We start from the raw sequence: 56,429 nt of genomic DNA, 5'->3' as shown, positions 1-56,429 counted from the left end.
GGCCCGCTGCCAGAAGTCGGGGATGCCGAGCACCGGCAGGGCGCTGTTGATGGTGAGCAGGAGGTAGGCGCCGAAGACCGCGCCGAGCACCGTCCCGCTGCCGCCCACGATCGCGACGCCGCCGATCACGGCCGCGCCGATCGCCTGCAGCTCGAAGCCGTCGCCCACCTGGGAGTTCACCGTCCCGTAGCGGGCCACGTACAGCACCCCGGCCAGACCGGACGCCGCGCCGCTGGCCACGAACGCGATCAGGACGCGCTTGGTCTTGGCCAGGCCGTACAGCTCGGCCGCGTCCGGATCGGAGCCGATCGCGTAGAACTCGCGTCCGCCCCTGGTGTTGTTCATGTACCAGGCGACCACGAGGAGGATCACGACGGCGAGGATGGTCAGGACCGGGATCGAGAGGAACTGCTGGGTGCCCAGGTTGAGGAAGGACTCGGGCATGTCGGAGGCGTTGATCCGGTTGGAGCCGGTCCAGGCGACGTTGATGCCGCGAAACGCGTACAGCGTGCCGAGGGTGATCACCATCGCGGGTACCTTGCCGAAGGCGACCAGCGCCCCGTTGATCGCGCCGAGCAGGCCGCCGAAGACGATGCCGATCACGAACACCAGGGGGACGGGCAAGCCGGGCACCGCCACGAACAGGCTGCCGACCAGGTAGGCGGTCAGACCGACGATCGAACCCACCGACAGGTCCACGTTGCGGCTGATGATCACCACGGCCTGGCCGATCGCCACCACCGCGACGATGGACGGGTTGAGCAGCAGGTTGCGCCAGCCGTCCCCGCTGAACAGGAAGTCCGGGTTCTTCAGCGTGGTGACCAGCACGACCAGCGCGAGGACGAGGAAGATCCCCGCCTCACGGGAACGGGCCAGGCCGGCCAGGCGGGAACCGATCCCCGGCTGCGCCGGTGCGGCAACAGCGGTGCTCACAGGGCCTCCTCGTTGGTGTGGGTGGCCGCGAACATCACCGTCTCCGGCGTCGCCTCCGCCCGGGGGATGTCGGCGGTGATCCTGCCCTCGTGCATGACGAGGACGCGGTCGGCCATGCCGAGCACTTCGGGCAGTTCGGAGGAGATCATCAGGATCGCCAGGCCCATGCCCGCGAGTTCCGACATCATCCGGTGCACCTCGGACTTGGTGCCGACGTCGATGCCGCGGGTGGGCTCGTCGATGATCAGCACCTTGGGGTTGGCGGCCAGCCACTTGGCCAGCACGACCTTCTGCTGGTTCCCACCGCTGAGGGTGCCGGCCACGGCGTCCAGTGCCGCGGTCTTCACCTCCAGCTTGCGGGCCCACAGCTGCGCCTCGGGTTCTCCCTGCGGGTGGTGACCAGTCCGAACTTCGTCAGGCTGGGCCGGATCGCGTCGGTGATGTTGGTCGCGACGTCGCATCGATGACGAGGCCCTGCTTGCGCCGATCCTCCGGGACCAGCGCGAGGCCCGCCTGCATCGACGCGTAGGGGTTCTGCTTCGGGCAGCGCCGTCGCCGTCGAGGCGGACCTGGCCGGACTCGTAGGGGTCCACGCCGAACACCGCACGGGCGACCTCGCTGCGTCCGGCGCCGACCAGGCCGGCGAGCGCGACGATCTCGCCGGAACGGACGGTGAAGCTGATGTCATGCGAAGGCGCCGGGCATGCCCAGGCCCTTCACCTCGAGCAGCGGCTTGCCGATCTCCGCGGGAATCTTCGGGAACAGTTCCGTGACCTCGCGGCCGACCATGAGCCGGACGATCTCTGCCTCGGTGGTGTCGGCGATCGCCGAGGTCGAGATGTAGGTGCCGTCCCGCATCACGGTGACGGTGTCGCACAGCCCGAATACCTCGTCGAAACGGTGGCTGATGAACATCAGCGCGCGACCCTCGTCGCGCAGGCTGCGGGCGACCGTGAACAGCCGCTCGACCTCGACCCCGGAGAGGGCGGCGGTGGGCTCGTCCATGATCAGGACACGGGCGTCGAGGGAGATCGCCTTGGCGATCTCGATGATCTGCTGGTCGGCGATCGAGAGGCCGTCGGTCAGGCGGTCCGGGTCGATCCGGACGCCGAGGCGGTTCATCAGCTTCGACGACCTCCGCGCGCATCGCGCGCCTTGTCGATCCGGCCGAACCGGCCCACCGGCTGGCGGCCCATGAACACGTTCTCCGTCACCGACAGGTCGGGGAACAGCGTCGGCTCCTGGTAAATCACGGCGATGCCGGCGGCCTTGGCCGTCCGCGGTCGTTCGGAAGTGGACCGGATCACCGTCCATCTCGAACGTGCCCGTGTCGCGCTGGTAGAGGCCGGCCATGATCTTGACCAGCGTGGACTTGCCCGCACCGTTCTCACCGACGACAGCGTGGATGGAGCCGGCCCTCAGGCTCAGGTCCGCCCTCCGCAGTGCGACCACCGCACCGAAGCTCTTCGACACATCCCTGAGCTCCAGTACCGGCGCTGCTGTGGTGCTGTCCACCGGCTGCCTCCATTGGCTGTTGAAACGTTCCATGCGAACGATTCAAGACGATACCCGATGGGGAGCGTGTCGTGTCAACCCTTGCGTGGCTTGCGGGGTTGCGTGGAGCGCCGGGCGATCAGCTGGGGGGTGAACCGGACGGCCTCGTGGCGGTGCGGACGTCCGGCATCCGCGGCCTCGATCTCGGCCAGCAGCAATTCAGCGGACCGGCGTCCGATCTCGGCACTGGGCTGTCGGATCGAGGACAGCGGGACGGCCGCGGCCGCGGCGAAGGCGATGTCGTCGTAGCCGATGATCGCCACGTCATCGGGCACCCGCAGGCCGGCGGTGACGAAGCCCTGCAGGAGGCCGATCGCGAGCAGGTCGTTGGCGGCGAACACCGCTGTCGGGCGCTCGGCCGACGGCAACGCGGCGATCTCCCCCGCGGTGCTGACGCCCGCTTCGAGGGTGAGCCCCGGTGTGCTGACGGCCAGCAGGGAGACGTCTCCGTCCGCCTGCTCGACCGCGAGCTCCAGCCCCGCCCTGCGGTCCCGCACCTGGGCCAGCGAACTCGGGCCACCGACGAACGCGAGGCTGCGGTGGCCCTGGTCGAGCAGGTGCTGGCCGGCCAGCCTGCCACCGGCGAGGTCGTCGACCCCGACGGAGCAGAAGTCGGCACTCCCGCTGGCCCTGTCCACGATCACCACGGGGATCCCGCGCTGGCGCAGCCGCAGGGCCCGCTCCGTGCCCTCCTCGATCGGCGCGAACAGCGCGCCGCCGACGCGCTGCTGCTCGAACCGCTCCAGCAGGGTGAGCTCGCGGGCCGCGTCCTGGTCGCTGTTGCCCATCTGGACGGAGTACTGCCCTGCGTACAGCACGGCCTCCGCGCCGCGGGCGAGATCGGTGAAGAACGGGTTGGCGATGTCCATGACGATCATGCCGATCGAGCGGCTGCGGCCCGCCCGCAGCTGCCGGGCGGACTCGTTGGGCACCCAGCCGAGCTTGTCGATCGCGTCCCTGACCCGCCGCAGGGTGGCCTCGGAGACCCGCTCGGGGGAATTCAACACGTTGGAGACCGTGCCCACGGAGACCTGGGCGAGCACGGCGACATCGCGCATGCTGACGGAGTTCTTGGGGGGCATCTGACCACCTCGCGCTGGGTTGGTCACGATTAGATCACAAGAAACGTCTCATTGAACCGTCTCACTCCGAGAGCGTGGTCCGAGAGCGGTCACGCGGGCGGCGCGGAACCGGGGACGGGTCCCGTTTCGCGCCACCGGGCTGCGGCGACGGGGTGTCGATAGAGTTGGGCGTCACCGACTCCAGGAGCGTCCCTTGACCGATCTCGCCCGCACCGCATCGTCCGTCTACAGCCAGATCCTCGGCGTCATCGAGGGCATCGAGCCGCGCATCGCCGACGCCACCCGCGCCGAGCTGGCCGACCAGCGCGCGTCCCTGAAGCTGATCGCCTCCGAGAACTACGCGTCGCTGCCCGTGCTGATGACGATGGGCACCTGGCTCAGCGACAAGTACGCCGAGGGCACCATCGGGCACCGCTTCTACGCCGGCTGCCAGAACGTCGACACGGTCGAGAGCGTCGCGGCCGAGCACGCCCGCGAGCTGTTCGGCGCCGAGTACGCGTACGTCCAGCCGCACTCAGGCATCGACGCCAACCTCGTCGCGTACTGGTCGATCCTCGCCCACCGCGTGGAGAGCCCGACGCTGGAGCGCCTCGGCGCGAAGACCGTCAACGACCTCTCCGAGGACGACTGGGAGGCCCTGCGCGCGACCTTCAACCAGCAGCGGGTGATGGGCATGAGCGCTGGACGCGGGCGGCCACCTCACCCACGGCTTCCGGCACAACATCTCCGGCAAGATGTTCCGCCAGCACTCCTACGGGACCGACCCGGCCACCGGGCTGATCGACTACGACCAACTGCTTGCCGATGCGCGCGAGTTCAAGCCGCTGATCCTGGTGGCCGGCTATTCGGCCTACCCGCGGCGGGTGAACTTCGCGAAGATGCGCGAGATCGCCGACGAAGTCGGCGCGACGCTGTTCGTCGACATGGCGCACTTCGCGGGTCTGGTCGCCGGCAAGGTGTTCACGGGCGAGGACAACCCTGTGGGCTACGCGGACGTGGTCGCGTCCACCACCCACAAGTCGCTGCGCGGCCCGCGCGGCGGCTTCGTCCTGGCCACGGCCGAGTACGCGCCGAGCGTCGACAAGCGGCTGCCCGATGGTGCTCGGCGGCCCGCTGAGCCACATCATGGCCGCCAAGGCCGTGGCCTTCGCCGAGGCCCGGCAGGCGTCCTTCCAGACCTACGCGCAGAAGGTGGCCGACAACGCCAAGACCCTCGCCGACAGCCTGCTGAAGCGGGGCGTGAACCTCGTCACCGGCGGCACCGACAACCACATCGTCCTGCTCGACGTCGGCTCCTTCGGCCTCACCGGACGCCAGGCCGAGTCGGCGCTGCTGGACGCCGGCATCGTGACCAACCGCAACTCGGTCCCCCGCGACCCCAACGGCGCCTGGTACACGACCGGCGTCCGGATCGGCACGCCCGCGCTGACCACCCGCGGCTTCGGAACGGACGAGTTCGACACCGTCGCGGACCTGATCACCGGCGTGCTGAAGGCCACCACTCCGGTCGCCACCGCCGCCGGGACGCCCGGCAAGGCGAAGTACACCCTCGCCGACGGCGTGGCCGAGCGGACGCGCGCCGCGTCCGCCGAACTGCTGGACGCGAACCCGCTGTACCCGGGCCTGGAGGTCTGAGCCTCCTCACCCGGCCGGGACGGCCGCCGCGCGGATCGCGTCCATCGTGCGCAACGCTGCGAGCGTGCGCCGGTGGTCGCGTGATGCGTCCGCGGTGCCGGCGCACAGCGCGGCGAACCGCTCGACCTCGTAGCGCAGGTCGAACGGCTCGACGGCGAGCTCGACCAGTTCGCTGCCCCCGTCCAGCAGGCGCACCTCGAGGTGCCGCGGGGCCGGGAGGTGGTCGATCACCAGCGTCCCCCGTTCTCCCTGCACCTCGCTGGGCACGTCGGACGCGGTGATCTTCGACCAGCTGACGTCCACGACGAGGCCGGGGTAGACCGCCAGCGCCGCGCCCGCGCCGTCCGCGCCCGAGGCGACGGGGACGGTGGCCGCGAGCACCCGCTCGGGCTCGCCGAAGAGGTCCACCAGCGCACCCACGCAGTAGATGCCCAGGTCGTTCAGCGCCCCACCGCCCATCGCAGGGTCGAAGATGTTCACCCGCTCGCCGGCGAGGACCTGGTCGTAGCGCGACGAACGCTGGGCGTACCGCAGCGACACCCTGCGCAGCGTCCCGAGCTCGCCCAGCAGGTCACGGACGCGGGCCGTGCCCGGGTCGTAGGCGGTCCGCATGCCCTCGAGCAGCACCAGCCCCGCCGCGTTCGCAACCGCCGCGAGGCGCTCGAACTCCGCCGCCGTCGAGCGCGGCCGGCTTCTCCACCAGCACGTGGCGGCCGGCTTGCAGAGCGGCCTCAGGCCTGCTCGTGCGTGGGTGGCGTTGGGCGAGGCGACGTAGACCGCGTCCACGTCGCCGGAGGCCAGCAGGGCCTCCAGATCATCACTCCAGGCGGCGACACCGAGTCGGCCGGCGAACGCCTCGGCGCGGCCCGCATCCCGCGAATAGACGGCCGCCACCTCCACCCCGGGGACGCGCGCGACCGCGTCCGCGAACTGGGTGGTAATCCAGCTGGTGCCGATGGTGGCGAACCTCAGCATCCGACTCCCTCCTTCGCCGACGGGACAGGGCTGCCGGGGCTGCGGCCCTCCCCCGACTGGCAGGCGCCTCAGCGGCTGAACAGGGTCCCCTGCACGGTGGTGATGAAGTTCGCGAGCGAGGCCGGGAGGTGGTCGAGGTGCCAGCCCTCGGGGCCGTGGTACCAGTCGAGGTCGGTCGGGTCCGGGGTTTCGTCCTCGTCCGAGTCGGCGATGGCCTGCAGCCAGCGCTCCTTGCCGCCGAGCACGATCGCATAGGGCAGGATCGACGGACACCTGCGCGTAGGTGCCGCCCTTCGGGAGCGTCCCCACCGGCTCGGTGAGCAGGTTGCCCCGCAGGATCTTCCAGGCCCCCGAGTCACTCCGGTGCCCTTGGCCGTGCGCGCGGGCATGTCCTGGGCGAGGAAGACCAGGCCGAGGGCGGTCGCGATCAGCGCGAGCCCAGCGAGGCCGAACCGCGACGTCGCCACGAGGACGATCGTGATCACGAGGGCGGCGGCAAGGACGATCCAGCCGAGCAGCGCATACCGGTTGCGCGTGCTGTCCGGACGCCGGACGAACCAGCCGCGCTCGACGACCTCGTCGTACAGCTCCGACTGCACCTGCCCGATGACCGCGCCGACGCTGCCGGCCAGGTTCGACACCCTGCACCGGATCGCCCTGGACGGGCGCGACAGCGTCCAGCAGCGTCCGCTCGTAGACGAACAGGGTGTCCGTGCCCTCGCGCCGGGTGAACGTCCAGTCCACCGGGGCGTGGGGGGACTCCCTGGGCAGCTCGGTGATCGTGAGGTGGCCGCGGACGGCGAGGTCGACGACGGTCGCGGTGACGTCCACGGGGTCGACGCGCTCGTCGATCAGGGTGCCGACCTCGCCCGGCCGCACGCCGTCGAGGACGCGGAACTCGCTCTCGTCCTTGCCGGTCGGGTGGAACTCCGCGACCAGCGTGGGGGCCACGCCGACGGCGGCGTCCCTTCCGATCCTGCGGTGCAACTGCCACAGGGCGAGGCCGCCGAGGAGCAGCAACCCGAGCGCGGTCGCCGAGCGGCAGGGGCGCCGCGGAGAAGGCCTTGTCGAGCGACCAGAGCTCGCGGACGTCCTGGTTGGCCGCGACGGCGCTGGATGGGAACCGCAGGGTGGCAACGACCACCTGCCCGGCCGTGGCGCCCTCGTGGTGGAACGTCGGGCTCGGGCTGTCGTGGGTGCCGCCCGCGTAGTACGTGCACGCGCCGGGCGCGGACGGGTCGCCCGCAGCGCAGTCGATCAGTGTGAACTGGGCCGGGACGGCGATCTCGGCGTCGAAGGTGGCCACCGGCAGGTCGAGCCCCTGCAGCAGCGGCCAGCTGATCGTCGTGGTGTTGTCGGGGGTGGACAGTGCGGCGCCGTGCACTGTGTAGCCGAGCACGATCGACGATGCGCCGCCGGTGGGCACGTCCACCGTGGTCGTGGTCGCCGCAGTGCTGACCCTGGCGCCGAGGTCCTTGCCGTCGCTGGTCGCGGTGACGTCGCTGAGGGTGTAGCGGTACTCCATCCGGTCCGCGGTGCGGGTGGTGGTGTCGAACACCTGCTGGACGTCGGCGGGAGCCGTGCCGTCGAACGTGATCGTGGCCACCACCGCGAGCGTCCCGTCGGCGTTGACCGTCGCCTTCACCGCATAGGTGCTCACCTGGTCGGCCGCGTGCGCCGACGGCGCGAAACAGGCCAGCAACGCGACAGCTCCGACGATGACCGCCGCCCCTCGCCGCCATCCGTTCAGGGTCACACCCATGGCCCACTCCCCCGTTCACCTGTGCAGGACTGGCAACAGACTAGTGGCGCGCCGCCTCCGCGCCACAGGGTCGATTCCACGCCGTTCAGGAACCTTCCAGTCGCCGCACACCGGGACAGACCCCCGAAAGCGGCACGTTAGGAACCGTCCTCATCGTTCCCCCGGCACGCTGGGGACGGTTCCTAACGTGCCGCGCCGGGGCTGACCCCCTGCCGCTGCGGCGAGTGCAGCGTTTAGGCTGGCGCCGTGACGCAGCAGTGGGGGAACCAGGGCCAGCAGTGGCCCCAGCAGAACTGGAACCGCGGCACCCAGGCGTGGGGCCAGCAGCCCCAGGGGCAGGGGCAGCCCCCGCAGGCCTACGGGCAGGGACAGCCCGTCCAGGCCTATGGGCAGTACCCGGCGGGCCAGCAGTACCCGGCGGGCCAGCAGTACCCGACGGGCCAGCAGTACCCGACGGGCCAGCAGTACCCGGCCGGTCAGCCCACCGGCGGCCGGCGTCCCCCAGGCACCGTTCGGCCAGCCGTCCTACGGCCAGCCGGGGACGTTCGCCCCGCCGAACCGTGCCTACCCGCCCGGCGGTCCGAGGAAGAGTCCCTTCGGCAGCCTGGTCCTCGGCCTCGTGCTGGTGGTGGGCATCGCCTTCTTCGCGTTCGCCCTGCTGCACTACCTCAACGGTGGTGACGAGGACGTGGCCACGCCGGGGACCACTCAGACGACGTCACCGACCACAGCGCCGACGCAGAACGTCCCCGCCCCGGACACCAACCCGCCCGACCTCCCGCAGCCGACCACCTACGACGAGGCAGAGACCTGGCTGACGAACAACGCCGTGTACGACCAGTCCGCGCCCGTCCCCACCGACTGCCGGGTGCCGAGGATCGACATGACGACGGCGTCGGTGACCGAGCTCACCACCCACCTGAACGAGCTGACCGCCTGCCTGTGGCAGGTGTGGTCCGGACCGCTGGAGAACGCCGGCTTCGAACTGCCGCGTCCGCCGGTCACCGTGTACACCGAGCCGATCACCACGGGCTGCGGCAAGCTGGACGATGTCAACGCCGTCTACTGCGCCGCCGACCAGCGCATCTACTACGCCAGGCCGCTGTGGAAGATCTTCCCCGCCGACCAGCAGCAGGACCCGTTCGTCGTCGAGTCGGTCCTCGCCCACGAGTTCGGCCACACGATCCAGGCCAGGACCGGCATCCTGATCTCGTCCATGGCCTTCGAGCAGAAGGTGTCCAGCGCCCAGGCCAAGGTCTACTCCCGCCGCCTGGAGGTGCAGGCCGACTGCTTCTCCGGCATGTTCACTGAAGCCGTCGGGCCATCGTCCGGCCTCACCGCCGCAGACCTGACCAACCTCGGGGACGTGTTCTACAACCTCGGCGACGACGTGCTCAGCGGGCAGGCCGCCATCCAGGGCGACCACGGGCTGGGGAGGTCCCGCAAGGCGTGGTTCCTCACCGGGCAGGCCAACACCCTGATGGGCAAGTGCAACACCTACACCGCGCCCACGAGTTCGGTGCGCTGACCCCGGCGGCACGATAGGAACCGTCCCCATCGTTCCACGCGGTACGAGGGGACGGTTCTTTCGGACCCGGCACGAAGGAACCGTCCCCTCGTGCCGTCCCGGGCAGGACTCAGGCGGGGGCGAGGAGCGCGGTGGCGATGGCGGCGAGGCCCTCGCCGCGGCCGGTCAGGCCGAGGCCGTCCGTGGTGGTGCCCGAGACCGTGACCGGGGCGCCGACGGCCGCGCTGAGGACGGCTTCGGCCTCCGCCCTGCGGGCGGCCAGGCGTGGACGGTTGCCGATCACCTGGACCGCGACGTTCTCGATCCGGTAGCCGGCGGCGCGGACGCGGGCCGCGGTCTCCGTGAGGAACGCGACCCCGCTCGCGCCCGCCCACTCGGGTCGGTCGGTGCCGTAGTTGCTGCCCAGGTCGCCCAGACCCGCGGCGGAGAGCAGCGCGTCGCAGGCCGCGTGGGCGGCGACGTCGCCGTCGGAGTGCCCGGCCAGGCCGGCCGGCTCATCGGGGAAGTGCAGGCCCGCCACCCACAGCGGGACGCCGGGAGCGAACGCGTGCGTGTCCGTCCCGATGCCGGTCCTCACCGGCTCAGCTCCTTCTTCCACTGCCGCCAGAACCGCTTGCCGGAGTGGTGCCCGAGGCTGGCCCGGACGCGCCACAGCGCGCGGGCGATCGTGAGATCGGCCGGCTCGGTGATCTTCATGCCCATCCGCGACCCCGGCACGAGCGTGACCTTGTGGCCGTTCTGCTCGCACGCCGACACGTCGTCGGTGAACTCGATCCCGTCCCTCGCCATCCGGTCGTGGCTGTCCAGCAGCACGTCCAGGTCGAAACCCTGGGGCGTCTGGACGGCGCGCAGCTTGGCGCGGTCGAACGGCTCGTTCTCCGCCTCGTCCCCGTTCGGCACGACCCGCATGCTGTCGGTCACCGGCACCACAGGGGTCACCGCCACCGCGCCGTCGCGGACGGCGTTGATCACGTTCTCGATCACGTAGGCGGGCATCATCGGACGCACGGCGTCGTGGACCAGCACGACCTTCGCCTTCGAGAGCCGCGGGTGCGTGCGGACGACGTCCAGGCCCCGCTGCACCGACTGCTGCCTGGTCTCGCCACCCGGGGTGGTGATGACGGGGATCGGAGAACCGGCCAGCGCAGCCTTGAACGCCCCCGAAACCTTGCCGTTGATCACGACAACGGCGTCGGTGCAGCCGCCGGCCGCGAGGCCCTCCACGGCGACGGCGACGACGGCGCGGCCGAGGATGCGCAGGGTGGGTTTGGGCTTGGTCCCGCCGAACCTCCGGCCCAGACCGGCAGCGACGACGACGGCCACCACGGGTTCAGACACGCAGGGAAGTATAGGCGTCCACCGGCCGCAGGCCGGCATCGGCCCCACCGGGACCGTCAGCGGACGCGGCCCGCCCCCCGCGGCGCCGCGGCGTGGCGGCGCAGCACCTCGTCGGCGAGTTCGGCGTCCAGGACGGCGACGTCGATGACGCCCGTGCGCAGCGCGGCGAGCACTCCCCGCGCCTTGCCCATCCCTCCCGCCAGTCCGACCACGGTCGGCACCGCGCGGAGCGCGTCGAAGTCGATGCCGATCACACGCGTCGAGGTGGGGCCGGCCAGCGGCTTCCCCTCGTCGTCGAAGAACCGGCCGCAGAAATCACCGGCGGGGTTCTCCGCCCTGACCTGGGCGACCTCGTCCGCAGAGAGTCGCATGGCGGCCAGCAGCCGCTCGCTGCTCCCCCCGGGGACGCCGACCGAGCCGATCCCCGCCCAGGCCGTGTCGGCCGTGGCGGCAAGGTCGAGGGCGCCGCGGACGGTCGACTCGCGCAGGATCGCCGCGCAGGTCTCGGGTGACTCCGTGATCGCCGGCGCGTCGATCCGGCGGGCCCGCACGCCGAGCTTCTGGGCGAGCGTGTACAGCGATGTCGTGCCGGAGGGGGCGGTGTCGAGCGCGGACGAGCCGCCCACCAGCGGGAGCAGTTCGAGCTCCGGCGAGGCGGGCTGCGCCTCGATCACCTCGACCAGCCTGCTGATCGTGCTGCCCCAGCTCAGGCCGACCCTGCGCGTCGACCAGAGCCGGTCGGCGAACAGCTGCGCTCCCAGCCGGGCGACCACCTCCGTCGGTCCGAGGTCGCTCGCGCCGGTGCCCACCCAGGCGCTGGACAGACCGAAGGCTTCCTCCAGTCGCGCCTCCAGCCGGGGGACGCGGTCCACGAGCAGCCTCGGGTCGTGGATCACGATCCGGACGACGCCCGCGTCCCTGGCAGCCGCGAGGGTCCGCGAAACGGCCGACTCGGACAGGCCGAGGGCGCGGGCGACATCGCGCTGCGAGCGTCCTTCTTCGTAGTACATCCGGGCCGCGGCGACGAGGGCGTCGAGCGACCGGTTCGACGGCATCTCTCCTCCTCGTCAGGCCAGGAGCAGCACCGGGTCGGCGAGGAACGTCTGCATCAGCTCGAGCGCCCGCGCAGCGTCCGCCCCGTCCGCTGCCCTGTGGTCGACGGTGAGCCCGGCCTCGCACGCGATCTGCACCGCGAGCTCGCCGTCGGCATCCACCGTGGGCCTGCGGCCGACGCGTCCCAGCGACAGCGCCGTGGCCTGGGGCGGGGTGAGCAGCGCGTTGAACCGGTCGACCCCCATGCCGCCGAGGTTCGACACCGTCCCCGTACCGCCCGCGAACAGGTTCGGGTCGATCCGGCCGGCCTTGATGGACTCCGCGAGCTCCCGGATCGTGCGGTCGAGTTCACGCAGCGTGAGCCGATCCGGGTTGCGCACCACCGGCGCCAACAGGCCCTGGGGCGTGTCGACGGCCAGCGAGACGCCGACCTGCTCGTTGCCCTGTACGCCGTCGCCCACCCAGTAGCCGTTCAGCTGCGGGGTCTCCCGCAGGACGAGCGCGTAGGCGCGGACGAGGATCGACGTCCAGCTGACCCCCTTCAGCGAGGTCTCCCTCGCCCGGGCCAGCCGGCCCAGGTCGAGCACCCGGAAGACCGTGAACTGCGGGACGAGGGCGCTGCCGTTCATCACGTTGGCTGTGGCCACGCGCATCCGGCGCACCTTGTCGTCGCCGAGCAGTTCGCCGTTCCGGGTGGCCACCGGCGCGGCGGCGACCGGCGCGCCCGGGGCCACAGGAGCAGGCTTCTGCGCCGGCGCGGGAGCGGCGGCCGGTGTGCGACCACGGTCGGCGATCGCGTCGCGGACGTCCCTCGCCCTGATCGTGCGGGCGGGACCGGACGCCGTGACGGTGGTGAGGTCGAGGCCGGCTTCCGCGGCGATCCGGCGGGCGAGCGGCACGGCCCGCACGGCCTCGCCGGCGCCCGAGCCCGAGCCCGTCGCAACCGGCTCGGCAGGAGCCTCCGCGGAAGCGACCGGTGCAACGGCGTCCGCCGGTGCGGCGTCCGGGGCCGGCGGCGCGGCGAACAGGTCACCCAGCAGGTCCTCGGCCTCGGTCTGCAGGTAGGCGATCGGCTCGCCGACCGGGAGCTGGGCCCCCTCGCCGGCGACGATCTCCTCCAGCACGGCGTCGAAGGTGGCCTCGACCTCCATGTCGACCTTGTCGGTGGTCACGACGACGACGGCGTCACCGTTGGAGATCTTGTCTCCGACGCCGACCAGCCACTCGACGATCGTGCCGAACTCCATGGTCATGGACATCTTCGGCATGTTCAGGGGAACACGGGGCATCGCTGCTCACCACTCCCGCACGAGGGCGGTGGCCTCGCGGACGATGTCGTCGACCTGCGGGACGCTCGCCTTCTCCAGGTTGGGGTTGTACGGGATCGGGGTGTCCAGCCCGCACAGGCGACGCACCGGCGCCTGGAGGGCGCCGAACGCCCGCGACTCGGTGATCGCCGCGGAGACCTCGGCCATGAACCCGCCGAACTTCACCGCCTCCTGCACGAGCAGGACGCGTCCGGTCTTCTCCACCGAGGACAGGATCAGCTCGGTGTCGAGCGGACGGATCGTCCGCGGGTCGATCACCTCCACGCTGATGCCCTCGCCGGCCAGCCGCTCGGCCGCCTCGACGGCCCGCTGCACCTCGACGGACGTGGCGACGATCGTGAGGTCGGTGCCCTCGCGCTCGATCCGGCCCTCGCCCAGCCTCGCCTCGGGGAAGGTCGCCGGCACCTGGAAGCTCTGCTTGTAGAGCAGCTTGTGCTCGAGGATGATCACGGGGTTCGGGTCCTTCAGCGCGGCCAGCAGCAGCGAGCCCGCGTCCGTCGCGTTGGACGGCATGACGACCTTCAGCCCGGGGATATGGGCGAACCACGCCTCGAGCGACTGGCTGTGCTGGGCGGCCGCGCCGGTGCCGGAGCCGCCCGGCGCCCGGATCACCAGGGGGACGGCGGCCTGGGCGCCCACCATGAAGTGGATCTTGGCGGCCTGGTTGACGATCTGGTCCATCGCCTGGCAGGCGAAGTCGGAGAACTGGATCTCCACGATCGGGCGCATGCCGGTGAGGGCCGCGCCGACGCCCATGCCGACGATGCCGAGCTCGGAGATCGTGGTGTCGCGGACCCGCTCGGTGCCGAACCGCTCGTACAGGTCGTTCTCGACGCCGAAGGCGCCACCGTAGATGCCGACGTCCTCGCCCATCAGGAAGACGCGGTCATCGTTCTCCATCGCGATCGCCATCGCCTCGCGGATCGCCTCCGCGTAGGTCATGGTCCGCGGCTCGTTCGAGCGGGTGGCCTGCTCTGCCGCGGTGGCGGGCGTCTGGGTCGGGTACTGCACGTCCTGGACGGTCATGCCCGGGCCTCCTGCTGCTCGAAGTAGTCGTCGGGGGCGTAGACGCCGGCCAGCATCGCCTCCACCGTGGGCTCCTCGCCCCGGGTGCCGAAGATGACCGCGTCCCGGATGTCCTGCCGGACGCCGGCCTGGATCGCCTCGATCTCGTCGGTGGTCAGCACCTCCGCGGCGAGGACCTCGCGGGTGTAGCGCTGGATCGGGTCCTTCTCCCTCCACTCGGCGATCTCCTGCTTGCTGCGGTACAGGTTCTTGTCCGACTTCGAGTGGCCGCGCCAACGGTAGGTGACCGCGTCGACGAAGCTGGGGCCCTGGCCGGCGCGGGCGCGCTCGACCGCGCGTCCGACCGCCTCGGCAACGGCCTCGACGTCATTGCCGTCGACGGTCTCGCCCGGCATGCCGTAGCCCGCGGCCTTGTCGCTGAGCTTCTCGACCTTGTACGCGGCCAGGCTCGGCAGCGACATGCCGTACTGGTTGTTCTCGCACAGGAACACGACCGGCAGGTCCCACATGGACGCCAGCACCATGGCCTCGTGCCAGGCGCCCTCGCCGACCGCGCCGTCGCCGTGGACGCAGACCGTCACGTTCGTGGTGCCCCGCATCTTCTGGGAGAGCCCCGCCCCTGCCGCGATCGGGAGGCCGCCACCCACGATGCCGTTCGCGCCGAGGTTGCCCGTGGCCACGTCGGCGATGTGCATCGATCCGCCGCGGCCCTTGCAGTAGCCGTTCTCGCGACCGAGGAGTTCGGCCATCATCCGGCCGAGGTCCGCGCCCCGGGCGATCGTGTGCCCGTGTCCCCGGTGCGTACAGGTGATCACGTCACCGTCGACGAGGTGGCGGCTCGTCCCCACCGGGACGGCCTCCTGCCCGATCGACAGGTGCATGGTGCCGTGCATCATGCCCCGGCCGTAGAGGTCCTCGACAGCTTCCTCGAAGAGACGTATCCGCCACATGTCCCGCAGGACCTGGGTCGCTTGTGCTTTGTCCGACACCGCAGTCACGGCCGCAAGCCTAGTCAGGAAGCGCAAGTTCTGTCACCTGTGAGGGACTATAACGCATATTCTTGCATCGCTTGGCGCGCACCGCACCCATCCCGACCGGGTGGGTCTCGGTCCTACTCTGCGCCCGCGAGGTTGAGGACGGCGCGGGCCAGGTCCTCGTCGACGACGATCTCGTCCAGCGTGCCGGTGCGCAGCGCACCCACCACGCCGAGGGCCTTCTCCACTCCGGCCGCGAGGCCGACCACGCCGCGGATGGAGGCCAACTGCTCCTCGCTGATCCCGATCACCCGTTGCGAGGTGGGCAGGCCGAGCGGACGCCCGGTGACGTCGTAGAAGCGGCCGCAGATGTCCCCGGCCGGCGCCTGCCGGGAGAGCAGCGCGGCCTCCGACTCGCTCAGGTGCATGGCGGCCACCACCCGGCGGGAGTTGTGGACGCCGAACGAGCCGATCCCGACGAAGGCCAGGTCGACGGCGGCGGCGCGCTCGATGGCCGCGCGGATCCCGGACTCCTTCATCAGCGCGGACCAGGTCTCCGGCGATTCGACCACCGAGGGGGACTCGAACCGGAACGAGAGCGCGCGGAGCTTCTCCGCCAGGACTTCCAGCGACGTGTTGCCCGCGGGGCCCGCGTCCGAGGGGAGGCCGCCGACCAGCGGGCAGATCCGTAGCGCGGCATTGATCGGCTCGACGTCCACGAAGCCGGCGAACCGGTCGATCATCGCGCCCCAGCTGAACCCGAAGGACGTGATCCGGGGGTACCGCTCCTCGAAGATGTGGGCGGCGGCCCGTGCCACCACCTCGATCGGCGACCGGCCCCGTGGGCGCGGGACGACGAAGGCTGTCTTCACCCCGAAGGCTGCGACGAGCCCCTCCTCGAGGTCGGCGACGTGGCCGACCAGGCCCGGGTCGTGGATCCGTACCTCCACCACCCCCTGTTCGCGGGCGGCGGAGAGGATGCGGGAGACGCTGGAGCGGGACAGGCCGAGGGTCTTGGCGATCTCCCCCTGGGAGCGGTCCTCCAGGTAGTACAGGCGCGCAGCCCTGACCAGCACGTCCTGGCTTCGGGGAGCCGGCATCGGACCTCGCATTCCTCTCGGCGGGGACGGACACGCCCCACGAGAAAAGCCTACTTGCACAAAAGTGCGCAGGTGTCCGCATCGAGGACCGCGTCCGGGCCGGCTTCCCGGCCCGGAGGCGGCCGTCGGCTACCCGATGACGTGCGTGCGAAGCAGGGCGTCCTGCAACCGCCGCATCGCGACCAGCGGACGGGTCTCGTCCACCTCCACGTCGTCGTAGGTCAGGGTCTCCCCCGCCTTGAGGTCCCGCTTCAGCGTGCAGCCCGCGACCAGCCCGATCGGGATGGCGTTCATCGCGAACGAGTCGTCGGCGTCCAGCGTCCAGCCGTGGACGTGGTGGCCGCCCATGCCCTCCAGCACGGTGCCCGCGGCGAGGTCGAACTTGGCCTTCGCCGTCACCTCGGAGCGCCAGGTCTTCGTCTGGAAGTCGGCGGAGCGGTTCAGCACGGCCTCGCTGATCGACAGGTGCGCCTCGATCGATGCAAGGTGGTGCGGCCGGTACACCGCGTAGTACGGGCCGGTGCCGAACTTCAGGTAGTCGAGTTCGTGGGTGACCACCGGGTCCTCCGAGCGGACGACCACGAAGATGCCGGGCGCTACGTCGCCCTCGACCGTGTACTCCACGGCGGGGGTGCGGGCCAGGATCCCGCCGTCGGCGGCGGGGAGCAGCTTGGTGGCCAGCTCGTCGACCGAGCAGGACGGGCCGTGCATGCCGGCGACGTCGATCGGGATGCCGGTCGCGTTCGACAGCGCGCACATCTCCAGCTGGGTCTTGGTGCCGTCGGTGAACTCGCACAGCATGCGCGGGTTCATGCCCTTGCGGGCGGCCTCCTCTGCCACGTCCTCGGGCACGTCGGTGGGCCGGTTCGGGTTGTTCTTGCCCTTGCCCGCGGCCACGACGGTGAGACCGAGGTCCTCGGCGTACTCCACGAGCTTGAGGCACTCGACCGGCTCGTCGCCGCGACAGATCGTGTAGACCTGATTCCCGGCGTTGGCCACGCTAGACAGCAGCAGGCCGACGGTCACGTCCGCCTCCACCGTCATCAGCGCGACGTCCTTCTTGCCGACCAGGGACGCGTACGCGATCTGCGCGGCGATCTCGGGGACTCCGGAGACCTCCAGCACGATGTCGACCGGGAGCTTCGGCATCTGGAGGCCGTCGTCGATCACGACGGCACGGCCGGCATCGACGAGTTCCGCGGCCTTCGCCAGGTCTGTCTCCACCGAGATGTCGGTGCGTCCGGCCTTCGTGTACGCGTCCACGCCGCGCTGGGTGGCGACGTCGGCGACGGCGGCCACCTCCATGCCCTTCGCGCGCTCGATCTGGGCGATCAGGCCGCTGCCCATCTGGCCGGCGCCGACCACGCCGACGCGAACGGGGTGGCCGAGTTCGCGCTGGCGTTCGAGGAGCCGCTGGGTGTAACTCATTTCTGTTCTCTCTCTTCTCTTCGGTGCTCAGCCCTGGTGGGGGTTCAGCTCGGGCTGGCCTGCGCGCGGGGGATCCGGATCCGCCCGGTCGCGGAACCGTCCGCGAGGGCGCCGGGGACGGCGGTCGCGCCGGGGAGCATCCCCAGCGCCGCTTCGATCGCGCGTCGCACGTACTTGTCGGTCGTCCGCTCGACCACGTCGTCGAGGGGGCCCAGCAGTTCGGGGGCCGGGCGCAGCGTGCTGAAGATCGTGGCGCCGGTCATCACCCTGGCGTCGACGACCTGCCGGGCGGCCGGGTCGATCAGGAGGATCACGATGGCGCCACGGAGACGGCCCTTGCCGCGTCCGCTGACGAGCTTGAGCGAGCGACCGGCGTTGGCCTTCGCCATTTCGTTGAGGACCGCGAGGTAGCGGCGGTGCTGCCACAGCGACAGCACGATGGACAGCACCATCGCGCCGAGGAGCAGTGCGGGGAAACGCCAGTCCATGTTCAGGCCTCCACGTCCGGGAAATGAATGGGATCGGGCCTCCGCGCCCGGTGGGCCCCACGCGGGGCCCACCGGTTCCGGAGGGGTTTCTCTCAGAGCAGGAACGACGCCGCGTAGGCGATGACCACCGACACCGGGGACGTGATCTGGCGGGAGAACAGCACCGCGGGCACGCCCACGGCTACCGTCTCGGGCTCCGCCTCGCCGAGGGACAGTCCGACGGGGACGAAGTCACAGCCGACCTGGCCGTCGATCGCGAACAGCGTCGGCAGCGCGTACTGCACGGGCAGTCCGCCGGCGGCGATCTGGGTGCCCATGAGCACGCCGATCACCTGGGCGATCGCCGCACCCGGGCCGAGGATCGGCGACAGGAACGGCAGGCCGACGATGATGCCGAGCAGGATCAGGCCGATCGGGCTCGCCGCCAGCGGGGTCACCGCGGACGCGATCCAGTTCGACAGGCCGGTGTAGGTGACGATGCCGATCAGCAGCGACACGTACGCCATGAACGGGATGATCGTGTTCAGGGTCAGCTTCAGCGCCTGTCGGCCGGAGGACAGCAGCGTGTTGATGAAGTAGCCGATCGCGTTGCCGAACTTGATCACGAAGCCCATGAAGCCGGTCGCCTGCGGCGCTGCCGCCACCCGCGGAGGGTTGCCCTCCTCGACGGCCGCTACGGCGGCTGCCGTGGTGGTGGCCTCCGCGCCGATCGGCACGGCACCAGGGTCGGCGAGGCTGACCTCGTTCGGCGTCACCGCCGAGACGAAGATGTCGTCGGTGATGAACTGGGCCAGCGGGCCGCCCGGCTCTCCCGGGTAGATGTCCACGGTCGGGATCCGCTTCTTGGGGTAGACGCCGATCCGCGCCGTCCCGCCACAGTTGATCACCGCGCACAGCACCTGCGAGTCGGGGATGTTGTTGACGAAGCCGTCGACAGCCTCCCCGCCGCTCAGTTCGGCAATCCGGGCCGCCACGGGATGGATCCCGCCGCCGGTCACCGAAAGGACGACCTTCTTCTCGTCCGTGGGCTGGAGGGTGAGGCCGCTGCCCCAGCCGCCACGGCCCTTGACGATCTTGATGGCCTGGTAGCTCACAGCACGCCTCCCTCGGTCTTCGCGCCCTGGATCTGGCCGGACTCGTAGAGCTCGTCGAACCGCTTGAAGGTCTCCTGGTGGCCGCCACGGTTGATCAGGATCCGGGTGATCCACTGGGTGAGGTAGCCGCGGATGATGATCACGATGATGCCGACGACGAAGTAGAGCACCGCCAGCCGCGCGTACTTGTCCGGGGCGATCTGCTGCACGCCGGCCGCGACGCCCGTCCAGACGAACAGCTCACCGGCGTTGGCGTGCGGGAAGAACGCCGTGACCGGGTGCACGAAGGACACGGCCGAGTCGTAGAAGGCCGGCTTGTACTTCTCCGGCAGGAACCGGCCGAAGGTGTAGGCCATCGGGTTGGTCAGGATGATCACCGCGATGATCGGCATGATCGAGTAGCGAGTGATCGCGTACTTGCCCGCCCACTGGACGGCGCGGGTGACCCGCTCCTCCCCGATCCAGGTGGTGATCGCGTACATCGCCGTGAGCAGCACGATCAGCAGTGGCAGGATGCCGGTGATCAGGCCGGTGAGGCTCTCGGCGGACTTGTTGAACAGGCCGATGAAGTGCTCGGCGAACCACGTGATTGCGTCCATCTAGCGGACCCCTCCTGGGCTCGGCGCCCCCACGGGCGCGACGGGACTCGGGCCATGGGCCACGAGCAATGCTGACGGCATTCCGTAACTCCTTTGTTCTGGTTTGCACCAATGTGCACGTCAGTACGTACTTTTGTGCAACATCGGAACTATAGGGTCGCCCCGATCCGGGCCGCAAGGGATCTGCCCAGATTTCGTGTTCGGGCGTGTCGTCACGCCCGGACAGCGGTGAAGGAACCCGCGAAATGGCGGCCAACCCGTCACCCATACCGCTCCGACTAGGGACGACGGCGTCCCCAGGCGTGCCGGTGGATGGCACCGCATGCGCGCGGCATCACGCAGGCTTACGCACATCTGCCCCGGTCGGAGGCCCTTCGCCGCGTCCGGGTATGCGAACGGCCCCGCAGGCTGTCTGCCTGCGGGGCCGTTCCGAGTCTTACTGCGTCAGGACGCGAGCACCTCGTCGAGGAGCACCTCTGCGCGATCCTCGGCCACCTTCTCCGCGAGCGCGAGCTCGGAGACCAGGATCTGCCTGGCCTTGGCCAGCATCCGCTTCTCACCCGCCGACAGGCCTCGCTCCCGCTCCCTGCGCCACAGGTCGCGAACGACCTCCGCGACCTTCAGGACATTGCCGGAGTGCAGCTTCTCGAGGTTCGCCTTGTAGCGGCGTGACCAGTTGGTCGGCTCCTCGGCATGGGGCGCACGAAGGACGGTGAAAACCCGCTCGAGACCATCGGCGTCGACGACATCCCGCACCCCGACCAGGTCGAGATTGCAGGCCGGCACCCGAACGACCAGGTCGTTCTGGCCGACGATGCGCAACACCAGGTAGAGCTTGTCCTCGCCTTTGATCGTTCGTGTTTCCAGGGCTTCGATGACTGCCGCGCCATGATTGGGGTAGACCACAGTTTCACCGATTGTGAACGTCATATCAGCTTTGACCACCTTTCCCGACTGCCAAGTCTAGCACAATGCACCCACAGGACGTACCGTCTCACCTAGCCAGAGGCCGTTTGGGGGGTTGACAGCATGCGTGATCTGTGCCGTTGCAGGCCCTCCTCCACCCCGTGGGGGCCGCGCGGTCGGCAGCGCACCTTGCCAGCGGCGAATAGCAGTGTGTTCGCTGGTTTCGGCCCGGGCCGGGTGACCTCCGGCTAGCGTGGGCGTCCTGACCCGGGAAGGCTGACGACGATGCCCCGAAGGTTCGGAAGACGGGCGGCCCTCGCTGCCCTCGGCGCCGGAGTTCTGGCCGCCTACCTCGTGGTGGCCGCGAGCGTCCCCCGCGCCGTCGTGGCGAGCGGAACCACTTCGCGGGACTTCGAGGCCAGCCAGGACGTCCCCGCTCCCGAGTCCGGCCGCTGCCTGACCGTGACGGTCCGGGGCACCCTCCAGGCCGACTGGTCGGAGGCGATCCTGCTCCCCGGGCTCGGCGGACTCGCTCCCCACCGCTACCGCCTCGCTGACCCCCGGGTCGCCGAGCCGTCGACCCGGGTGGACGTCACCAACTCCTGCAGTGGGGATCGCGTGTCCGTCCGGGTGACTCGGCTGGAGCTCACCCCGTCCTTCGAGACCGAGGGTTGCCCGGACGGCGGGGTCCGAATCCGGCTCGACGGCTCCGGGGTGCACTCGGAGTGCGGCACGGTCACCATGACGCCGGCGATCGAACGCACCACCTACGAGGACGCGGACCGCGTCACGAGCTCCAACTCCACCACGGTGCTCGATGCTCCCGGCATCAGCACCAGCGTCGAGGGCACCGCCGGCCGCCTCTGCGTCCGTCCCGTGGTTCACCTGGAGGTGCGGGCGGCTGCCGACTCGGACGAGGCGCTCGAGGTTACCCTCCCCGACCAGTGCGTGGGCTACCCGCAGTGACGTGAGCGCGGGCCCGCCCCCATCAGTCCGGACCCCCGCCACCGCCGCCGAGAGCCACCCTCCGCGCTCGAGAGCCACTGCTCACGTCGAGGGCCCGCGTCCAGACCATGGCCCTCGACCGGAACCGTGGCCCTCAACGATGGACGGTGGCCCTCGGTGACGACGGGCGGCCCTCAGTGACGACGGTGCCCTGACGCCACGACGGGCCCGCCGGATCACTCCGGCGGGCCCGCGACGAGGACGGCGTCACGCGATGGCGACGACCTCCTTCTTCGGCCAGACCGTCTTGGCCGCGACCACCGCGGCGGCGGCGACCACCACCCCGGCGATCAGGCTGACCAGGAAGCCGAAGATGGCTGCCGGCAGCGGCTCGAAGGCGAACAGGACGAAGATGCCGCCGTGCGGGGCCCGCAGGCCGACGCCGAGGGCCATGCTCAGCGCGCCGGTCACCGCACCGCCCAGCATCATCGACGGGATCACCCGCAGCGGGTCGGCCGCGGCGAACGGGATCGCGCCCTCGGAGATGAAGGACGCACCCAGCAGCCAGGCCGCCGTCCCGTTCTCCCGCTCCACCTCGGTGAACAGCTTCTTCCGCACGGTCGTGGCCAGGGCCATCGCCAGCGGCGGGACCATGCCCGCGGCCATCACGGCGGCCATCACGTGGAAGTTCGCAGCGGTCGCCGCGGACAGGCCCGCGGTGGCGAACAGGTAGGCCGCCTTGTTGACGGGGCCGCCGAGGTCGAAGCACATCATCAGGCCGAGCACGATGCCGAGCACGACCGCAGAGCCGCCGGACATCCCGGTCAGGCCGTCCTGCATGGCCTTGGTGAGGTTGGACAGCGGGGTTCCGAGGAAGAGGTACATCACGCCGCCGACGACCAGGGTGGTGATGAGCGGGATGATCACGACCGGCATCAGGCCGGCCAGCCAGCGCGGCACCTTGAACCCGGAGATCCACAGCGCGATCACGCCGGCGAGCAGGCCGGTGACCAGGCCACCGAGGAAGCCGGCACCGATGGCGACGGACACGGCACCACCGACGAAGCCCGGGGCGATGCCGGGACGGCCGGCCAGCGCGTAGGCGATGTAGCCGCTCAGCGCGGGGATCAGGAAGCCGAACGCCGCGCCCCCGATCGTGAACAGCATCGCGCCGAGGTAGAGGAGCCACCCGGCCGGCATGCTCGCCAGCGAGTTGTGGGCCAGGACGAGCGCGGCCATAGAGGACGCCTTGCCACAGGTCTCGGCATCCACCCAGGTGATCGCGGAGCAGTCCTTCGGTGCCAGCGCGATGTCGTAGCCGCCGAACAGGAAGCCCAGGGCGATCAGCAGGCCGCCGGCGGCGACGAACGGGATCATGTAGGACACGCCGGTCATCAGGGCCTGCTGGATCCGCTTGCCGACGCTGAGCTGGGACGCGCCCGCCGCAGACGCCGCAGCGCCCGTGCCTCCGGCGGCGGCAGCCACCTTCGGTGCGTTCGGGTTGTCGGCGGCGGCCAGCGCCTCGGCCACCATCTTCCCGGGCTCGTTGATCGCGCGCTTCACACCGGACTCGATCACCGGCAGGCCGGCGAACCGCTCCTTGTCGCGGACGGGGACGTCGGTGGCGAAGATCGCCGCGTCCGCCCTGGCGATCAGGGCCGGGTCGAGCCATTCGACCTTGCCGGACCCCTGCGGCTCGACGTGCGATCTCCACGCCGGCGGCGCTGCCCGCCTGCTCCAGGCCGTCGGCGGCCATGAAGGTGTGGGCGATGCCGGTCGGGCAGGCCGTGACCGCCACGATCAGCTTCCTCGGCCCGTCGCTCGCCGCAGCGGTGGTCGCAGCCGTGGTCGCCGCGGCGGCGGCCGGAGCGGCGGCCTCGGCCGGGGCGTCGGCGCCGGTGGCCTGGTTGACCAGGGCCACGATCTCCTCAGGGGTGGACGCGCTGCGCAGGCCGTCCAGGAACTCCTGGCGCATCAGCGAGCGGGCGAGCATCGCCAGCAGCGTCAGGTGCGCGTCGTCGGAGCCCTCCGAGGCCGCGATCATGAAGCAGATGTCGGCGGGGCCGTCGGCCGCACCGAAGTCGACCTTGGGGCTGAGCCGGGCGAACGCGAGGGTGTTGGTGTTCACGGCCGCGGACCGGCAGTGCGGGATGGCGATCCCGCCGCCGAGCCCGGTGACGGCCTTCTCCTCACGAGCGAGGGCGTCGGCGGCCAGGCCGGCCTCCTCCGCGCGTCCGGACTTCGCCACGAGCGCGGCGAGGTTGGTGATGACGGTGGTCTTGTCGGCGCCGAGGTCTGCGTCCAGCAGGACGAGGTCGGGCGTGATGAGCGGTTCGGACAACGGTGTACCTCTTCTGTGCGGTGCGGACGGGGTCAGTGGACGGATCGGACGATGGCTGATGCGGTGTCGAGCTGGTCGGGCTGCGGGAGGGCCGTGCCGGCCAGCGACGCGGCGGCCGAGCCGTAGGCGACGGCGAGTCGGAGCCGGTCGGGCGCGGCGAGCTCCCTGGTGTGGGCGAGGACGTAGCCGGCGACCGAGGAGTCGCCCGCTCCCACCGTGCTGCGGACGGTGACCGGCGGCGGGGACGCGTGCCACGCGCCCTCGGGCGTGACGAGGACGGCGCCCGCTCCCCCGAGCGTGGCCATCACGGCGCCGACGCCGCGCTCGACGAGCGAGCGGGCGGCCTCGACGCACGGGCCGGGGTCGCCGGCCGCGGCGGACCGCTCGAGGCTGTCGGCGTCCGCCCCGGTGAGCTGGGCGAGCTCCTCGGAGTTGGGCTTGAGCAGGTCGGGGGCGGCCTCGGGGAACTGGGCGGCCAGGGCGAGCAGCGGGGCGTCCGAGGTGTCGACGGCGATCCGGCAGCCCCACGGACGCAGCGCGCGGACCAGGTCGGCGTACCAGCCGGCGGGCACGCCCGGCGGCAGCGAGCCCGACAGCACGACCCAGTCGGCGCGCTCGGACTCGAGCACGAGCAGGTGGGCGAGCCGCTCGATGACGTCCGCGGCAAGGCTGGGGCCGGGCTCGTTGATCTTGGTGGTCGTGCCGTCCGGCTCGGTGAGGGTGAGGTTCGTGCGTACCGACTCGGCCAGGGGCACGCTGCGGTACGGCACCCGCAGCGCGTCCAGCCCGCGCAGGATCTGGTCGTCGGACGCGGCCGGGAGGATCGCGCGGACCGGGTGGCCGGCGTAGTGGACCACCCGCGCGACGTTGATGCCCTTGCCGCCGGGTTCGACGGTGACCGAGCTGACCCGGTGCACGTCGCCGCGGGTGAGCGGGCGGTCGAGAGTGGCGGTGCGGTCGAGGGACGGGTTGGCGGTCAGGGTGACGATCATGCGATCACGACCTCGATTCCCGCGCCGACGAGTTCGGCGCGATCGTGGGCGGAGACGCCGGCGTCCGTGATCAGGACGTCGACGGCGGCGAGGGGGGCGAAGGTGACCAGGAGTTCGACGCCGATCTTGGAGCTGTCGGCCAGCACGATCACGCGGCGGGCGGCGGCGACCATGGCCTCCTTGACGGCGGCCTCGTCGGGGTCGGGGGTGGAGAAGCCGTGGCCGACAGAGACGCCGTTGGTGCCGACGAACGCCACGTCGCAGCGCAGCCGGCCGAGCGCGGCGACGGCCTCGCCGCCCACCGTTGCCTGGGTGATGCCGCGGACGCGTCCGCCGAGCAGGTGGACCTGGGTGCTGCCGCTGCCGACCGCGAGTTGCGCGGCGACGGGGACGGAGTTCGTGATCACCGTGCCGAGGCTCCCGGGCGGGACTGCCGCGGCGAGCCGGCCGATCGTGGTGCCGGCATCGAGGATCGCCGTGGAGCCGGCGGGAGGCAGGTAGGCCAGGGCCGCCTCGGCGATCCTGCTCTTCTGCGCGACGAAGGCAGGTTCACGCTCGGTGAGCGCCGTCTCGACGAGGGCGACGTTCTCGGCCACCACCGCACCGCCGTGGACCCGGCGGAGGATGCCGCGCTTGTCGAGGACGTCGAGGTCGCGACGGATGGTCTCCGTGGTGACGTCGAACCGCGAGGCGAGATCGGCCACGGACACCCGGTCGTGCCGGAGTGCGAGGTTCACGATCGTGCGGTGCCGCTCCTCTGCGTACATTCCCAACCCTTCCCACCAACATCCCTGTTGCTATGGATTGTTTTATCTGGTTTTGGTTGGGGTTGTCAAGAGATGGTGGGAGACTGATCTGTCTTCACGTGGGAATCCGCCGGTGACGTCCTCGTCCCCCCGATCCAGACCTACCCACCTACGCGGAAGAGCCCCACCCGTTCCCGGGTGGGGCTCCGCGGTCAGTTCCGCAGCCGGCGCGTCCTACTCGCCGTAGGTGTCCTCGTCGGAGAACAGGCCGGACACGCTCTCGCCGCAGTTGATCCGGCGGACGGCCTCGGCGAACAGCGGCGCGACCGAGACAGTCGTCAGCCGCTCCAGGCCCTGGGGCCCGGGCACCGTGTTGGTCGAGACGATCTCGACGATGTCGGGGACGGCGTTCAGCCGCTCGACGGCCTTGCCGGAGAACAGGCCATGGGTGGTCGCGACCGAGATCGAGTTCACGTGGTAGCGGCGGACCGTCTCGATCAGCTCGACGACCGACCCCGCGGTGGCGATCTCGTCGTCGAGGATGATCACGTCCTTGCCGCCGACCTTGCCGACGATCGCGTCGATGACCACCTTGTCGTCGGCCTGGCGACGCTTCGAGCCGGCGGCCATGCCCACGCCCAGCATCCGGGCGAACTGGTTGGCCTCCTTCGCGTTGCCGAAGTCGGGGGAGACGACCACGGTGTTGCGCAGATCACGCGAGCGGAAGTGGCGGGCCAGCACGGGCAGCGCGGTGAGGTGGTCGACCGGCATCGAGAAGAAGCCGTGCACCTGCTGGGCGTGCAGCGCCATGGTCAGGACACGGTTCGCGCCCGAGGTCGCGATCAGGTCGGCGACGAGGCGCCCGCCGATGCTGATCCGCGGGGCGTCCTTCTTGTCCGAGCGCGCGTACGCGTAGTGCGGCATGACCACCGTCACGCTGGCCGCCGACGCGCCGCGGGCCGCGTCCACCATCATCAGCAGCTCCATCAGGTTCTCCTGCGTGGGCGGCACCAGCGGCTGCACGATGTACACGTCGCGCTGACGGCAATTGGCGCGCAACTGGACCTGCAGGCAGTCGTTGGAGAAGCGGGAGAGCCGGGTCGCGGACAGCTCGACCCCGAGGATGTCACACATCTCCTCGGCGAACTCGCGGTGGGCGTGGCCAGAGAAGACGGTGATATCGGTCACGGTGCCCAACCATAACGGCCGCGCCCAACCGCTTCCGACCCCACCCCCGCCTGCGAGACCGCGGGATCAGGCGTTGAACTTGTAGCCGAGGCCGCGGACGGTGACCAGCAGCACGGGGTTCGCCGGGTCCTCCTCGAGCTTGGCGCGGAGCCGCTTGACGTGGACGTCCAGGGTCTTGGTGTCGCCGACGTAGTCGGGCCCCCACACCCGGTCGATCAGCTGGCCCCGGGTGAGGACGCGGCCAGAGTTGCGCAGCAGCAACTCCAGCAGCTCGAACTCCTTCAGCGCCAGCTGCACGGAGCGGCCGCGGACGGTGGTCTCGTGGCGCTCCACGTCCATCCGGACGCCGCCCGCCTCGACCACGTCCTGGACGAGCTCGACGTCGGCGCCACGGCGCAGCACCGCGCGGATCCGGGCGACCAGCTCGCGGTGGCTGAACGGCTTGGTCACGTAGTCGTCCGCGCCCAGCTCCAGGCCGACGACCTTGTCGATCTCGGTGTCCCTGGCGGTGACCATGATGATCGGGACGCTGCCGCGGGCGCGGAGCTGGCGGCACACCTCGGTGCCGGACAGGCCGGGCATCATCAGGTCGAGCAGCACGATGTCGGCGCCCTGTCGGTCGTAGGCGGCCAGTCCGGACGCCCCGTCCGCGGCGAGGCCGACGTCGAAGCCCTCCTTCTGCAGGAGGAAACCGAGGGTCTCCCGGTAGGTCTCCTCGTCCTCGATGATCAGCACCCTGGTCACACGCGGGCTCCTTCCTGGCTCTCCGGCAACCGGAGGGTGAACGTCGATCCCTGCCCGAGCCGGCTCCACACCGCCACGTCGCCGCCGTGCGCCTGCGCGACGTGCTTGACGATGGACAGGCCCAGCCCCGTTCCCCCACTCGCGCGGCTGCGATCCGCGTCGACGCGGTAGAACCGCTCGAAGATGCGGGCCTGGTCGGTGCCGCTGATGCCGATCCCGTTGTCGGAGACGCGGATCTCCACCCTCCCGTCGGCCGTGCGGCTGCTGACCGCCACGCGCGCGCCGGGCTCGGAGTAGGCGACGGCGTTCTGGACGAGGTTGGTGACGGCGGTCTCGAGTTCGTCGGCGTCACCGACGACCTTCAGGCCGGGCTGGGTGCTCATCGAGAGCGTGATCCCGCCGGCCTCGGCGATGGCCCGACAGCGGGCGACGGACGCCTCCAGCACCTCGGTGACGTCGACGTCGCGGGCGGCCAGCATCGGGTTCTCGGCCTGGAGCCGGGACAGCGCGATGATCTGGGAGACCAGCTCGTTCAGCCGGCCGGTCTCCTTCGACAGCTTGCCGAGGAAGGTGTGCACGGCATCGGGGTCGTCCGCGGCCGCGTCCGCCGCCTCGGCGAGAAGCGTGATCGCGCCGATCGGGGTCTTCAGCTCGTGGGTGATGTTGGCGACGAAGTCGCGGCGGGTCTCACTGAACCGCAGGTCGGCGGACCGGTCCTCGCCCACGACGACCGTGGACCCGTTGCTGATCGGCACGACCTTCACGGCCAGCTGGACCGCCGGGCTCCCCGGACCCGGCGGCAGCCGCAGGTCGCGCTCGACCGCGCGTCCTTCGGCCCGGGACTCGGCGAGCATCTCGACGACCTCGGACGGACCGAGGCTGGATCCGCGGACGAGCCCGCAGGCCTTCGCGAAGGTCGAGGCGGCGAGGACGGTGTCACTGTCGGTGACGACCGCCACGGCCGCGCGCAGCGGCGCGACGATCTCGACGAGGTGCTGCCGGGAGACGATCTGGCTGGCGGCCTCGGCGTTGGCGCGCCGGATGCCCAGCCACACCGCGAGGGCACCGAGACCGGCGCCGAACACCAGACCCAGCAGGGCCAGGGCGTAGGGCGTCATGGCTGGGAGTCTAGACACAGGCGGGCGGCCGACTCGTCCGGTTCGGGTCCCCACGGGAGCGTTTGGCCGAAGGTTCACCGACTGTTCACCTCGTGTTGGGGACGCGTCCCGCTGGCGCGGCGGGGGCCCCTCTAGCCTGTGCGCGGGACAATGGCCCCGTCACCCACGAACGGTGCCGCCGACGGACACGGAAGAAGCAGGATGCGCGACAACTACCACGAGAGCCTGGAAAGTGTGGTCACCGACCTGGTGGCGATGAGCGAGGCGGTCCAGGTGGCCGTCCGCGACGCCACCAGAGCCCTGCTGGAGGCGGACCTCGCCACGGCGGAGCGGGTGATCGGCGACGATGCGTCGATCGACCGGCTGCACGACGAGCTCGAGGTGCGCTGTTTCTCGCTGCTCGCCCGGCAGGCCCCGGTCGCCGGCGAACTGCGGACGGTCGTCGCGGCGATGCGGATGGTCGCGGACCTGGCGCGGATGGGCGACCTCGCCGCACACGTCGCGAAGATCGCCCGGCTGCGCTACCCCGATCACGCGGTGCCGGACGGGCTCGTGCCGAACTTCGAGCTGATGGCACGCGTCGCAGGGGAGATGGTGCAGACGGCCGGCCGCTCCCTGCGGGAGCGCAACGCCCACGACGCGGGCAAGCTCGCCGACAGTGACGAGGAGATGGACGAGCTGCGCAAGAGCCAGTTCCGCCTCCTGCTCGGCAAGGACTGGGCCTACGGCGTCGAGGCGGCCGTGGACGTCGCCCTCCTGGGCCGCTACTACGAGCGGATCGCCGACCACGCCGTGCTGATGGCGTCCCGGGTGATCTACGTGATCACCGGCCTGCTCCCCGAGGGCGAGAACTGGCCGGTCGCCTGAGCCCGTTGGACGAAAGGGACGGTCCCCGCGAGCCGGCATGGCTCACGGGGACCGTCCCTTTCTGACCGTGGTCCTGGTGCTACTTCTTGCCCTGGTTCTTGACGGCCTCGATGGCCGCGGCCGCGGCGTCCGGGTCCAGGTAGCGTCCGCCGGCGGTGACCGGACGCAGGTCGTCGTCCAGCTCGTAGAGCAGCGGGATGCCGGTGGGGATGTTCAGCGCGGCGATCGCGTCGTCGCTGATCCCGTCGAGGTGCTTGACCAGCGCGCGCAGCGAGTTGCCGTGGGCGGCGACCAGGGTGACCTTGCCGTCGCGGAGGTCCGGCACGATCTGGTCGTACCAGTAGGGCAGCATGCGCACGACCACGTCCGCCAGGCACTCGGTGAGCGGACGCGCCTCGCTCGGCAGCGCGGCGTAGCGCGGGTCGGCGAACTGGGAGAACTCGTCGTCGGCGGCGATGGGCGGCGGCGGGGTGTCGTAGGAGCGGCGCCACAGCATGAACTGCTCCTCGCCGTACTGCTCGAGGGTCTGGGCCTTGTTCTTGCCCTGCAGCGCGCCGTAGTGGCGCTCGTTGAGGCGCCAGGAGCGCTTCACGGGGATCCAGTGGCGGTCGCAGCCGTCCAGCGCGAGGTAGGCGGTGTGGATGGCGCGGCGCAGCACGGAGGTGTGCACGACATCGGGCAGCAGGTCCTCGGCCTTCAGGAGCTCGGCGCCGCGCTTCGCCTCCCCGACGCCCTTCTCGTTGATGTCGACGTCCACCCACCCGGTGAACAGGTTCTTGGCGTTCCACTCGCTCTCGCCGTGGCGGAGCAGGATCAGCGTTGAAGTCATGGTCCGAGCCTATCGGGCCCCGGGGCGCGCGTCCCCGCCTGAACGGTGACGATGCTGCGGCGAACCCACTGGCAGAATCGTGAGCATGAGTTCACGGGGAATCGCCGTCGTCACCGGGGCCAGCAGCGGGATCGGCGCCGCCACGGCCCGCCAGCTCGCCGCCGAGGGTTTCGAGGTCATCTGCGCGGCGCGCAGGGCCGACCGCATCGCCGCGCTGGCGGAGGAGATCGGCGGCAGGGCGCTCGCGTGCGACGTCACGGCGGACGCCGACGTGGACGCGCTGGTCGCCGCGGTCGGTCCCGAGCTCGCCGTCCTGGTCAACAACGCCGGAGGCGCCTTCGGCCAGGAGCCGGTGGCCGCCGCCGACGAGGACGCCTGGCGGCGCATGTACGAGGTGAACGTGATCGGGACCGAGAAGGTCACCCGCGCCCTCCTGCCCGCCCTGGTCGCCGCCAGGGGCGCGATCGTGTTCGTCACGTCCGTCGCCGCGGACGGACCCTACGAGGGCGGCGCCGGGTACTGCGGGGCGAAGGCCGCGGAGCGGATGATCGCCGGCACCCTGCGCCTGGAGTTCTTCGACCAGCCGGTCCGGATCACCGAGATCTGCCCCGGGATGGTGGCGACCGAGGAGTTCTCGCTGACCCGCTTCGGCGGCGACCAGTCCCGCGCGGACGCCGTGTACGCGGACGTCCCCGGCCCGCTGTCGGCGGAGGACGTCGCCGAGGCGATCACCTGGATGGCCACCCGCCCCGCGCACGTGAACATCGACCGCCTGACGATCCGTCCGGTCGCGCAGCCCGCCCAGCACAAGGTCTTCCGCGGCAGCTACGCCTGAGCGGGACCCCCGGTCCGCGGCACGCTGGGAACCGTCCCCATCGTGCCGCAGTTGCCGGCGGAACGCTGGGGACGGTTCCTATCGTGCCGCAATTGCCGGTGGCAGGGCTCAGGACGGCGTGCGTCGGCGGGCGACCTCGATCACCGCGCTCTCGTTGGCGTCTCCGAGTCCGGACGCGATGAGCTCGTCGAGCCCGTCGAGCGCGACCCGTCCGAACGCCGCGCCGATACCGAGCTCGCCGGCGAACCGCAGCGCGTAGTCGGTGTCCTTGCGGCGCAGCCGGCCCGAGAACACCACGTGCTGCGCATGGTCGCCGGCGGCCATCCTCAGGGCGTTGCGGACGACCTGCGGGCTGGCGGCCTGGCCGGACGCCAGCGCGTCCACGACCTGATCGAGGTCGAGTCCTGCCCGCTCGGCCATCGCCAACCCCTCGGCCGCGCCGGCGATCTGGACCGCGCCCATCAGGTTCACGATCAGCTTGTACGCCGTCCCCGTCCCCACCGGTCCGAAGTGCAGGACCCGGTCGGACACCGCTTCGAAGAGCGGACGCGCGGCAGCCAGGTCGTCCGGATCCGCGCCCACGAGCAGCGTCAGCCGCCCTGCCGCGGCCGCGTCGGGCAGGCCGGTGACCGGGGCGTCGACGTAGCGCAGGCCGGCCGCGCCCGCGGCGGCGGACAGCTCGCCCACCCACTCGTGGGAGAGCGTCGAGCACTCGACGGCCAGGGCCCCGGCTGCCGGTCGGCCACTCAGGACGCCGTCCGCGCCGAGCCACACCGCGCGGGACGCGTCGTCGTCCCCGACCATCACGAACACGGCCTCGGCGTCGACGACGGCCTCCGCGGGCGTCGGCGCCACCCGCGCGCCGCGCTCAGCGAAGGGGACGCAGCGCGCCGACGTCCGGTTCCACACCACCAGGTCATGGCCCGCGTCGAGCAGTCGGGACGCCATGCCCGACCCCATCCGGCCGAGCCCGAGAAACGCGATCCGTGTCATGCCGGCGACCCTACCGGGGCGCTCGGATCGGCTTGGGCCCGGCGTCCGGGCGTCCTGCGCGATCACGGCGGCGTAGCGTGGGACCGTGCCGCTCCGCCCGCTCGTCCTCCCCGTGCTCGCGCTGGTCCTCGTGCTCGGCTGCGCGCCGGCGACCCCGGCCCCGGCGGACGGGGCGACGACCATCGCGCGCACCGCGAGCACGGTGGCAGAGCCGTCGCCCACCCCGACGGCGACGACCACCACGCCGACCGTCCGTGCGCTCCCCGAGGACACCGACGTCGACTACCAACTGGGTGGGGCCGCTGAGCCCGCGAGCAACGTGGGCATCGTCGACAGGGACCGCAACGCCGCGCCCGCGTCCGGTCTGTACAACATCTGCTACGTGAACGCCTTCCAGACGCAGCCGGACGAGAAGTCCTTCTGGAAGCAGCGCTCCTCCCTGGTGCTGCACCACAAGGGCAAGCGGGTCGTCGACAGTGCGTGGGGCGAGTGGCTGCTCGACGTCGGCACGGCGAAGAAGCGCGCCAAGCTGGCCGCCATCGTCGGGGGGTGGATCGAGGGCTGCGCGAGCAGCGGCTTCGACGCGGTGGAGTTCGACAACCTCGACTCCTACACCCGCAGCCGCCACGAGCTGGCGCGGTCGGACGCGATCGCGTTCGCCCGCCTCCTCGTCGCCACCGCGCACGCGTCCGGGTTGGCGGCCGGCCAGAAGAACCTCGCCGGGTACGACGGGACGCGGATCGGCTTCGACTTCGCCGTCGCCGAGGAGTGCGGACGCTGGCGCGAGTGCGGCTCCTACACCGACGACTACGGGCGCCAGGTGGTCGTCGTGGAGTACCGGGCGGTCGACTTCGCCTGGACCTGCCGGCACTACGGTGACCAGCTCGCCGTCGTCCTGCGCGACCGTGACCTCACCCCCGCCGGCGTCCACGAGTGGTGCTGACCGGTCCCTCCGGCACGAAGCGGCGATGTCATGCCGGGCCTGACCCGGCCTCCCACCACCACAAAGTGGACCCTCCTGCGGCGAACTCACGACAAACCGTCCACCTTGACCCGGACGGGACGACGAGATCCCGGGTCAAGCCCGGGATGACAAAGGCGGGGCGATGACGAGGGCCGGCGATGTCATGCCGGGCCGGCCCCCCAACCACCACAAAGTGGACCCTTCCGCGGCGAACTCACCACAAACCGTCCACCTTGACCCGGACGGGACAACAAGATCCCGGGTCAAGCCCGGGATGACAAGGGCGGGACGACAAAGGCGGGAAGGGGACGCGCCGACGGCCCGCCCCTGAGGGGACGGGCCGTCGCGTCGATCAGTCGGGGTCGCTCAGTCGAGCTCGATGAGCCCTTCGCCGGCCTGGACGGCCGTGCCCTTGTCGACCAGGACCTTGGCCACCGTGCCGGCCTTCGGCGCGGTGATCTCGGTCTCCATCTTCATGGCCTCGAGCACCAGCAGCACCTGCCCGGCCTCGATCTCCTGGCCCTCCTCCACGAGGACGCGCGCCACGGAACCCGCGAGCGGGGCCACGACGGCGTTCGCCGAGGTCGCCTGCACCGAGGCGGTGGACGGGGTGGCGATCGAGCCGCTCCCTCCGCCGATCACGATCGCGCCCAGCTGGGGAGCCTCCGGCTCCTCCACCTCCACGTCGATGTCGTACGGAACCCCGTTGACAGTCACTTTCAGTCTCATTGGTCTTCCTTCTCAGCGCGTGTACAGCGGGTGGTGGGTGTGCTGGGACCGCCGGGTGTTCGACGCCCAGTTGCGTCCCGTCGTGAAGTGCGGCTGGCGACGCCTCGCGCGATGGCCGAGGTAGGCGGCGACCGCAGCGGCGATCGCGACCATCGTGTCCTCGGGCACGTCGTTGGCATGCACCTCGAGACGCTTGATCTTCGTCTCGAGCCCCTCCACACGCTCGGTGAGCCCTCTGACGAGCTCGAGCAGTTCAGCCTCGTCCATGGCGATCACACCGGCCCGAGGCCGTGCTTCTTGGCCGGCCGCAGTTCGCGCTTGGTGGCCAGCAGCTCGAGCGCCATGGCCACCTTCCGACGGGTGTCGCCCGGGTCGATGATGTCGTCGACCAGGCCACGGGAGGCCGCCATGAACGGGGTGGAGAACGTGCTCCGGTACTCCTCCACGAGCTCCGCCCGCTTGGCCACCGGGTCGTCCGCCGCGCCGATCTCCTTGCGGAAGACGATCTCCGCCGCACCCTCGGCACCCATCACGGCGATCTCGGCGGTCGGCCAGGCGAACACCTTGTCCGCGCCGAGGTCCTTGCACGCCATCGCGATGTACGCGCCGCCGTAGGCCTTGCGCAGCACCACGGTGATCTTCGGGACGGTGGCCGCGGAGTACGCGTACAGCATCTTCGCGCCGTGGCGGATGATGCCGCCGTGCTCCTGGGCGACGCCGGGCATGTAGCCGGGGACGTCGACCAGCGTCACGATCGGGATGTTGAACGCGTTGCAGAACCGGACGAACTTGCTGCCCTTGTCCGAGGAGTTGATGTCCAGCACGCCGGCCATCGAGTTCGGCTGGTTCGCCACGATGCCGACGCTGCGTCCGTTGATGTGCGCGAACCCGACGACGATGTTCATCGCGTAGCCGGCCTGCACCTCAAGGAAGTCGCCGTGGTCGACGATCTTGGAGATCACGTCGCGGACGTCGTAGCCCTGCTTGCCGTCCACAGGGACGACGTCGTGCAGGGACGGGTCGTACTCGACGCTGTAGTCGCCCTCGACCATCGGGGGCTCTTCGGTGTTGTTCTGCGGCAGGAAGCTGAGCAGCTTCTTCGCGATCAGGATCGCCTGCTCGTCGTCGTCGGCCACGAAGTGGTTGTTGCCCGCGACCGCCATGTGCGTGTCCGCACCGCCGAGGCGGTCGGCGGTCACCTCCTCACCGGTGACCTGCTTGATCACGCTCGGCCCGGTGATGAACATGTGGGCCTTGCGGGTCTGGATGACGAAGTCGGTCAGCGCCGGGGAGTACGCCGCGCCGCCGGCGCACGGGCCGGCGATGATCGAGATCTGCGGCACGACACCGGAGAGCAGGACGTTGGCGTAGAACACCTGGCCGTAGCCGGACAGCGAGTCGATGCCCTCCTGGACGCGGGCCCCGCCGGAATCGTTGATGAAGACGAACGGGGTGCCGGTCTCCAGCGCCGCGTTCATCATCTCGACGACCTTCTTCGAGTGGGTCTCGCCCGCAGAGCCGCCCATGACCGTGAAGTCCTGGCTGGCGACGTGGACGGGCCGGCCCAGCACGGTCGCGGTGCCGGTCACGACACCGTCGGCCGGCATGACCGCGGTGTCCATACCGAAGGTCACTGTCCGGTTCTTCCGGAACAGGCCGATCTCCTGGAAGCTGTCGGGGTCGATCAGGGCGTCGATCCGCTCGCGGGCGGTCAGCTTGCCCCCGTCGCGCTGCTTCTGGAGCCGGGCCTCACCGCCGCCGAGGCGCGCGGTGGTGCGGGCCTCGAGCAGGTCGGCGACCCGCTTCTTCATGCTTACTGGCTTGTTGCTCATCTCGTCCCTACCCTCACGCCATCTCGACGGTGACGGTGCTCTCGCGCCCGCCGAGGGAGACCTTGTACTTGATCGGGCCGCGCACGGCGTTCGCCGCGCCGCTGGCGGCGTCCGCCTCGGCCTTCAGCTGCTCCTCGGTCTTGCCGACGTTCTTCGGGCCCTCGTCGCGGGTGCTGAAGAAGCCGGGTGCGACGCCGGGGAACATGGCGTAGGTGAGGACGTCCTCGTCGGTGCCGTCGAAGCCCTCGAGCTTGGCGGCGTCGCCGACCAGCTTGTCCCACTCGGGGGGCAGCAGGTCGGCCGGACGGACCGTGATCGGCTCCTTCTTGGCCTGCGCCTGGGCGATCGCGACGACCTCGGGGTTGCGCTCGCCGATGCACTCGCCGTAGTAGCCGAGCATCAGGTCGGCGAACTCGCCGGTCATCACCTTGTACTTGCCCATCAGGACGTTGAACACGGCCTGCGTGCCCACGATCTGGCTGGACGGCGTGACCAGCGGCGGGTGGCCCGCGTCCGCCTTGACCAGCGGGACCTCGGCCATCACCTCCTTGATCCGGTCGCCGGCGCCCTGGGCCTTCAGCTGGCTCTCCATGTTCGAGAGCATGCCGCCGGGGATCTGGCTGGAGAAGATGTCGGTGTCGACGAGGGTGGCCGACTCGAACTCCTTGTACTTCGGACGGACCTTCGCGAAGTGGTCGCGGATCCGGGTGAGCCGCTCCGGGTCGAGGTTGGTCGTGTACGGCGTCCCCTCGAGCATCGCGACGAGGGACTCGGTCGGGTTGTGGCCCGGGCCGAGGCTCATCGAGCTGATCGCGGTGTCGACGACGTCCGCGCCGGCCTCGATCGCCTTCATCAGCGTGACCAGCGTGACGCCGGTGGTGGAGTGGCAGTGGACGTTGACCTGGACGTCCTCGCCGTAGCTCTCCTTGATCCCGCGGATGATGTCGTAGGCGGGCTGGGGCTGCAGCAGCGCGGCCATGTCCTTCAGCGCCAGGGACTCGGCACCCATGTCGAGCAGCTGGCCGGCGAGGTGCACGAAGCCCTCGACCGTGTGCAGCGGGGAGATCGTGTAGCAGATCGTGCCCTGGGCGTGCTTGCCGGTCTTCTTCACCGCCTGCATCGCGTGGGCCATGTTCCGGGGGTCGTTCAGGGCGTCGAAGACGCGGAAGACGTCCATGCCGTTCTCCGCGGACTTCTCCACGAACCGCTCCACCACTTCGTCCTCGTAGTGGCGGTAGCCGAGCAGGTTCTGGCCGCGCAGCAGCATCTGGAGGCGGGAATTCGGCATCAGCCTGCGGAAGGTCCGCAGCCTCTCCCAGGGGTCCTCGTTGAGGAACCGGATACACGCGTCGTAAGTGGCGCCACCCCAGCACTCGACACTCCAGTAACCCGTCTGGTCGATGTCCTCGCACGCCTCGACCATGTCTTCGAGGGCCATGCGGGTCGCCATCAGGCTCTGGTGCGCGTCGCGGAGGGCGACCTCGGTCACACCAATGGTTCGCTGACTCATGGCACCATCCTCGCAGACCCTCTACTACACATCGTCGTAACCTGTGGATTCCGGACAGGCGTGAGACAAAAGGTCTGACCTATGAGAAATGGTGCTCCGCCGAGGCGGGGACGCGGCCTCGCCGCAGAGGTGTGGAGGCCCGGCGCGGACGCGTCCCGCCTGCCCTGCGGACTGCGTTGCAGCCGGCCCTACAGCCACCCCTGGCGGCGGAAGTTCCGGTACAGCAGCAGGCAGACGGCGACCATGCCGGCGATGACCACCGGGTAGCCCCACGGGCTGTGCAGTTCGGGCATGAACTCGAAGTTCATCCCGTAGATGCCGGCCACCATCGTGGGCACGGCGGCGATCGCCACCCAGGCCGAGATCTTGCGCATGTCCTCGTTCTCCGACACGGACAGCCGGGCGACGGCGGCCTGAAGGATCGACGACATCAGCTCGTCGTAGCTGCCGACCTGCTCGCGGACCTGCTCGAGGTGGTCGTGGACGTCGAGGAAGTACTGGCGCATCTCCCTGTCGTCCTGGGCCTCGGCCAGCCTGCGCACGGCGGCGTTCAGCGGGGCCACCGTCCGCTTCATCTCGATCAGGTCGCGCTTGAGCTGGTAGATCCGCTCGACCTGTGGGGTGCCGCGGACGGCGAAGACGTGGCTCTCGATCTCCTCGACGTCGTCGGACGCCTCGTCCGCGACCCGCAGGTAGTCGTCCACCGCGCTGTCCACGACCGCGTGCAGGACGGCGATCGGGCCGCGGACCAGGTGTTCGGGACGCGCCTCGAGGTGGCGGCGCACCGGCTGCAGCGCGCCGTAGCGGCCGTGCCGGACCGTGAGCGCGTACCACTCCCCCACCAGCACGGTCGCCGTCCCGGTCTCGACGATCTCGCCGCCCTCGCCCCTGGTGTCGGTGTCGACGTAGCCGAGCGTGCGCAGGGAGAGGAACAGCGTGCCGTCGTCGTAGCGCTCCAGCTTGGGCCGCTGCCGGGAGTTGCCCGCGTCCTCCAGGGCCAGCGGGTGCAGCCCGAACACGTCGCGCAGCGCGTCCAGCTGGGCGGCGGACGGCTCGAACAGGCCCAGCCAGACGAAGCCGGACCCGGCGGCTGCGCGGGCGCAGGCGGTCGGGAAGTCGATGTCGGCCTGGCGCTCGCCCTCCACGTAGTGCGCCCAGTCGATGGCCGCGGCCAGCGGGTCGGCGGACGGCCGGGGAGCGACGACGGGCGCGGTGGCCGGCGACCACGGGACGCGACGCAGCGGGACGGAGCGAAAGGTCGCCGGAAGGTTCAGGCGGCCGGGCAGGGACAGGTTCATGACGGCTCCTCGGGACGGAGCCGCGGCAGGACGCGCCGGGCCGGGTCAGCTCGGGCAGACGCCGCGGGAAGTGGACGGGACGGGTTGGTGGGGACTACCGGGTGACATCGGCTCCACCTCCTCCGTCCAGCCGCTCCCGCGGCGCTTCGCACTTCCGCCGCAAAGGATAGCCCCGCCGGGTGGCCGCAGGGTGAACCGCGGGTGACCGGTCCGTTCCGGGCGGGCGCGTCCGGCCCGTCGATCGAACGAGGCTCAGGCGTCCTTGTCCCGGTGCCGGATCTTGGGCATCCGCTTGGCCATCTCCGACTCGAAGAGGCGGGTGACGGCGGCGGTGTCGAGCTTGCCGTCCAGCACGGGAAGGGTCTTGTTGAAGGCGCGCTGGCAGACCACCAGCCACGCCTGCCCCATCGCGAGGGTGAGCGAGGACGCGACGGACGCGTTGATCACCCCGCCCACCACGCTGCCGGCACCCGGCACGAACTTCAGCAGGCCGGCGGCGGCCGCCCGTCCGGCCGACGTGGCGACCGAGGTGGACGCGATCGCGAGCAACGCCGACTTGTCCAGCCCGAGCCCGTGCAGCTGCGCGATCCGGGCCATCATCGACAACTGGATCGGGACGAGCATCGCCGCAGAGGAGAACGGGATCGGCACCGCGGCGGCCGCGGCCGCCGCCGTCACCGCGGCGGCGACGGCCTTGTTCGACTGGCTCGCCTTGAGTTGAAGATCGACTTCCTGGGCGGCGACGAGGGCGGCCTGGACCGCCTCCGGAGCGACGCGAAAGGTGGCGCCGAGCACCTCCACCAAGCCGTAGGGCGGCTGACCGGTGAACTGGTCCCTCATCGCGTAGGTCATGAACGGGTGCCCGTCCACGATGGGCAGGTCGCGGGCGGAGAGCTGGCGGGCCAGCTCGACCGCGTCGGGGTGGTACTGGCCCTCCCGCATCGGCACCTGGGTGAGCACCAGCACGACCGGGAGGCCGAGGGCGGCGAGCGTGCGGACGAAACGTTCCTCGAAGTCCTCGAACCGTCGGTCCATGCCGCGCACGCAGTACCAGGCGACGTGGATCTGCTCCTCGATGGGCTTGCCGCGGCTCTCCTTCACCGCCTTGGTGAGCTCCTTGATGATCTGGTCGTCGTCGCGTCCGAGCTCGAGCCCGCGGGTGTCGATCACGCCGAGCGAGCCGCGCTTGTCGAGGTAGAGGTGGGAGCCGTTCGTCACCGGCGCGCCGATGCCGGTCGCTGCGACGGGCTCGCCGAAGATGGCGTTCACGAGGGTCGACTTGCCGACCCCCGTCTTGCCGAACACGGCGATGTTGACCCGGCCGAGCTCCGCCTCCTGTTTGGCGTACTCGGCGCGGAAGCTCTCGGTGAACCACTGCGTCACGCGCCCAGCCTACGGAAGCCGGACCCGATCACCATGGGTCCTCCCCCTGAGCCGACCCCGGGGTCGACCCCCGCAAACGCTCCCGAAACTCGCAGAAGCTCCCGAAATTTCGGGAGCGTTTGCGCGTTCCGGGAGCGTTTGTAGGCGACCGGCGGCGTCGTAGGGTGGTCGGGTGATCCGGTCTGGGGACGGCACGGACGTGGTCGTGGTGGCCGAGGGCTCCGGCCCGGCGATCCTGGTCGTGCACGGCGGGATGAGCGACGAGTCGCCGTGGGCGAAGGTCGCTGCCGAGCTGGCCCCGTGCCACCGCGTCGTGCGGATCCGGCGGCGGCTGTACCGTCCCGAGCTGCCCGCGGACCCCGCCACCGACTACGCGCGCGAGGTGGACGACCTCGCCGCGGTCGTGGCGACCCTTGACCGGCCGGTGGTCCTGGTCGGGCACTCCTCCGGTGCGGTGGTCGCGCTGGAGGCCCTCCTCGCCCTGCCGGAGGCCTTCGCCGGCGCCGTTCTCTACGAGCCGCCGATCCCGGACCTGCCGCTCGGCCGTCCCGACTCGCTGAGCCGGGCGCGCGCGGCGCAGGCCGCGGGCCACCTCGGCCGGGCGATCCGGCTGTTCCTCCGCGAGGTTGTCCGGGTGGGCGCCCCGCTGGCCGCGCTGGTCGGCCTCGCGGCGGGCCGGTCCCCCGAGCTGCGCACCTTTGGAGCCCGCCAGCTCGACGACTGGGACGCGCTCGTCCGGCTCGGCCCCAGGCTGGACGCCTGGGCGGCCATCGGGACGCCGACCCTCCTGCTCACCGGCGACCGGAGCCCCGCCCACCTCGGCGAGCGCGTCCGCCTGGTCGCCGCGGCCCTGCCCCGCGCGCGGGTCGAGGTGCTCCACGGCCAGGGCCACAGCGCCAACGCCCAGGCGCCAGCGGCGGTCGCCCGGCTGATCGAGGCCTTCGCCGCGTCCATCCGCGCCGACTGACCCGAGGCTTCAGCCGGCGGCGACCTCGGGCTCCACGCGGGTCGGCTCGGCGTCCAGCGGGACGGTGCGGACCGGCAGGCCGGTGAGGACGGCGACGATCGCGTCCAGCGTGACCTGCATGAAGTTGCGTCCGTCGGGCGCGATCGCGTTCTGGTCGAAGTAGTGGTTCTTGACGTTGTGCTGCATCGGGCCGATGTCGATGATGTCGATCCGGCCGTCCTCCATCGCGTTCGACCAGGGCGAGAACACCGCGTGCGGCCAGCGGCCGGCGAACATGATCCCGCCGAGCTTCTCGAACGGGTCCTTGCTGCCGCGCAGGTGCCACAGCCGCTTCACCCGGTCCAGTCCGTAGTCGTCGCTCATCATTCCGCCGATGGAGACGACCTGGATCGGCACCTTCATGCCGAGGTACCACGCCGCGCCGATCGCGATCTGCGCCCCGCCGCTCCAGCCGACCAGGGTCACCGTCTTGTTGCTGTCGAACTGGTACCCGTGCTTCCGCAGGGCGCGCGCCACCTCCCGCGCCGTGCCGATGTTGTAGGCCGGCCCGTAGCGGCGATCGGCGCACACGAACAGCTGCATCGCGTTGCGTCCGTTGACCAGCATCCCCGCGAGCGACTCGGGGTTCTTCAGGCGCAGCTTCTCCACCCACCGCCACAGCGCGGCCGTCGGGCGCTGGCCGGTCAGGCCCCGGTTGGTCACCGAGTACGGGAACACGTCGTGGATCACGCAGGTGCCGGGCAGCCGCTTCGAGAGGCCCTCGATCAGCGGCAGTTCCTCGGGCGGGACGGACTTGCCGTCGATCGCGCCGATCCCGGAGAGGTAGACCAGGTAGTGGTCGTACGGCACCGGGGCGTCGTTGCCGTCGTCGGGCGTCGTGAGTTCCTCGATGGTCTCCGCTGCCTCGTCCGCGCCACGGGCGGACCACCAGCCCAGCGACTCCAGCGGCGCGACGGTGAGCGCGAGCAGGACGAGGACGCCGATCCCGGCGAGCAGCCCGACGATCACCGTCCCACCTCCTCGAGGTCCTCGACCTGGTGGCCGAGCGGCATGAACGGGTGCCCGGCGAGCAGGTCGCGTCCGGTCATCATGAACGGCTTGCCGGTGACGACCTTCCAGATCCGGTTCCCGATCCAGGCGACCGGACGGGCGAACAGCCACGACAGCAGCTGCATGACCAGCCACGAGCCGACGGCGATCACCAGCGCGAGGAAGCCGTTGGTCCGGAACATCACGGCGACGATCACCCACAGCGCGACGACGCCCCACGCCTGCAGGAACCGCGCGATGGCGGGGCCGAAGTAGGGGATCAGCGCGAACACGCCGAAGACGAGCGGGGCGGTGGAGAGCATCACGCCGCGCAGCACCCAGCCGAAGCCGGGCCCGCCACCCACGACGATCATCCCGAGCAGGTAGACGAACACCGCTTGGAGCGCGTACAGGCCGACGACCGCGACCCCGTTGAGCAGCAGGCTGAACGCGAACCGCCAGCCGCGGACGCGGTTGAAGAACAGCACCATGCTGTCGCCGAGCAGGGTCGAGACGCCGGCGACCACCGCCACGGTGATCGCGACCTCGTAGCTGCGGGGGTACACGACGAACCACTCCGCCGTGGACGTGTCGAGGCCCAGCACGCCGCCGATCGCGCGGAGGACGGCCTCGAGGAAGCCGGGATCGCTCACCGTCACCTCCCTCCGCCGGCACGGTGCCGGCCGACGCACGAAGGCTAGCAGCGCCCTCGGCGCGAACACGGGTGGCACGACCCCGCGCGGGACGCCGGCCGCGTCCGCCCGCCCGCATGCTGGCCGGGGGTTCTCGCAGCGGGGACGTTGGCATAGGTTGACCGGGTTTCCCGTGGGCGCAGCGACGCGACCACTTCGACGGAGAAGGAACCCCCGATGAGCCTCCTGCGCACCAAGTCGATCGAGCAGTCGATCGCCGACACCGACGAGCCCGAGTACCAGCTGAAGAAGTCGCTGTCCGCGCTCGACCTGACCGTGTTCGGCGTTGGCGTCGTGATCGGCGCCGGCATCTTCACCCTGACCGGCCGCGCCGCGCACAACGTGGCCGGCCCGGCGATCGTGGTGAGCTTCATCATCGCCGCGATCTGCTGCGCGCTCGCCGCCATGTGCTACGCCGAGTTCGCGTCCACCGTCCCGGTCTCCGGCTCGGCGTACACGTTCTCCTACGCGTCCCTCGGCGAGATCTTCGCCTGGATCATCGGCTGGGACCTGATCCTGGAGATGTTCCTCGGCGCGTCCGTCGTGGCCCAGGGATGGAGCGCGTACCTCGGCGCCTTCCTCGGGAAACTCGGCATCACGATGCCCGCCGCGATCAGCTACGGCGGCGTGGTGGACGTGCCCGCGATCGTGCTCGTGCTGGTGCTGGGCGTCCTGGTCACGCTCGGCATCAAGGAGTCCCTGCGGGTGAACCTCGTGCTCGTGGGGCTGAAGCTGTTCATCGTCCTGTTCGTGATCTTCGCCGGCATCGGCTTCATCAACCCGGCCAACTACACCCCGTTCGTGCCGCCGGCCCAGGCGACCGAGACCACGTCGGGCTGGACGCAGCCGCTGATCCAGTTCTTCACCGGCGCGGCACCGTCCACCTTCGGCGTGGGCGGGATCCTGGCGGGCGCGGCGCTGGTGTTCTTCGCCTACATCGGCTTCGACGTCGTGGCGACCACCGCGGAGGAGACCAAGAACCCGCAGCGCGACCTGCCGATCGGCATCATCGCCTCGCTGGCGATCTGCACCGTCCTGTACTGCGCGGTGGCGCTGGTCGTGACCGGCATGGTGCCCTACGACAAGCTCGACCCGAGCGCGGCCCTGGCGAACGCGTTCGGCTACCACGGGCAGGCGTGGATGGCGACGCTGATCTCCGCCGGCGCCGTCGCCGGCCTGACGACCGTCGTGCTCACCCTGATGGTCGGCGCCACCCGCCTGATCTTCGCGATGTGCCGCGACGCGCTGCTGCCGATGGGGCTGGCCAAGGTGCACAAGACCTACCGGACGCCGTGGCTGATCACCCTGATCGTGACGATCGTCGTCGCGATCGTCGCCGGCCTCACCCCGGTCGGCGTGCTGGAGGAGATGGTCAACATCGGGACGCTGTCGGCGTTCGTGCTGGTCTCCATCGGCGTCGTGGTGCTGCGGAAGAAGCGTCCGGACCTGAAGCGCGCGTTCACCGTCCCGTTCTCGCCGGTGGTGCCGATCATCTCCGCGCTGATCTGCGCGTACCTGATGCTGAACCTCTCGGTGGAGACCTGGCTGCGGTTCGTGATCTGGCTGGCGATCGGCTTCGTCATCTACTTCGCGTACTCCCGCTCGCACGCGCGGCTGGAGACCGGCGTCGGCATCCGCCCGGACATGCAGCAGGCCATGGACACCGGGCATGCTCCGAAGAGCCCGACCGAACCGGGGCCGACCGAACCGCGCTGAGCCCGGCTCAGCCAGGGAGCACCTGCCCGTACCGCTCGCCGGCGACCGCCGGATTCATCAGCCCTGAGCTGCGCGGGCCGGCGTCGAAGGAGTACCGCGAGAACACCACCCAACCCGCGTCGGTGACCTCGCCGCGGTCCTCACCGGGAACCCCGACCAGCAGGCTGGTCGAGCCGTCCTCCTCCATGATGTAGTCGTCGCCCACGGTGCCGAGCGCGGCTCCCAGCGCGTCGCCCGCCTCGGCGTGGCCGGGCAGGCCCTTCCCCGACGACAGCGCGGCGTTGGGCAGCCGGGACCCGCCCAGGCCGATGCGGGTGACGGTGCCCGCGTCGGCGACGCGTCCGACGTCCTCGCCGGGGGCGCCGATCCAGAGGTTCCAGCCGCTCTCGCCCGACTCGAGGTCGCCGACGGCGACGGCGGCCCCGAAGTGGTCACCGGACTCGTCGACGCCGGGCACGCCCTTCGTGTCCTGGCGGTACGACTTCAGCGCCCGGAACGACCCGGCCGCCGTCGCGTCCGTCTGTCTGAACAGCACCACGGTGCCGGTGTCCCGCTTCCTGCCGATGTCCTCGCCGGGAACGCCCACCGCCACGTACCACGTCCCGGCCACGTCGGCCCCGAACCGGTCGCCCGCCTCGGCCTTCCCCGGCACGGACGGGCTGTCCTGCGTCCACAGCTGCGCGACGACACCTGCCAGGGTCACCGAAGCGATCCGGAGTCGGACCACGGCGCCGGCGTCCGTGGCCGCGCCCACGTCCTTGTCCGGGACGCCGGCCAGGTTGCCGGAGAGCACCGATCCGAACCGGTCGTCCGCGCCCGGCGTGATCCCCACTACACCCTGGCTGACCCGCAGGGGCGTGCCGAGCGCGGCGAGCCCGCCGGAGACGTCGACCAGGTAGACCGCTCCGGCGTCGGCGGCCGGACCGTCGTCATAGCCCGGACCGCCGACGGCGAGGTACTCCGTCCCGTCCCCGGCCCAGCCCTGGGTGATCGCCTGGCCGAGGCGTGCGCCCTGGTCGGGCGACTCGATCGTCGTCGCGGCGTGGAGGGCGCCCTCCGGACTGCCCTTCGCGATGTAGACGCGTCCCGCGCCGCTGCCCGCGCCGGGCGCTCCGACGACGAGTTCGCTGCAGCCGTCCTGGTCGAGGTCGAGCGCGAGCACCGACTGGCCGAACCCGTCGCCGGGGTCACTCGCGGGGAAGCCCAGTGACGCCGCCGTCACCCGCGTCGGCGCGCCGGCCCTGTCGAAAAAGACGTCGACCGCTCCCGCGCCCGCGTCGGCGCCGGGGATCCCCACCAGGAGTTCGGGTTGGCCGTCGGCGTTGATGTCGCCCCAGGCCGGGTACTCGCAGTCCTCCGCGGCGGCCGAAGCCGGCGCAGCGGGCAGGCTCCCCGCCGTCAGCAGCACGGCCGCGAGGGTGATCAGCCTTCGTGTGATCGTCCGCATCGTCCCTCCTCTCCCCCGACGCTGCACTGCCCATCCTCGTCCGGCGGCACCGCCAAGGGAAGGGCGCCGGGCTACGCCGTCCATCGTGCCGGACGACGCGAGGAGCCGAGGCGGTAGACTCTGCGGGTTCCCTCACGATCCGGAGTTCCCGCATGCCCGCACGCGCAGACCTGCGCAACGTCGCCATCATCGCCCACGTCGACCACGGCAAGACCACCCTGGTGGACGCCATGCTGTGGCAGTCGGGCGCCTTCCGCGAGAACCAGGACGTGAACACCCGCGTCATGGACTCGATGGACCTGGAGCGTGAGAAGGGGATCACGATCCTCGCCAAGAACACCGCGGTGGACCACGTCATGGCGGACGGCCAGCAGGTCACCATCAACATCATCGACACCCCCGGGCACGCCGACTTCGGCGGCGAGGTCGAGCGTGGGCTGGAGATGGTGGACGGGGTCCTGCTGCTCGTGGACGCGTCCGAGGGCCCGCTCCCCCAGACCCGGTTCGTGCTGCGCAAGGCGCTCGCCAAGAACCTGCCGATCATCGTCGTGATCAACAAGGTCGACCGCGCCGACGCCCGGATCGCCGAGGTCGTCGACGAGGTGTACGCGCTGTTCATGGACCTGATCGACGACGACGCGGCCCACCACCTCGACTTCCCGATCATCTACTGCGCGGCGAAGGCCGGGCGCGCGTCCCTGGAGCAGCCCGAGGACGGCGGCATGCCCGACTCGCCGAACCTGGAGCCGCTGTTCAACCTGATCACCGACACGATCCCCGCGCCGGTCTACACCGAGGGCGCGCCGCTGCAGGCCCACGTGACCAACCTGGACGCGTCCCCCTACCTCGGCCGGCTGGCGCTGTGCCGGATCGTCGAGGGCACCATCACCCGTGGCCAGACCGTCGCCTGGTGCCGCCACGACGGGACGATCACCAACGTCCGGCTCTCCGAACTGTTGATCACCAAGGCGCTGGAGCGCGTCCCCGCCGACGAGGCCGGGCCGGGCGACATCGTCGCCATCGCCGGCATCCCCGAGATCACCATCGGCGAGACCATCGCCGACCCGGCCGACCCTCGTCCGCTGCCGCTGATCCACGTGGACGAGCCGTCCATCTCGATGACGATCGGCATCAACACGTCCCCGCTGGCCGGCAAGGTCGGCAAGCTGCTCACCGCCCGGCTGGTGAAGAACCGCCTCGACACCGAGCTCGTCGGCAACGTGTCGATCCGCGTCAACAACACCGAGCGTCCCGACACCTGGGAGGTGCAGGGACGCGGTGAGCTGCAGCTGGCCATCCTGGTCGAGATCATGCGGCGGGAGGGCTTCGAGCTGACCGTCGGCAAGCCGGAGGTGCTCACCCGGACCATCAACGGCAAGCTGCAGGAGCCCGTCGAGCGGCTCACCGTCGACGTCCCCGAGGAGCACGTCGGCACGATCTCCCAGCTGATGGGCACCCGCCGCGCGCGGATGGAGCAGATGGTCAACCACGGCACCGGCTGGGTGCGCGTCGAGTACGTCATCCCGGCGCGCGGGCTGATCGGCTTCCGCACCGAGTTCCTCACCGAGACCCGTGGGACGGGCATCATGCACCACGTGTTCGAGGGCTACGAGCCGTGGGCGGGCGAGATCAAGACCCGCCTCACCGGCTCGCTGGTCGCCGACCGGCTCGGCACCGTCACCGGCTACGCCCTGTTCAACCTGCAGGAGCGCGGGACGCTGTTCGTCGCGCCCGGCGACGAGGTCTACGAGGGCATGATCGTCGGCGAGAACCCGCGCCAGGAGGACATGGACGTCAACCCGACCAAGGAGAAGAAGCTGACCAACGTCCGCTCCTCCACCGGGGACGAACTGGAACGCCTCATCCCGCCGCGCCGGCTCAGCCTCGAGCAGTCGCTGGAGTTCTGCCGCGGCGACGAGTGCCTCGAGGTCACCCCGAAGGACGTCCGCATCCGCAAGGTCGCTCTGGACGCCAACGAGCGCGCCAAGCAGCGGAGCCGCGACAAGCGCTCCTGAACCGATAGGAACCGTCCCCATCGTGCCGCGCGGTACGAGGGGACGGTTCTTTCGGACCCGGCACGAAGGAACCGTCCCCGCGGACCCGGCACGATGGGGACGGTTCCTAACGTGCCGCGGCGGACGCGGGCGGCGCGCACAGGCGGGGTCGGTAGGGTGCGCGCATGGCGTTGCCGGTGCTGACCGCCGAGGAGCAACGGATCCTCGGGTGCCTGCTGGAGAAGCAGAAGACCGTCCCCGCGAGCTACCCGCTCACGCTCAACTCACTGCGCCTGGCCTGCAACCAGACCTCCAGCCGCGACCCGGTGATGGACCTGTCCGAGCGTGACATCCAGGACGCGGCCCGCGCGCTCAAGGACCGCGGCCTGCTGCGGCTCGTCTGGGCCGGCGCAGGGTCGCGGACGGTGAAGTACCACCAGTTGGTCGACGAGGTGCTCGAACCCGCCGACGACGAGCGTGCACTGCTCACCGTCCTGCTGCTGCGCGGCGCCCAGTCGGCCGGCGAGCTGAAGACCCGTACCGACCGGCTGCACCCGTTCGCCGACAAGGCCCACGTCGAGGCCAGCCTGGCCCGGATGGCCACCGCGGACGAGCCGCTCGTGCGCGAGGTCCAGGTCCAGCACGGACGCGATACGCGCTGGATCCACCTGCTCGGACCGGTCGCGATGGCCGCCGAGGTCACCGCGCCTGCCGCCGACCTCGAGGCCGTGCTCGCCGACGGCGCCCAGGCCAGGGACGCGAAGGTCGTCGCCGCCTACGACGCGGCGGCCGCCGCCTACTCCGATGCCCTCCTCGACGAGCTGATCGACAAGCCGTTCGACATCTGGCTGCTGGAGCGCATCGCCGCGCAGGCCGGCGGCCCGATCCTCGACCTCGGCTGCGGCCCCGGCCAGATCGCGGCCTTCCTCGCCGACACCGGCGCCGACGTGCACGGCCTCGACGCGTCCGCCGGCATGGTCGAGCAGGCCAGGGCCAACTTCCCCGACCTCGACTTCACCGTCGGCCGCTTCCACCAGGTGCTGCGACCCAGGGACGCGGCCGCCTGGGGCGCGATCGTGGCCTGGTACTCGTTCGTCCACCTCGCGCCCTCCGAGATCGCGCCGACCCTCCGCGCGGTCGCCGACACGCTCCGTCCGGACGGCACCCTCGCCTTCGCCGTCCACCTCGGCGACGGCGTCCGGCACGCCGACGACCTCTTCGGCGTCCCCGTTGACCTCGACTACGTGTGCGCCGACCGCGGCCAGGTGCTGGCCGCGGTCACGGCCGCAGGGCTGGAGCTCGCCGAGTGGTACGTCCGCTCCCCCGTGCCGCAGGAGGCGCAGACCGAGCGCCTCTACGTGCTGGCCCGGCGGCCGTAGCGGCCGGGCTCAGGGCTGCCCGATCACCCGCTGCGGGTCGTCGGTGGACGGGGTGGGCCGCCAGCCCTTGAGGGCGTCGACGCCGGCGACCAGCACGGCCAGGCCGAACTCGAACCGGTCGTGCCCGTTCCCCGCCAGCAGGAACGGCGTCATGGCGCGGATCGTGGGGTACACGTCGGCGGGCAGGCTGGTGAAGTAGTCGCCGAGCCGGCTGACCACCGCCTGCTCGCTGTTCATCCAGTCGCTGTGCTTGCCCCGCTCGTACCAGATCGAGTCCTCCACGGCGACGGCGGTCGGGTAGAGGGTGAGCAGGTCCACGCACAGTCCGGCCATCTCCGGCGTCATCCCTCCGGCGACACAGATCCTGAGCACCCGCTCCGAGCACCGCAGCGCGTTCGGTCCGAGCGGGATGTGCGCCATGTTGACCAGCGCGATGCCGGGGTGCCGCCCCAGGGCCTCGTAGATGCTCCGCAGCCCCTCCTTCAGCTGCTCCTGCCACCGGTCGGGCTCCGGATCGGGGAAGTGCACCTCGGCGAACACCGCGTCCAGCATCAGCTCGTGCAGGTCCTGCTTGTCCCGCACGTGGGCGTACAGAGACGCGGGACCGGTGCCCAGCCGCGTGGCGACGGCCCGCATCGTGACCGCATCGATGCCCTCGGCGGCTAGGAGCTCCAGCCCGGCGGCGACGATCGCGTCCGTGCTGAGCCGGCGCCGCCGGACGCGGTCCCCGGCCCACTCCGGAGCCCAGGCTCCCTTCGGGTGTGGCATGGGCCCACAGTACTTGACGCGAACATCGTCCGCGTTGTAGAACAACATTCGTAATAACGAACGTTGTTCGTTGAAGGAGGGCATCATGGACACCACCATCCCGGGCGCGACCGCCACGGCCGGCACGCCCCACCGCTGGCGCCGGCTCGCGCTCGCCACCGTCCTCGGCGCGGAGATCATGGACCTGCTCGACTCGACCATCGTGAACCTCGCCGCGACGCCGATCGAGAAGGACCTGGGCGGCGGCGCCGGCACGATCCAGTGGGTCGTCGGCGCGTACACCCTCGCCTTCGCCGTCGGCCTGGTCCTCAGTGGACGCCTCGGCGACCGGTTCGGACGCCGCCGGCTGTTCCTGATCGGGACGGTCGGCTTCACCCTGGCCTCGCTCGCCTGCGCGACCGCCCACGACCCGTCCGTCCTGATCGCCTCGCGCGCCGGCCAGGGCCTGATCGGCGCGCTGCTGATCCCGCAGGGCTTCGGCCTGATCCGGGAGGTCTTCCCCGCCTCCGAGCTCGGCGCGGCGATGGGGAGCTTCGGGCCGGTGATCGGCCTGTCGTCGGTGGTCGGCCCGCTGCTCGGCGGCGCGCTGGTCAGCGCGGACGTCTTCGGCCTCGGCTGGCGGGTGATCTTCCTGATCAATCTGCCGATCGGTGCCCTCACGTTGTGCGGCGCCCTGCTGTTCATCCCCGCCCGCCCGGGCGACCCCGCCCTGCGGATCGACCCGGTCGGCGCCGCCCTGCTCGGGCTCGCGTCCCTGCTGCTGGTCTACCCGCTGATCGAGGGCCCCGGACGCGGGTGGCCGTGGTGGACGTTCGCGCTCGTCGCCGGCTCGGTGGCCTGCTTCGTGTGGTTCGGCCGGAACGAGCGGCGCAGCAGCGCCCCGGTGATCGAGCCGACGCTGCTCCGCAACCGTGCGTTCCTCGGCGGTGTCGGGGTGATCACGCTCGCGTTCGCCGCGATGATCGGCAACACCCTCGTGTTCAACACCTACACCCAGTCGGCGCTCGGCTACACCGCGCTCCAGGCCGCGTTCGCCGGCTCGGCGTACGCCCTCGGCATGGCGGTGGCGGCGGCTGCGGGCAGCGCGGCGCTGCTGCCGCGGCTCGGCCGCCGGCTGCTCGCGCTGGGGTTCGCCCTGATGATCGTCGGGGCGGGCCTGCAGCTGCTGACGATCCACGCGGCCGGCAGCAGCGCCCAGCCGTGGGTGTTCCTGCCGGCCGGTTTCGTGTTCGGCGTCGGGAGCGGGTTCGGCCTCGTCCCGGCCTTCTCCGTCGTGCTGGGCGGTGTCGCGGACCGGGAGGTCGGGTCGGCGTCCGGCCTGATGAACGCCCTCCAGCAGCTGGGTGGGACGCTCGGCGTCGCCGTCTGCGGCAGCCTCTACTTCTCGTTCCTCGCGCTGGGTCCCGTGGCCGCGGTCCAACTCGCCGCCGCGGCGGCGGTCGTGTTCCTGCTCGGCGCCCTCGCCCTGGTGCGGACGCTGCCGCGCAGCCCCCGGCCGGAAGCGCCCTGACCTCACAGGCCGGCGAGGAACTCCTCGACCTGCGCGGTGATGAACGCCTCGGCCTCCGCGCGGCTGACCGTCGGGACGCCGTCGCCGGACTGGGGGCCGTAGCGACCGAAGAACGCGTGGACCGAGCCCGGCACCACGACCTCCGTGGCGTCGGAGGGCAGCAGCGCCAGGCCGCCGGTCACCTTCGCCGCATCAGCCACGCCGTCGTTCTCCGCCCGCAGGACCAGCGCCTTCAGGTTCGCGGACGCCAGGCTCGACCCGTCCGGCGGGTAGGCGGCCTCCAGGATCAGCCCGGCCGCGGGCTGGCGTCCGGCGGCGAGCTCGTTCGCGAGGTACTGCGCGGCCATCGCTCCGCCGAGCGAGTGCCCGGCCAGGACGACCTTCTTGCCCGCGCCGTAGTGGGCGATCAGGGCTGTCGCCCTGTCGATGCCGGTGACGGCGAGGTCGAACGCGAACTCCGGGATGACGGTGGTGTAGCCGGCAACGGCGAGCTCACGGGCCAGCCACTCGTACGCCTGCGGACGCACCAGGCCGCCGGGGTAGAACACGACCAGCACGTCCCGTTCCGCGGTGCCGGACGGCGGCCGGGCCACGATCACGCGGCCGCCGACGTCCTCGACGGTGGGCGCGACGGCGGCCGTCGCGGTGTCGCTGACCGCGTCCTGGCCGACCAGCAGCGGGCCGCGGAACAGGATCGGCCACGCCCAGCCGACGCCGAAGACCAGCGCGAGCACCAGCAGCAGGCCGAGGCAGCGCAGCACCCGTCGCACGGCTCAGCCCCGTCCGAGCCCGGGCTCGGGGCGCCAGTGCAGCCCCGCGTCCGGGGACACGATGAGCTCCTGGGACGCGGCGATCCCGTCGACGACCAGCTCCGCGTCCGGTGCGAGCGTCCGCTTGAGCAGCGCCAGTCCGACCGGACCGAGCTCGTAGTGCCGCTCGGAGCTGCCCATCCGGCCGACCGCGCGGCCGTCCAGCAGGACGTCGGCGCCCACGGGCGGCAGCCGGTCGACGCTGCCGTCCAGGTGCAGCAGGGTGAGCCGGCGCGGCGGCCGGCCGAGGTTGTACACGCGGGCGACGGTCTCCTGGCCGGGGTAGCAGCCCTTTCGCAGGTGCACGGCAGGGCCGAGCGCGTCTGCGTCCGGGTTGGCCAGCTCGTTGGGGATCGTGCGCTCGTCGGTGTCGACGAAGATCCGGGGCGTGCCGGACGCGATCCGCACCGCCTCCATCGCCCAGATCCCGGCGCGCGTGTCGCCGAGGACGCCGTCCACCCTGTCGCGGGAGACAACCGAGGGCGCACCGCCCGGCGGCAGCACCAGCGCGTACTCGTCGCCGACATCGGCGATCTCGACGCGGGCGGCGAACACCATCCGCCGCAGCCAGGCCAGCAGCGGCTCGAGGTGGCCGGGCTCGGTGTGGCACCACAGCGTGGTGCCGTCGTCGAGCGCCCCGAAGACGTGGGTGAGGTGGCCCTGCGCGTCCAGGATGTAGGCGACCGTGGGGACGCCCGGAGCCAGGGACGCGAAGTCCTGGCTGCTGATGTCGTTCAGCCAGCGCAGCCGGTCGGCGCCGGTGATCGTGAACACCGGCCGGTGCGACAGGTCCACCGACGCGCGGTCGGCGACCAGCGCCCGCTGCTCGCGGAACGGGTCGCCGTAGTGCCAGGTCGCGCCCGCGTCCGGACCCTCGACGAGCTTCATCGGCGCTCGAGCTGTGCCCACAGGTAGGGCTGGAGCTCCTCGTCCTCCGTGGCCCGGTCGAAGGAGAACAGCAGGCGCCCCTCGACGTTGCCGTACAGGCGGCGTCCGGCCGTGTAGGCGACCTTCGCGTCCCTGGTGCGCGCGACGGCGTCCGTGACCAGGTCGAGCCGGCCCGGCTGCACCTTTCCGAACCAGATCTCGGCGAACCCGTCCGGCGAGCACATCACCACGTCGACCGTGCCGTCGGCGAGCGGACGCCAGAAGCCGGTCTCCATGAACAACGGCTTCGTCGGCGTCCCGTCCTCGTCGGTCTCGAACGCCTGGCACAGGTAGTGCAGGTAGTCCTCACCGTTGTCGGCGAAGTCGACCTGGAGCGCGTAGCTGTGCTTCTCGATCCCGGGCCACTGCCGGTAACCGGTGCCCTCCCAGCGGCCGCGCAGCCAGGCGATCCCGATCAGCGCCGGGTTCAGGTCGGCCGGAATCTCGAACGCCATCTCACTCCCCTCCTCGTCCGCGCAGCAGCGCGAAGATGCCGAACCCCGCCAGCACCACGAGGACCAGGCAGGCGGTGAACACCACCACGCCGGTCACGGAGAGCGGGAGAAGCACCCGTCGAGCATAACCGCCGGGCTCGGCGACCTGTTCCCGCCGGCGCCCGCCCTGGTGCTTGGATAGGGCCGTGCGAGCGGTGGTGCAGAGGGTCGGCGGGGCGAGCGTGAGCGTGGCCGGCGAGGTCGTCGGCGCGATCGAGGGCCCCGGGCTGCTCGTCCTGCTCGGGGTCACCCACACCGACACGGCCGCGATCGCCGACCGGCTGGCGGAGAAGACCTGGCAGCTGCGCATCCTGGACGGTGAGCGCAGCTGCGCGGACCTCGGCGCGCCCCTCCTCGTGGTCAGCCAGTTCACGCTGTACGCCGACACCCGCAAGGGCAGGCGTCCGTCGTGGAACGCCGCGGCGCCCGGTCCGGTCAGCGAGCCGCTGGTCGCCGCCTACGTGGACGCGTTGCGCCGCAGGGGCGCCGAGGTGCGGACCGGACGCTTCGGCGCGCACATGGAGGTGTCGCTCGTGAACGACGGCCCGGTCACCCTCATCCTCGACGTCGACGCGTAGGCCGTCCCTGCGTCAGGCGGCGCGGCACAGGTTCGCGGGCCAGTATTGTTAGCGCTGGTCATCCGCTGAGACAGCCGTTCGGGAGGTGGACGTGGCGCAACTGCTGCTGGTCAGCAACGAGGTCGCCGGTGGCACCCCCGCCGAACGGTCGCTGCCGGTGCTCGCGCTGCTCTCCCACGACATCCTCGGCGTCGCCGCCGACACCCAGGCGCTCACCGAGTCGGCCCGCTCCGACCTCGTGGTGCTGGACGGGCGCGCCGACCTCGCCGGCGCCCGGATGATGGCCCGGCTGTTCCAGTCCTCCGGCTCGACCGTCCCGCTGCTGCTCGTGCTCAAGGAGACCGGGATGGCCGCGGTCGCGTCCGACTGGGGCCTGTCCGACCTCGTCCTGGAGTCGGCCGGCCCCGCGGAGTTCGAGGCCCGGATCCGGCTGCTGGTCAGCTCGGCGGCCAACGACGGGCTCATCTCCGCTGGCGGCATCGTGATCGACGACGCGGCGTACTCCGTCATGCTCAACGGCGACCCGCTCGACCTCACCTACACCGAGTTCGAGCTGTTGAAGTACCTCGTCCAGCACCCCGGACGCGTGTTCAGCCGCGAGCACCTGCTCGCCGACGTCTGGGGCTACGACTACTACGGCGGCACCCGGACGGTCGACGTCCACGTCCGGCGGCTGCGGGCCAAGCTCGGCCCCGAGCACGAGGCGCTGATCGGCACCGTCCGCAACGTCGGCTACCGCTTCTCCCCCGACACCAGCCGCCGCTGAGTCGGCCCCGACGTCGACCCGACCCACCCGGGCGCCCGACCGACCCGGCACGTCCCACCCGTCCCACCAGCCCGGTTTGCGGCGCGAACCGGGGACGCGGGCGCCATCTCGTCGATCGCCACGGCGTTCAACCTGGCCGGTTAGCCTGACAGACGTGTGGACGAACCGACTCACCGCCACCCAGGCCCAGCAGGTGCTGGCTCTCGCCGAGCGCGCGGCCGCGTCCGACGGGACACCGCCGCTCAACGAGGAGGCGCACTTCGCCCTCTCCGACGATTCCGCCCTGCACCTGCTCGAGGGCGACGACGACCTGCGCGGCTACCTGCAGTGGCACCCGGGGCACCGGACGGCGCAACTGGTCGTCGACCCGGCGCGCCGGCGGCGCGGGATCGGACGCGGGCTGCTCGACGAGCTCACCGCGGCCGCCGGGGACGAGTGGGCGGCCTGGGCCTTCGGTGACCTCCCGGCCGCCCGGGGCCTCGCCTCGGCCCTCGGGCTCGCGCCGAGCCGTGGACTGCTGATCATGGAGCGCGGCCTGGCCGGCGTCGAGCCACCCGTGGTCCCGGACGGGCTCACGCTGCGCGGCTACACCGACGCCGACGCGACGGAGCTGCTCGCCGTCAACGCCGCAGCGTTCGCCCACCACCCCGAGCAGGGCGCGCTGGACGCCGACGGCCTCGCCGCGCGCATGTCGGAGCCCTGGTTCGACCCCGAGGGGCTCATCCTCGGCTTCGACGCGGACGGCCTGGCCGGCTTCCACTGGACCAAGCAGCACGACGCCCGGACCGGGGAGGTGTACGTGGTCGGCGTGGCCCCGCGGACGCAGGGCAGGGGCTATGGGAAGGTGCTGCTCCGGGCCGGCCTGGCCCACCTGCGCGGACGCGGAGCTGACCACGTCCTGTTGTACGTCGACATGGCCGAGCCGGTAGCGGTAAGAATGTACGAAAGCGCGGGGTTCCACGTCGCCCACCGCGACGTCCTCTACGCGCACGAGCACGGGTCCGTGCAGAAGCAGGAGCAGCCATGACGTCCGTCGACGAGGAAGAGGACACCTTCGAGCTGGACGGTGCGGACCTTCCGGCCGACCGGTTCTCCGACCGGGAGCTGTCGTGGCTCGCCTTCAACAACCGCGTGCTCGACCTCGCCAAGGACGCGAAGCGCGTCCCGCTGCTGGAGCGCGCGAAGTTCCTGGCGATCTTCTCCTCCAACCTCGACGAGTTCTTCATGGTCCGGGTC

52 protein-coding genes and 3 pseudogenes (2 of these 55 only partly in view) are annotated in these 56,429 nt (G+C 71.1%); 15 read left to right on the top strand and 40 right to left on the bottom strand.

Features of this window, described 5'->3' with window-relative positions; genetic code table 11:
* The 4 genes in view from QM779_RS16980 to QM779_RS16965 are tightly spaced (at most 46 nt apart) and all read right to left on the bottom strand, a layout consistent with a single transcriptional unit that may run on beyond the window.
* Window positions 1-933 carry the 5' portion of an ABC transporter permease gene (locus tag QM779_RS16980; RefSeq protein ID WP_428537728.1) on the bottom strand. Its footprint begins 96 nt before the window's first position, so the window shows 933 of its 1,029 coding nt (coding positions 1-933); its start codon is at window positions 931-933; its stop codon lies off the left edge, out of view.
* Window positions 930-1,571: an ATP-binding cassette domain-containing protein gene (locus tag QM779_RS16975; protein WP_428538492.1), complete on the bottom strand. Its 642-nt coding sequence runs from the start codon at window positions 1,569-1,571 to the stop codon at window positions 930-932. Before QM779_RS16975 ends, QM779_RS16980 begins: the two co-directional genes overlap by 4 nt.
* A 46-nt stretch (window positions 1,572-1,617) precedes the next feature.
* A complete protein-coding gene (locus QM779_RS16970; protein ID WP_428537725.1) occupies window positions 1,618-2,481 on the bottom strand; it encodes an ATP-binding cassette domain-containing protein in 864 nt (287 codons plus the stop codon).
* Between the two features lie 41 nt (window positions 2,482-2,522).
* Window positions 2,523-3,569, bottom strand: coding sequence for a LacI family DNA-binding transcriptional regulator (locus QM779_RS16965; RefSeq protein ID WP_428537722.1), 1,047 nt, complete (start codon window positions 3,567-3,569; stop codon window positions 2,523-2,525).
* Between the two features lie 193 nt (window positions 3,570-3,762).
* On the opposite strand from QM779_RS16965, the pseudogene QM779_RS16960 reads away from it, so the two are divergent.
* Window positions 3,763-5,204: pseudogene (locus QM779_RS16960) on the top strand (glycine hydroxymethyltransferase).
* Window positions 5,205-5,210: 6 nt separating this feature from the next.
* Here QM779_RS16960 and QM779_RS16955 read toward each other — a convergent pair.
* From QM779_RS16955 to QM779_RS16945, 3 genes and pseudogenes are all read right to left on the bottom strand, one after another.
* Window positions 5,211-6,179: a Gfo/Idh/MocA family protein gene (locus QM779_RS16955; protein ID WP_428537719.1), complete on the bottom strand. Its 969-nt coding sequence runs from the start codon at window positions 6,177-6,179 to the stop codon at window positions 5,211-5,213.
* A 68-nt stretch (window positions 6,180-6,247) separates the two neighbouring features.
* Window positions 6,248-6,820 (bottom strand): hypothetical protein, encoded by a 573-nt coding sequence (locus tag QM779_RS16950; protein WP_428538522.1) that lies wholly within the window; start codon window positions 6,818-6,820, stop codon window positions 6,248-6,250.
* A gap of 620 nt (window positions 6,821-7,440) precedes the next feature.
* Window positions 7,441-7,941, bottom strand: a pseudogene (locus tag QM779_RS16945) (DUF2207 domain-containing protein); the annotation flags it as partial.
* A gap of 385 nt (window positions 7,942-8,326) precedes the next feature.
* Here QM779_RS16945 and QM779_RS16940 point away from each other — a divergent pair.
* Entirely contained in the window at window positions 8,327-9,469 is a 1,143-nt protein-coding gene (locus tag QM779_RS16940; protein ID WP_428537716.1) for a neutral zinc metallopeptidase, read from the top strand.
* A 109-nt stretch (window positions 9,470-9,578) separates the two neighbouring features.
* Here the strand turns inward: QM779_RS16940 and ispF are convergent, their stop codons facing one another.
* The 12 genes from ispF to QM779_RS16880 form a co-directional block, all read right to left on the bottom strand.
* The gene (gene ispF / locus QM779_RS16935) at window positions 9,579-10,046 is read right to left on the bottom strand and encodes a 2-C-methyl-D-erythritol 2,4-cyclodiphosphate synthase (protein WP_428537713.1); all 468 of its coding nucleotides are present in this window, start codon (window positions 10,044-10,046) and stop codon (window positions 9,579-9,581) included.
* Window positions 10,043-10,807, bottom strand: coding sequence for a 2-C-methyl-D-erythritol 4-phosphate cytidylyltransferase (gene ispD, locus QM779_RS16930; protein ID WP_428537710.1), 765 nt, complete (start codon window positions 10,805-10,807; stop codon window positions 10,043-10,045). Before ispD ends, ispF begins: the two co-directional genes overlap by 4 nt.
* A gap of 56 nt (window positions 10,808-10,863) precedes the next feature.
* Window positions 10,864-11,862 carry a sugar-binding transcriptional regulator gene (locus QM779_RS16925; RefSeq protein WP_428537707.1) on the bottom strand — a complete coding sequence of 333 codons (999 nt, stop codon included), beginning with the start codon at window positions 11,860-11,862 and terminating at the stop codon, window positions 10,864-10,866.
* 12 nt (window positions 11,863-11,874) lie between these two features.
* Window positions 11,875-13,128 (bottom strand): 2-oxo acid dehydrogenase subunit E2, encoded by a 1,254-nt coding sequence (locus QM779_RS16920; protein ID WP_428538489.1) that lies wholly within the window; start codon window positions 13,126-13,128, stop codon window positions 11,875-11,877.
* A 27-nt stretch (window positions 13,129-13,155) separates the two neighbouring features.
* Entirely contained in the window at window positions 13,156-14,214 is a 1,059-nt protein-coding gene (locus QM779_RS16915) for an alpha-ketoacid dehydrogenase subunit beta (protein ID WP_428537704.1), read from the bottom strand.
* Window positions 14,211-15,212, bottom strand: coding sequence for a thiamine pyrophosphate-dependent dehydrogenase E1 component subunit alpha (locus QM779_RS16910; protein ID WP_428537701.1), 1,002 nt, complete (start codon window positions 15,210-15,212; stop codon window positions 14,211-14,213). Before QM779_RS16910 ends, QM779_RS16915 begins: the two co-directional genes overlap by 4 nt.
* A gap of 113 nt (window positions 15,213-15,325) precedes the next feature.
* Window positions 15,326-16,288 carry a sugar-binding transcriptional regulator gene (locus QM779_RS16905; protein ID WP_428537698.1) on the bottom strand — a complete coding sequence of 321 codons (963 nt, stop codon included), beginning with the start codon at window positions 16,286-16,288 and terminating at the stop codon, window positions 15,326-15,328.
* Between the two features lie 129 nt (window positions 16,289-16,417).
* The gene (locus tag QM779_RS16900; protein ID WP_428537695.1) at window positions 16,418-17,716 is read right to left on the bottom strand and encodes an NAD(P)H-dependent oxidoreductase; all 1,299 of its coding nucleotides are present in this window, start codon (window positions 17,714-17,716) and stop codon (window positions 16,418-16,420) included.
* Between the two features lie 44 nt (window positions 17,717-17,760).
* Window positions 17,761-18,204 carry a transcriptional regulator GutM gene (locus QM779_RS16895; protein WP_428537692.1) on the bottom strand — a complete coding sequence of 148 codons (444 nt, stop codon included), beginning with the start codon at window positions 18,202-18,204 and terminating at the stop codon, window positions 17,761-17,763.
* Window positions 18,205-18,296: 92 nt separating this feature from the next.
* Entirely contained in the window at window positions 18,297-19,298 is a 1,002-nt protein-coding gene (srlE, locus tag QM779_RS16890; protein WP_428537689.1) for a PTS glucitol/sorbitol transporter subunit IIB, read from the bottom strand.
* The gene (gene srlA, locus QM779_RS16885) at window positions 19,295-19,897 is read right to left on the bottom strand and encodes a PTS glucitol/sorbitol transporter subunit IIC (protein ID WP_415154548.1); all 603 of its coding nucleotides are present in this window, start codon (window positions 19,895-19,897) and stop codon (window positions 19,295-19,297) included. Before srlA ends, srlE begins: the two co-directional genes overlap by 4 nt.
* 444 nt (window positions 19,898-20,341) lie before the next feature.
* Window positions 20,342-20,827, bottom strand: coding sequence for a CarD family transcriptional regulator (locus QM779_RS16880; protein ID WP_377104596.1), 486 nt, complete (start codon window positions 20,825-20,827; stop codon window positions 20,342-20,344).
* Between the two features lie 261 nt (window positions 20,828-21,088).
* On the opposite strand from QM779_RS16880, the gene QM779_RS16875 reads away from it, so the two are divergent.
* Window positions 21,089-21,769: a hypothetical protein gene (locus QM779_RS16875; RefSeq protein WP_428537685.1), complete on the top strand. Its 681-nt coding sequence runs from the start codon at window positions 21,089-21,091 to the stop codon at window positions 21,767-21,769.
* 246 nt (window positions 21,770-22,015) lie between these two features.
* Here QM779_RS16875 and QM779_RS16870 read toward each other — a convergent pair.
* The 6 genes and pseudogenes from QM779_RS16870 to QM779_RS16845 form a co-directional block, all read right to left on the bottom strand.
* Window positions 22,016-24,089, bottom strand: a pseudogene (locus QM779_RS16870) (PTS fructose transporter subunit IIABC).
* 32 nt (window positions 24,090-24,121) lie between these two features.
* Window positions 24,122-25,081, bottom strand: a complete 960-nt coding sequence (pfkB, locus tag QM779_RS16865; RefSeq protein ID WP_428537682.1) for a 1-phosphofructokinase — start codon at window positions 25,079-25,081, stop codon at window positions 24,122-24,124.
* Window positions 25,078-25,848, bottom strand: coding sequence for a DeoR/GlpR family DNA-binding transcription regulator (locus tag QM779_RS16860; protein ID WP_428537679.1), 771 nt, complete (start codon window positions 25,846-25,848; stop codon window positions 25,078-25,080). The genes pfkB and QM779_RS16860 overlap by 4 nt, the downstream gene beginning before the upstream one ends.
* 213 nt (window positions 25,849-26,061) lie before the next feature.
* Window positions 26,062-27,015: a ribose-phosphate diphosphokinase gene (locus QM779_RS16855; RefSeq protein ID WP_428537676.1), complete on the bottom strand. Its 954-nt coding sequence runs from the start codon at window positions 27,013-27,015 to the stop codon at window positions 26,062-26,064.
* 66 nt (window positions 27,016-27,081) lie between these two features.
* Window positions 27,082-27,759 carry a response regulator gene (locus tag QM779_RS16850; protein ID WP_428537673.1) on the bottom strand — a complete coding sequence of 226 codons (678 nt, stop codon included), beginning with the start codon at window positions 27,757-27,759 and terminating at the stop codon, window positions 27,082-27,084.
* A complete protein-coding gene (locus QM779_RS16845; RefSeq protein ID WP_428537670.1) occupies window positions 27,756-28,877 on the bottom strand; it encodes a sensor histidine kinase in 1,122 nt (373 codons plus the stop codon). Before QM779_RS16845 ends, QM779_RS16850 begins: the two co-directional genes overlap by 4 nt.
* 201 nt (window positions 28,878-29,078) lie before the next feature.
* Between QM779_RS16845 and phoU the strand changes: the two genes are divergently transcribed.
* A complete protein-coding gene (phoU, locus tag QM779_RS16840) occupies window positions 29,079-29,744 on the top strand; it encodes a phosphate signaling complex protein PhoU (RefSeq protein WP_428537667.1) in 666 nt (221 codons plus the stop codon).
* Window positions 29,745-29,823: 79 nt separating this feature from the next.
* Here the strand turns inward: phoU and QM779_RS16835 are convergent, their stop codons facing one another.
* Window positions 29,824-30,573: a phosphoglyceromutase gene (locus QM779_RS16835; protein ID WP_428537664.1), complete on the bottom strand. Its 750-nt coding sequence runs from the start codon at window positions 30,571-30,573 to the stop codon at window positions 29,824-29,826.
* Window positions 30,574-30,658: 85 nt separating this feature from the next.
* On the opposite strand from QM779_RS16835, the gene QM779_RS16830 reads away from it, so the two are divergent.
* Entirely contained in the window at window positions 30,659-31,408 is a 750-nt protein-coding gene (locus tag QM779_RS16830) for an SDR family oxidoreductase (RefSeq protein WP_428537661.1), read from the top strand.
* A gap of 108 nt (window positions 31,409-31,516) precedes the next feature.
* On the opposite strand, the gene QM779_RS16825 is transcribed toward QM779_RS16830, so the two are convergent.
* Window positions 31,517-32,401, bottom strand: coding sequence for an NAD(P)-dependent oxidoreductase (locus QM779_RS16825; RefSeq protein ID WP_428537658.1), 885 nt, complete (start codon window positions 32,399-32,401; stop codon window positions 31,517-31,519).
* A gap of 85 nt (window positions 32,402-32,486) precedes the next feature.
* Between QM779_RS16825 and QM779_RS16820 the strand changes: the two genes are divergently transcribed.
* Entirely contained in the window at window positions 32,487-33,344 is an 858-nt protein-coding gene (locus tag QM779_RS16820; RefSeq protein WP_428537655.1) for an endo alpha-1,4 polygalactosaminidase, read from the top strand.
* Window positions 33,345-33,731: 387 nt separating this feature from the next.
* On the opposite strand, the gene QM779_RS16815 is transcribed toward QM779_RS16820, so the two are convergent.
* The 6 genes from QM779_RS16815 to QM779_RS16790 form a co-directional block, all read right to left on the bottom strand.
* Complete coding sequence (locus tag QM779_RS16815; RefSeq protein WP_428537652.1) at window positions 33,732-34,094, bottom strand: biotin/lipoyl-containing protein; 363 nt, start codon at window positions 34,092-34,094, stop codon at window positions 33,732-33,734.
* Window positions 34,095-34,106: 12 nt separating this feature from the next.
* Window positions 34,107-34,361 (bottom strand): hypothetical protein, encoded by a 255-nt coding sequence (locus QM779_RS16810; RefSeq protein WP_428537649.1) that lies wholly within the window; start codon window positions 34,359-34,361, stop codon window positions 34,107-34,109.
* 5 nt (window positions 34,362-34,366) lie between these two features.
* Window positions 34,367-35,905 (bottom strand): acyl-CoA carboxylase subunit beta, encoded by a 1,539-nt coding sequence (locus QM779_RS16805; protein ID WP_428538486.1) that lies wholly within the window; start codon window positions 35,903-35,905, stop codon window positions 34,367-34,369.
* A gap of 34 nt (window positions 35,906-35,939) precedes the next feature.
* Window positions 35,940-37,436 carry a methylmalonyl-CoA carboxytransferase subunit 5S gene (locus QM779_RS16800; RefSeq protein ID WP_428537646.1) on the bottom strand — a complete coding sequence of 499 codons (1,497 nt, stop codon included), beginning with the start codon at window positions 37,434-37,436 and terminating at the stop codon, window positions 35,940-35,942.
* Window positions 37,437-37,624: 188 nt separating this feature from the next.
* Window positions 37,625-38,734: a magnesium/cobalt transporter CorA gene (gene corA / locus QM779_RS16795; protein ID WP_428537643.1), complete on the bottom strand. Its 1,110-nt coding sequence runs from the start codon at window positions 38,732-38,734 to the stop codon at window positions 37,625-37,627.
* 252 nt (window positions 38,735-38,986) lie between these two features.
* A complete protein-coding gene (locus QM779_RS16790; RefSeq protein ID WP_428537640.1) occupies window positions 38,987-40,117 on the bottom strand; it encodes a GTPase family protein in 1,131 nt (376 codons plus the stop codon).
* Window positions 40,118-40,289: 172 nt separating this feature from the next.
* Between QM779_RS16790 and QM779_RS16785 the strand changes: the two genes are divergently transcribed.
* Complete coding sequence (locus QM779_RS16785) at window positions 40,290-41,084, top strand: alpha/beta fold hydrolase (RefSeq protein WP_428537637.1); 795 nt, start codon at window positions 40,290-40,292, stop codon at window positions 41,082-41,084.
* A gap of 9 nt (window positions 41,085-41,093) precedes the next feature.
* On the opposite strand, the gene QM779_RS16780 is transcribed toward QM779_RS16785, so the two are convergent.
* Together QM779_RS16780 and QM779_RS16775 are read right to left on the bottom strand one after the other, a co-directional pair.
* Window positions 41,094-42,092: a hypothetical protein gene (locus tag QM779_RS16780; protein ID WP_428537634.1), complete on the bottom strand. Its 999-nt coding sequence runs from the start codon at window positions 42,090-42,092 to the stop codon at window positions 41,094-41,096.
* Window positions 42,089-42,766 carry a hypothetical protein gene (locus QM779_RS16775; protein ID WP_428537631.1) on the bottom strand — a complete coding sequence of 226 codons (678 nt, stop codon included), beginning with the start codon at window positions 42,764-42,766 and terminating at the stop codon, window positions 42,089-42,091. The genes QM779_RS16780 and QM779_RS16775 overlap by 4 nt, the downstream gene beginning before the upstream one ends.
* 216 nt (window positions 42,767-42,982) lie before the next feature.
* On the opposite strand from QM779_RS16775, the gene QM779_RS16770 reads away from it, so the two are divergent.
* On the top strand, window positions 42,983-44,521 hold the full coding sequence (locus tag QM779_RS16770; RefSeq protein ID WP_428537628.1) for an amino acid permease: 1,539 nt from the start codon (window positions 42,983-42,985) through the stop codon (window positions 44,519-44,521).
* 7 nt (window positions 44,522-44,528) lie between these two features.
* On the opposite strand, the gene QM779_RS16765 is transcribed toward QM779_RS16770, so the two are convergent.
* The gene (locus QM779_RS16765) at window positions 44,529-45,968 is read right to left on the bottom strand and encodes a hypothetical protein (RefSeq protein ID WP_428537625.1); all 1,440 of its coding nucleotides are present in this window, start codon (window positions 45,966-45,968) and stop codon (window positions 44,529-44,531) included.
* Between the two features lie 152 nt (window positions 45,969-46,120).
* On the opposite strand from QM779_RS16765, the gene typA reads away from it, so the two are divergent.
* Entirely contained in the window at window positions 46,121-47,983 is a 1,863-nt protein-coding gene (gene typA, locus QM779_RS16760) for a translational GTPase TypA (protein ID WP_428537622.1), read from the top strand.
* Between the two features lie 164 nt (window positions 47,984-48,147).
* On the top strand, window positions 48,148-49,341 hold the full coding sequence (locus tag QM779_RS16755) for a DUF480 domain-containing protein (RefSeq protein WP_428537619.1): 1,194 nt from the start codon (window positions 48,148-48,150) through the stop codon (window positions 49,339-49,341).
* 9 nt (window positions 49,342-49,350) lie between these two features.
* On the opposite strand, the gene QM779_RS16750 is transcribed toward QM779_RS16755, so the two are convergent.
* Entirely contained in the window at window positions 49,351-50,109 is a 759-nt protein-coding gene (locus QM779_RS16750; RefSeq protein WP_428537616.1) for a TetR/AcrR family transcriptional regulator, read from the bottom strand.
* 85 nt (window positions 50,110-50,194) lie between these two features.
* Between QM779_RS16750 and QM779_RS16745 the strand changes: the two genes are divergently transcribed.
* Window positions 50,195-51,619, top strand: a complete 1,425-nt coding sequence (locus QM779_RS16745; protein ID WP_428537613.1) for an MFS transporter — start codon at window positions 50,195-50,197, stop codon at window positions 51,617-51,619.
* A gap of 2 nt (window positions 51,620-51,621) precedes the next feature.
* Here QM779_RS16745 and QM779_RS16740 read toward each other — a convergent pair whose 3' ends face one another.
* Genes QM779_RS16740 through QM779_RS16730 form a run of 3 tightly spaced genes read right to left on the bottom strand, consistent with a single transcriptional unit; the run spans window position 51,622 to window position 53,810 of the window.
* Entirely contained in the window at window positions 51,622-52,389 is a 768-nt protein-coding gene (locus QM779_RS16740) for an alpha/beta hydrolase (protein WP_428537610.1), read from the bottom strand.
* Between the two features lie 3 nt (window positions 52,390-52,392).
* On the bottom strand, window positions 52,393-53,316 hold the full coding sequence (locus QM779_RS16735) for a YgfZ/GcvT domain-containing protein (RefSeq protein ID WP_428537607.1): 924 nt from the start codon (window positions 53,314-53,316) through the stop codon (window positions 52,393-52,395).
* On the bottom strand, window positions 53,313-53,810 hold the full coding sequence (locus QM779_RS16730; protein WP_428537604.1) for an FABP family protein: 498 nt from the start codon (window positions 53,808-53,810) through the stop codon (window positions 53,313-53,315). Before QM779_RS16730 ends, QM779_RS16735 begins: the two co-directional genes overlap by 4 nt.
* A 185-nt stretch (window positions 53,811-53,995) precedes the next feature.
* On the opposite strand from QM779_RS16730, the gene dtd reads away from it, so the two are divergent.
* From dtd to QM779_RS16710, 4 genes are all read left to right on the top strand, one after another.
* Window positions 53,996-54,427, top strand: a complete 432-nt coding sequence (gene dtd, locus QM779_RS16725; protein WP_428537601.1) for a D-aminoacyl-tRNA deacylase — start codon at window positions 53,996-53,998, stop codon at window positions 54,425-54,427.
* A gap of 91 nt (window positions 54,428-54,518) precedes the next feature.
* Window positions 54,519-55,193, top strand: a complete 675-nt coding sequence (locus QM779_RS16720) for a winged helix-turn-helix transcriptional regulator (protein WP_428537598.1) — start codon at window positions 54,519-54,521, stop codon at window positions 55,191-55,193.
* A 154-nt stretch (window positions 55,194-55,347) separates the two neighbouring features.
* Window positions 55,348-56,220 (top strand): mycothiol synthase, encoded by an 873-nt coding sequence (gene mshD, locus QM779_RS16715; RefSeq protein WP_428537595.1) that lies wholly within the window; start codon window positions 55,348-55,350, stop codon window positions 56,218-56,220.
* On the top strand, window positions 56,217-56,429 hold the start of the coding sequence (locus tag QM779_RS16710; protein WP_428537592.1) for an RNA degradosome polyphosphate kinase. 1,905 nt of this gene lie beyond the right edge of the window; only the first 213 of its 2,118 coding nucleotides appear in the window; the start codon lies at window positions 56,217-56,219; its stop codon lies off the right edge, out of view. Before mshD ends, QM779_RS16710 begins: the two co-directional genes overlap by 4 nt.

Source organism: Propionicimonas sp. (assembly GCF_049840635.1).
Classification (GTDB): domain Bacteria; phylum Actinomycetota; class Actinomycetes; order Propionibacteriales; family Propionibacteriaceae; genus Propionicimonas.
Note: the sequence above shows the minus strand (reverse complement) of the source record. Positions and strands in the feature narration are given on the sequence as shown.

Coding starts and splice junctions, on each gene's coding strand:
- QM779_RS16970 (WP_428537725.1), bottom strand. CDS start 2,481: ATGGAACGTTTCAACAGCCAATGGAGGCAGCCGGTGGACAGCACCACA.
- QM779_RS16965 (WP_428537722.1), bottom strand. CDS start 3,569: ATGCCCCCCAAGAACTCCGTCAGCATGCGCGATGTCGCCGTGCTCGCC.
- QM779_RS16955 (WP_428537719.1), bottom strand. CDS start 6,179: ATGCTGAGGTTCGCCACCATCGGCACCAGCTGGATTACCACCCAGTTC.
- QM779_RS16940 (WP_428537716.1), top strand. CDS start 8,327: ATGGGCAGTACCCGGCGGGCCAGCAGTACCCGGCGGGCCAGCAGTACC.
- QM779_RS16925 (WP_428537707.1), bottom strand. CDS start 11,862: ATGCCGTCGAACCGGTCGCTCGACGCCCTCGTCGCCGCGGCCCGGATG.
- QM779_RS16920 (WP_428538489.1), bottom strand. CDS start 13,128: ATGCCGAAGATGTCCATGACCATGGAGTTCGGCACGATCGTCGAGTGG.
- QM779_RS16915 (WP_428537704.1), bottom strand. CDS start 14,214: ATGACCGTCCAGGACGTGCAGTACCCGACCCAGACGCCCGCCACCGCG.
- QM779_RS16905 (WP_428537698.1), bottom strand. CDS start 16,288: ATGCCGGCTCCCCGAAGCCAGGACGTGCTGGTCAGGGCTGCGCGCCTG.
- QM779_RS16900 (WP_428537695.1), bottom strand. CDS start 17,716: ATGAGTTACACCCAGCGGCTCCTCGAACGCCAGCGCGAACTCGGCCAC.
- QM779_RS16895 (WP_428537692.1), bottom strand. CDS start 18,204: ATGGACTGGCGTTTCCCCGCACTGCTCCTCGGCGCGATGGTGCTGTCC.
- srlA (WP_415154548.1), bottom strand. CDS start 19,897: ATGGACGCAATCACGTGGTTCGCCGAGCACTTCATCGGCCTGTTCAAC.
- QM779_RS16880 (WP_377104596.1), bottom strand. CDS start 20,827: ATGACGTTCACAATCGGTGAAACTGTGGTCTACCCCAATCATGGCGCG.
- QM779_RS16875 (WP_428537685.1), top strand. CDS start 21,089: ATGCCCCGAAGGTTCGGAAGACGGGCGGCCCTCGCTGCCCTCGGCGCC.
- pfkB (WP_428537682.1), bottom strand. CDS start 25,081: ATGATCGTCACCCTGACCGCCAACCCGTCCCTCGACCGCACCGCCACT.
- QM779_RS16860 (WP_428537679.1), bottom strand. CDS start 25,848: ATGTACGCAGAGGAGCGGCACCGCACGATCGTGAACCTCGCACTCCGG.
- QM779_RS16845 (WP_428537670.1), bottom strand. CDS start 28,877: ATGACGCCCTACGCCCTGGCCCTGCTGGGTCTGGTGTTCGGCGCCGGT.
- phoU (WP_428537667.1), top strand. CDS start 29,079: ATGCGCGACAACTACCACGAGAGCCTGGAAAGTGTGGTCACCGACCTG.
- QM779_RS16835 (WP_428537664.1), bottom strand. CDS start 30,573: ATGACTTCAACGCTGATCCTGCTCCGCCACGGCGAGAGCGAGTGGAAC.
- QM779_RS16830 (WP_428537661.1), top strand. CDS start 30,659: ATGAGTTCACGGGGAATCGCCGTCGTCACCGGGGCCAGCAGCGGGATC.
- QM779_RS16825 (WP_428537658.1), bottom strand. CDS start 32,401: ATGACACGGATCGCGTTTCTCGGGCTCGGCCGGATGGGGTCGGGCATG.
- QM779_RS16815 (WP_428537652.1), bottom strand. CDS start 34,094: ATGAGACTGAAAGTGACTGTCAACGGGGTTCCGTACGACATCGACGTG.
- QM779_RS16810 (WP_428537649.1), bottom strand. CDS start 34,361: ATGGACGAGGCTGAACTGCTCGAGCTCGTCAGAGGGCTCACCGAGCGT.
- QM779_RS16805 (WP_428538486.1), bottom strand. CDS start 35,905: ATGAAGAAGCGGGTCGCCGACCTGCTCGAGGCCCGCACCACCGCGCGC.
- QM779_RS16800 (WP_428537646.1), bottom strand. CDS start 37,436: ATGAGTCAGCGAACCATTGGTGTGACCGAGGTCGCCCTCCGCGACGCG.
- corA (WP_428537643.1), bottom strand. CDS start 38,734: ATGAACCTGTCCCTGCCCGGCCGCCTGAACCTTCCGGCGACCTTTCGC.
- QM779_RS16770 (WP_428537628.1), top strand. CDS start 42,983: ATGAGCCTCCTGCGCACCAAGTCGATCGAGCAGTCGATCGCCGACACC.
- QM779_RS16765 (WP_428537625.1), bottom strand. CDS start 45,968: ATGCGGACGATCACACGAAGGCTGATCACCCTCGCGGCCGTGCTGCTG.
- typA (WP_428537622.1), top strand. CDS start 46,121: ATGCCCGCACGCGCAGACCTGCGCAACGTCGCCATCATCGCCCACGTC.
- QM779_RS16755 (WP_428537619.1), top strand. CDS start 48,148: ATGGCGTTGCCGGTGCTGACCGCCGAGGAGCAACGGATCCTCGGGTGC.
- QM779_RS16750 (WP_428537616.1), bottom strand. CDS start 50,109: ATGCCACACCCGAAGGGAGCCTGGGCTCCGGAGTGGGCCGGGGACCGC.
- QM779_RS16745 (WP_428537613.1), top strand. CDS start 50,195: ATGGACACCACCATCCCGGGCGCGACCGCCACGGCCGGCACGCCCCAC.
- QM779_RS16735 (WP_428537607.1), bottom strand. CDS start 53,316: ATGAAGCTCGTCGAGGGTCCGGACGCGGGCGCGACCTGGCACTACGGC.
- QM779_RS16730 (WP_428537604.1), bottom strand. CDS start 53,810: ATGGCGTTCGAGATTCCGGCCGACCTGAACCCGGCGCTGATCGGGATC.